The 57,671-nt window shown below is 42.9% G+C and carries 56 protein-coding genes (1 of these 56 running past the window's edge); 14 read left to right on the top strand and 42 right to left on the bottom strand.

Annotated elements, in window-relative coordinates; genetic code table 11:
• From SST62_RS0102115 to SST62_RS0102100, 4 genes are all read right to left on the bottom strand, one after another.
• Positions 1–463, bottom strand: partial view of an FAD:protein FMN transferase gene (locus tag SST62_RS0102115; protein ID WP_029186128.1) — the start only. The gene continues 587 nt to the left of window position 1, outside the view; the window shows 463 of its 1,050 coding nt (coding positions 1–463); the start codon lies at positions 461–463; its stop codon lies beyond the left edge, outside the window.
• A 73-nt stretch (positions 464–536) separates the two neighbouring features.
• Positions 537–1,016: an FMN-binding protein gene (locus SST62_RS0102110; protein ID WP_029186127.1), complete on the bottom strand. Its 480-nt coding sequence runs from the start codon at positions 1,014–1,016 to the stop codon at positions 537–539.
• Positions 1,017–1,096: 80 nt separating this feature from the next.
• Positions 1,097–2,086, bottom strand: a complete 990-nt coding sequence (locus SST62_RS0102105; RefSeq protein ID WP_029186126.1) for a polyprenyl synthetase family protein — start codon at positions 2,084–2,086, stop codon at positions 1,097–1,099.
• Positions 2,087–2,104: 18 nt separating this feature from the next.
• Entirely contained in the window at positions 2,105–3,997 is a 1,893-nt protein-coding gene (locus SST62_RS0102100; RefSeq protein WP_029186125.1) for an NAD(P)/FAD-dependent oxidoreductase, read from the bottom strand.
• A gap of 184 nt (positions 3,998–4,181) precedes the next feature.
• Between SST62_RS0102100 and SST62_RS0102095 the strand changes: the two genes are divergently transcribed.
• The 4 genes from SST62_RS0102095 to SST62_RS0102080 all read left to right on the top strand — a co-directional run bounded on the left by SST62_RS0102095 (position 4,182) and on the right by SST62_RS0102080 (position 8,468).
• On the top strand, positions 4,182–4,721 hold the full coding sequence (locus SST62_RS0102095) for a Gx transporter family protein (protein ID WP_029186124.1): 540 nt from the start codon (positions 4,182–4,184) through the stop codon (positions 4,719–4,721).
• Between the two features lie 271 nt (positions 4,722–4,992).
• Positions 4,993–6,342, top strand: a complete 1,350-nt coding sequence (locus tag SST62_RS0102090; RefSeq protein WP_029186123.1) for a TrkH family potassium uptake protein — start codon at positions 4,993–4,995, stop codon at positions 6,340–6,342.
• Between the two features lie 11 nt (positions 6,343–6,353).
• Complete coding sequence (locus SST62_RS0102085) at positions 6,354–7,019, top strand: potassium channel family protein (protein ID WP_014638537.1); 666 nt, start codon at positions 6,354–6,356, stop codon at positions 7,017–7,019.
• A gap of 111 nt (positions 7,020–7,130) precedes the next feature.
• Complete coding sequence (locus SST62_RS0102080; protein WP_029186122.1) at positions 7,131–8,468, top strand: MATE family efflux transporter; 1,338 nt, start codon at positions 7,131–7,133, stop codon at positions 8,466–8,468.
• Positions 8,469–8,486: 18 nt separating this feature from the next.
• Here SST62_RS0102080 and SST62_RS0102075 read toward each other — a convergent pair whose 3' ends face one another.
• The 16 genes from SST62_RS0102075 to SST62_RS0102000 form a co-directional block, all read right to left on the bottom strand.
• Positions 8,487–8,858 (bottom strand): hypothetical protein, encoded by a 372-nt coding sequence (locus SST62_RS0102075; RefSeq protein ID WP_029186121.1) that lies wholly within the window; start codon positions 8,856–8,858, stop codon positions 8,487–8,489.
• Positions 8,859–8,990: 132 nt separating this feature from the next.
• Positions 8,991–9,248 carry a DUF896 family protein gene (locus SST62_RS0102070; RefSeq protein ID WP_002942632.1) on the bottom strand — a complete coding sequence of 86 codons (258 nt, stop codon included), beginning with the start codon at positions 9,246–9,248 and terminating at the stop codon, positions 8,991–8,993.
• Positions 9,249–9,257: 9 nt separating this feature from the next.
• A complete protein-coding gene (gene glyS, locus SST62_RS0102065; RefSeq protein ID WP_029186120.1) occupies positions 9,258–11,294 on the bottom strand; it encodes a glycine--tRNA ligase subunit beta in 2,037 nt (678 codons plus the stop codon).
• Positions 11,294–12,211, bottom strand: a complete 918-nt coding sequence (gene glyQ / locus SST62_RS0102060; RefSeq protein WP_002939388.1) for a glycine--tRNA ligase subunit alpha — start codon at positions 12,209–12,211, stop codon at positions 11,294–11,296. Before glyQ ends, glyS begins: the two co-directional genes overlap by 1 nt.
• 19 nt (positions 12,212–12,230) lie before the next feature.
• On the bottom strand, positions 12,231–12,992 hold the full coding sequence (locus SST62_RS0102055) for an elongation factor Tu (RefSeq protein WP_029186119.1): 762 nt from the start codon (positions 12,990–12,992) through the stop codon (positions 12,231–12,233).
• A 308-nt stretch (positions 12,993–13,300) separates the two neighbouring features.
• Positions 13,301–14,005 (bottom strand): B3/4 domain-containing protein, encoded by a 705-nt coding sequence (locus tag SST62_RS0102050; RefSeq protein WP_029186118.1) that lies wholly within the window; start codon positions 14,003–14,005, stop codon positions 13,301–13,303.
• 185 nt (positions 14,006–14,190) lie between these two features.
• Positions 14,191–14,883 carry a methionine ABC transporter permease gene (locus SST62_RS0102045; protein WP_029179347.1) on the bottom strand — a complete coding sequence of 231 codons (693 nt, stop codon included), beginning with the start codon at positions 14,881–14,883 and terminating at the stop codon, positions 14,191–14,193.
• Complete coding sequence (locus SST62_RS0102040; RefSeq protein ID WP_029186117.1) at positions 14,884–15,948, bottom strand: methionine ABC transporter ATP-binding protein; 1,065 nt, start codon at positions 15,946–15,948, stop codon at positions 14,884–14,886. It abuts the gene before it with no gap.
• Complete coding sequence (locus SST62_RS0102035) at positions 15,941–17,308, bottom strand: M20/M25/M40 family metallo-hydrolase (RefSeq protein ID WP_029186116.1); 1,368 nt, start codon at positions 17,306–17,308, stop codon at positions 15,941–15,943. Before SST62_RS0102035 ends, SST62_RS0102040 begins: the two co-directional genes overlap by 8 nt.
• A gap of 155 nt (positions 17,309–17,463) precedes the next feature.
• Positions 17,464–18,321 carry a MetQ/NlpA family ABC transporter substrate-binding protein gene (locus tag SST62_RS0102030; RefSeq protein WP_014638547.1) on the bottom strand — a complete coding sequence of 286 codons (858 nt, stop codon included), beginning with the start codon at positions 18,319–18,321 and terminating at the stop codon, positions 17,464–17,466.
• A 152-nt stretch (positions 18,322–18,473) separates the two neighbouring features.
• On the bottom strand, positions 18,474–19,163 hold the full coding sequence (locus SST62_RS0102025; RefSeq protein ID WP_029186115.1) for a gamma-glutamyl-gamma-aminobutyrate hydrolase family protein: 690 nt from the start codon (positions 19,161–19,163) through the stop codon (positions 18,474–18,476).
• An 85-nt stretch (positions 19,164–19,248) separates the two neighbouring features.
• Positions 19,249–20,130 (bottom strand): ATP-binding cassette domain-containing protein, encoded by an 882-nt coding sequence (locus SST62_RS0102020; protein ID WP_029186114.1) that lies wholly within the window; start codon positions 20,128–20,130, stop codon positions 19,249–19,251.
• Positions 20,123–20,983 carry an ABC transporter ATP-binding protein gene (locus SST62_RS0102015; RefSeq protein ID WP_029186113.1) on the bottom strand — a complete coding sequence of 287 codons (861 nt, stop codon included), beginning with the start codon at positions 20,981–20,983 and terminating at the stop codon, positions 20,123–20,125. The genes SST62_RS0102020 and SST62_RS0102015 overlap by 8 nt, the downstream gene beginning before the upstream one ends.
• Positions 20,983–21,813 carry an ABC transporter permease gene (locus tag SST62_RS0102010; protein ID WP_029186112.1) on the bottom strand — a complete coding sequence of 277 codons (831 nt, stop codon included), beginning with the start codon at positions 21,811–21,813 and terminating at the stop codon, positions 20,983–20,985. Before SST62_RS0102010 ends, SST62_RS0102015 begins: the two co-directional genes overlap by 1 nt.
• Positions 21,810–22,772 (bottom strand): ABC transporter permease, encoded by a 963-nt coding sequence (locus SST62_RS0102005; protein ID WP_029186111.1) that lies wholly within the window; start codon positions 22,770–22,772, stop codon positions 21,810–21,812. Before SST62_RS0102005 ends, SST62_RS0102010 begins: the two co-directional genes overlap by 4 nt.
• A gap of 90 nt (positions 22,773–22,862) precedes the next feature.
• Entirely contained in the window at positions 22,863–24,434 is a 1,572-nt protein-coding gene (locus tag SST62_RS0102000; RefSeq protein ID WP_029186110.1) for an ABC transporter substrate-binding protein, read from the bottom strand.
• A gap of 292 nt (positions 24,435–24,726) precedes the next feature.
• Between SST62_RS0102000 and metE the strand changes: the two genes are divergently transcribed.
• Both metE and metF read left to right on the top strand, forming a co-directional pair.
• Positions 24,727–26,976 (top strand): 5-methyltetrahydropteroyltriglutamate--homocysteine S-methyltransferase, encoded by a 2,250-nt coding sequence (gene metE / locus SST62_RS0101995; RefSeq protein WP_029186109.1) that lies wholly within the window; start codon positions 24,727–24,729, stop codon positions 26,974–26,976.
• A gap of 3 nt (positions 26,977–26,979) precedes the next feature.
• On the top strand, positions 26,980–27,840 hold the full coding sequence (gene metF, locus SST62_RS0101990) for a methylenetetrahydrofolate reductase [NAD(P)H] (protein WP_029186108.1): 861 nt from the start codon (positions 26,980–26,982) through the stop codon (positions 27,838–27,840).
• A 348-nt stretch (positions 27,841–28,188) separates the two neighbouring features.
• Here metF and SST62_RS0101980 read toward each other — a convergent pair whose 3' ends face one another.
• Complete coding sequence (locus tag SST62_RS0101980; RefSeq protein ID WP_029186107.1) at positions 28,189–29,649, bottom strand: NCS2 family permease; 1,461 nt, start codon at positions 29,647–29,649, stop codon at positions 28,189–28,191.
• A 344-nt stretch (positions 29,650–29,993) separates the two neighbouring features.
• On the opposite strand from SST62_RS0101980, the gene SST62_RS0101975 reads away from it, so the two are divergent.
• The 7 genes from SST62_RS0101975 (at position 29,994) to SST62_RS0101945 (ending at position 36,053) form a co-directional block, all read left to right on the top strand.
• The gene (locus SST62_RS0101975; RefSeq protein WP_029186106.1) at positions 29,994–30,806 is read left to right on the top strand and encodes a Cof-type HAD-IIB family hydrolase; all 813 of its coding nucleotides are present in this window, start codon (positions 29,994–29,996) and stop codon (positions 30,804–30,806) included.
• A 221-nt stretch (positions 30,807–31,027) separates the two neighbouring features.
• Complete coding sequence (locus SST62_RS0101970; protein ID WP_029186105.1) at positions 31,028–32,017, top strand: PTS sugar transporter subunit IIB; 990 nt, start codon at positions 31,028–31,030, stop codon at positions 32,015–32,017.
• Between the two features lie 49 nt (positions 32,018–32,066).
• The gene (locus SST62_RS0101965; protein ID WP_024418948.1) at positions 32,067–32,873 is read left to right on the top strand and encodes a PTS mannose/fructose/sorbose transporter subunit IIC; all 807 of its coding nucleotides are present in this window, start codon (positions 32,067–32,069) and stop codon (positions 32,871–32,873) included.
• Between the two features lie 21 nt (positions 32,874–32,894).
• Complete coding sequence (locus SST62_RS0101960) at positions 32,895–33,806, top strand: PTS system mannose/fructose/sorbose family transporter subunit IID (RefSeq protein ID WP_029186104.1); 912 nt, start codon at positions 32,895–32,897, stop codon at positions 33,804–33,806.
• A gap of 63 nt (positions 33,807–33,869) precedes the next feature.
• On the top strand, positions 33,870–34,244 hold the full coding sequence (locus SST62_RS0101955; RefSeq protein ID WP_029186103.1) for a DUF956 family protein: 375 nt from the start codon (positions 33,870–33,872) through the stop codon (positions 34,242–34,244).
• 307 nt (positions 34,245–34,551) lie between these two features.
• Positions 34,552–35,826, top strand: coding sequence for a serine--tRNA ligase (serS, locus tag SST62_RS0101950; RefSeq protein ID WP_029186102.1), 1,275 nt, complete (start codon positions 34,552–34,554; stop codon positions 35,824–35,826).
• An 11-nt stretch (positions 35,827–35,837) separates the two neighbouring features.
• Complete coding sequence (locus SST62_RS0101945; protein ID WP_024381939.1) at positions 35,838–36,053, top strand: PspC domain-containing protein; 216 nt, start codon at positions 35,838–35,840, stop codon at positions 36,051–36,053.
• A gap of 46 nt (positions 36,054–36,099) precedes the next feature.
• Here SST62_RS0101945 and SST62_RS1000000112000 read toward each other — a convergent pair whose 3' ends face one another.
• From SST62_RS1000000112000 to SST62_RS0101855, 18 genes are all read right to left on the bottom strand, one after another.
• A complete protein-coding gene (locus tag SST62_RS1000000112000; RefSeq protein ID WP_029186101.1) occupies positions 36,100–36,765 on the bottom strand; it encodes a CPBP family intramembrane glutamic endopeptidase in 666 nt (221 codons plus the stop codon).
• A gap of 45 nt (positions 36,766–36,810) precedes the next feature.
• Positions 36,811–37,473, bottom strand: coding sequence for a CPBP family intramembrane glutamic endopeptidase (locus tag SST62_RS1000000111995; protein WP_029186100.1), 663 nt, complete (start codon positions 37,471–37,473; stop codon positions 36,811–36,813).
• Between the two features lie 165 nt (positions 37,474–37,638).
• Positions 37,639–38,271 carry a hypothetical protein gene (locus SST62_RS0101930; protein WP_029186099.1) on the bottom strand — a complete coding sequence of 211 codons (633 nt, stop codon included), beginning with the start codon at positions 38,269–38,271 and terminating at the stop codon, positions 37,639–37,641.
• Positions 38,264–38,737, bottom strand: a complete 474-nt coding sequence (locus tag SST62_RS0101925; RefSeq protein WP_029186098.1) for a GNAT family N-acetyltransferase — start codon at positions 38,735–38,737, stop codon at positions 38,264–38,266. The genes SST62_RS0101930 and SST62_RS0101925 overlap by 8 nt, the downstream gene beginning before the upstream one ends.
• Positions 38,738–38,801: 64 nt before the next feature.
• Positions 38,802–39,575 carry an acetyl-CoA carboxylase carboxyl transferase subunit alpha gene (locus SST62_RS0101920; protein ID WP_029186097.1) on the bottom strand — a complete coding sequence of 258 codons (774 nt, stop codon included), beginning with the start codon at positions 39,573–39,575 and terminating at the stop codon, positions 38,802–38,804.
• A complete protein-coding gene (gene accD, locus SST62_RS0101915) occupies positions 39,572–40,438 on the bottom strand; it encodes an acetyl-CoA carboxylase, carboxyltransferase subunit beta (RefSeq protein ID WP_029186096.1) in 867 nt (288 codons plus the stop codon). The genes SST62_RS0101920 and accD overlap by 4 nt, the downstream gene beginning before the upstream one ends.
• Positions 40,439–40,784: 346 nt before the next feature.
• Complete coding sequence (locus SST62_RS0101910) at positions 40,785–42,152, bottom strand: acetyl-CoA carboxylase biotin carboxylase subunit (protein WP_029186095.1); 1,368 nt, start codon at positions 42,150–42,152, stop codon at positions 40,785–40,787.
• A gap of 218 nt (positions 42,153–42,370) precedes the next feature.
• Positions 42,371–42,793 (bottom strand): 3-hydroxyacyl-ACP dehydratase FabZ, encoded by a 423-nt coding sequence (gene fabZ / locus SST62_RS0101905; RefSeq protein ID WP_029186094.1) that lies wholly within the window; start codon positions 42,791–42,793, stop codon positions 42,371–42,373.
• The gene (accB, locus tag SST62_RS0101900) at positions 42,790–43,266 is read right to left on the bottom strand and encodes an acetyl-CoA carboxylase biotin carboxyl carrier protein (RefSeq protein WP_029186093.1); all 477 of its coding nucleotides are present in this window, start codon (positions 43,264–43,266) and stop codon (positions 42,790–42,792) included. The genes fabZ and accB overlap by 4 nt, the downstream gene beginning before the upstream one ends.
• Positions 43,267–44,502 carry a beta-ketoacyl-ACP synthase II gene (gene fabF / locus SST62_RS0101895; RefSeq protein ID WP_029186092.1) on the bottom strand — a complete coding sequence of 412 codons (1,236 nt, stop codon included), beginning with the start codon at positions 44,500–44,502 and terminating at the stop codon, positions 43,267–43,269.
• Between the two features lie 347 nt (positions 44,503–44,849).
• On the bottom strand, positions 44,850–45,584 hold the full coding sequence (gene fabG, locus SST62_RS0101890) for a 3-oxoacyl-[acyl-carrier-protein] reductase (protein WP_029186091.1): 735 nt from the start codon (positions 45,582–45,584) through the stop codon (positions 44,850–44,852).
• 9 nt (positions 45,585–45,593) lie between these two features.
• A complete protein-coding gene (fabD, locus tag SST62_RS0101885; RefSeq protein ID WP_029186090.1) occupies positions 45,594–46,514 on the bottom strand; it encodes an ACP S-malonyltransferase in 921 nt (306 codons plus the stop codon).
• A gap of 1 nt (position 46,515) precedes the next feature.
• Positions 46,516–47,481 (bottom strand): enoyl-[acyl-carrier-protein] reductase FabK, encoded by a 966-nt coding sequence (fabK, locus tag SST62_RS0101880; protein ID WP_029186089.1) that lies wholly within the window; start codon positions 47,479–47,481, stop codon positions 46,516–46,518.
• Between the two features lie 170 nt (positions 47,482–47,651).
• Complete coding sequence (locus SST62_RS0101875) at positions 47,652–47,876, bottom strand: acyl carrier protein (protein WP_002938891.1); 225 nt, start codon at positions 47,874–47,876, stop codon at positions 47,652–47,654.
• A gap of 59 nt (positions 47,877–47,935) precedes the next feature.
• Entirely contained in the window at positions 47,936–48,913 is a 978-nt protein-coding gene (locus SST62_RS0101870) for a beta-ketoacyl-ACP synthase III (RefSeq protein WP_029186088.1), read from the bottom strand.
• On the bottom strand, positions 48,910–49,344 hold the full coding sequence (locus tag SST62_RS0101865) for a MarR family winged helix-turn-helix transcriptional regulator (protein ID WP_012775319.1): 435 nt from the start codon (positions 49,342–49,344) through the stop codon (positions 48,910–48,912). The genes SST62_RS0101870 and SST62_RS0101865 overlap by 4 nt, the downstream gene beginning before the upstream one ends.
• A gap of 79 nt (positions 49,345–49,423) precedes the next feature.
• Positions 49,424–50,215 carry an enoyl-CoA hydratase gene (locus SST62_RS0101860; RefSeq protein ID WP_029186087.1) on the bottom strand — a complete coding sequence of 264 codons (792 nt, stop codon included), beginning with the start codon at positions 50,213–50,215 and terminating at the stop codon, positions 49,424–49,426.
• A gap of 437 nt (positions 50,216–50,652) precedes the next feature.
• Positions 50,653–51,294 carry an HAD family hydrolase gene (locus SST62_RS0101855; RefSeq protein ID WP_029186086.1) on the bottom strand — a complete coding sequence of 214 codons (642 nt, stop codon included), beginning with the start codon at positions 51,292–51,294 and terminating at the stop codon, positions 50,653–50,655.
• Between the two features lie 175 nt (positions 51,295–51,469).
• Between SST62_RS0101855 and SST62_RS0101850 the strand changes: the two genes are divergently transcribed.
• Positions 51,470–52,825 (top strand): aspartate kinase, encoded by a 1,356-nt coding sequence (locus SST62_RS0101850; RefSeq protein ID WP_029186085.1) that lies wholly within the window; start codon positions 51,470–51,472, stop codon positions 52,823–52,825.
• Positions 52,826–53,419: 594 nt separating this feature from the next.
• On the opposite strand, the gene alr is transcribed toward SST62_RS0101850, so the two are convergent.
• From alr to secA, 3 genes are all read right to left on the bottom strand, one after another.
• Complete coding sequence (gene alr / locus SST62_RS0101845; protein WP_029186084.1) at positions 53,420–54,523, bottom strand: alanine racemase; 1,104 nt, start codon at positions 54,521–54,523, stop codon at positions 53,420–53,422.
• On the bottom strand, positions 54,516–54,875 hold the full coding sequence (acpS, locus tag SST62_RS0101840) for a holo-ACP synthase (RefSeq protein WP_012027718.1): 360 nt from the start codon (positions 54,873–54,875) through the stop codon (positions 54,516–54,518). Before acpS ends, alr begins: the two co-directional genes overlap by 8 nt.
• A gap of 114 nt (positions 54,876–54,989) precedes the next feature.
• Complete coding sequence (secA, locus tag SST62_RS0101835; RefSeq protein WP_029186083.1) at positions 54,990–57,515, bottom strand: preprotein translocase subunit SecA; 2,526 nt, start codon at positions 57,513–57,515, stop codon at positions 54,990–54,992.
• Between the last annotated feature and the right edge of the window lie 156 nt (positions 57,516–57,671).

The raw sequence follows: 57,671 nt of genomic DNA, 5'->3' as shown, positions 1-57,671 counted from the left end.
CTTTATAATTGATAAATGGCAGAGCAGCTTTGATTTCTTCATCACTGGGCTTGCGTGCATCCTCATCTCCAATTTTCCACAGATTGCTCACAGCTCCAATGGAAATGTCAAATAGGCCCTGACTTTCTTTACTCATGTCAATAGCTGTTTCAATCACTTCAAATGTACGTTCATCCACCTCAACAGCTTCTTTTCCCGCAGCCTGATTGATACGATAGACATCTGCCCCTTCTAAGTTTGTGGACAACAGACTTTCCATTTCCTTGATATAGGAGACAGCTTCATCCATCACTTCTTCTTGGTCTTCATGATAGATACTTAATTGTACAACAGTGTGAAGCAAGCTTTCACTACGTGTCAAGGGCGTCTTCACAACTGGTAAACTTGCTGATTGAGATTGTCCACAAGCTACTAAGCATACTGTGAACAGTACCAGCCCAAGTAGTCGAATCAATTTTTTCAATAGAATTCCCTCATATAAACAAGAAGACACAGTTGCGACTTGAAGCCCCTGTGTCTTATCGGTATTGACTAAATTAGTCAAGAGTTACAGTTTCTGTATTTCCTTCGGAAGCTGCAGCAAGAAGAGCCTCTGTAGACTTCTTGAAGTCTTCTGTAGTATGGGTCGCACCTGAAACAACTTCAACTGCTGAGATATCTTGCTTTTCAACCAAAGCAGCATTCAATTGTTCAATTGCTTCACCAGCAGAAACTCCTGCTTTGTCCTTCATGTTTTTGTTGTATTCTTCGTTCGTAGACTTCAAGCTACCATCTTCCGCTTCGTAATCAAACTTAGACTCGCTGATTTTACCATCTTTAACTGTCAAAGTGTGAACGATTTTATAGCCGTAATCGTCTTTGCCTGACTCAGCTTTGTAAGTACCATCTTTCAATACTACTGTTTCTGTAGTTGAAGATGAAGTTGAAGTAGATTCTTGTTTAGAACCGCAAGCAGCAAGTGCAAATACCGCACCTAGAACGACCAAACTTTTCAAGACAACTTTAGTTGTTTTCATAACAATACTCCTTTTGTAAATTAAATAGTTTTTCTATTTATAATGATATACCTAATTAAAGAAAAAGTCTAGATATTTTTTTAAAAATAATGACTAAAAACCGTTTCGACAATGCTGTCCAATGATTGGAGAGAAAAGCGATTCAGTCTGTTTACATGACTTCCCATTTTATTTAAATAAGCTACAATCAATCCTTCCGTTTTGGCAATGGCATTCGTTGCAAATAGCTTATCTATAATCACATCTAATCCCTCTTGACTAGGGGTTTGAATGTAGTTCTGTAAGTGCTGACGAATAGAACGATCTTCACTCATCGCAAACAAAAGTGGTGCTGTGTATATTCCATTTTGAATATCTTGCAATCTGGGCTTACCCGACTTTTCAACATCTAAGCGGTAATCAATCAAATCATCTCGGATTTGAAAAGCCATACCCAGAGCTTGACCTGCACGAAAGGCTAAATGACTGTCCTTCTTAGATTGCCCTGAGATAAAGCTGCCCAGCTGACATGCTAAACCGAATAAAAAAGCTGTTTTCCCTTGAATTTGCTTGAGATAGGCTTTCATCGTCATTTGGGTATCAAATTGATTGACCAACTGAGACAACTCTCCACGAAGAATAATTTCCAGGAGCTTATCATTGCCCAAATCCAAGTCTTTCTCCGTCAACTCCTGCAATCGAAGTCCTTTCCCAAGCAAGCGTCCTGAGTAAGCCAGAAGATAGTCTCCCGTATAAATAGCGATTCGGTTTGAAAATTGTTGATGGGCTGCTTCAACACCCCGTCTCTTATCTGCACCATCAATCACATCGTCATGAATCAGAGTCGCCAGATGCAGGACTTCTAAATGGGCAGCAAAATATAGCTTTGAACGGCTAATCTTTCCTTCCGTCATTTGTGCAAAGAGCAGACAGAGGCCGGCACGCAGGTATTTTCCTGGCGCCTCTACATATTCAACAATCTTTGAAGTCACTGCTGGATGCAGGACCATCATCTCAGATAAGATGATGGATTTTACCTCTTCAAGTCCCCTCTCAATCTCAGGATAGGTATTCCAAATTTGATGTACCACTAACTTTCTATATTTCCTTTATTTTTTATCCTTGATACGGTAAATATGCTTCGGCTTCCCATAAATCTTTTGATCCAGGAATCGACCCAACCAAGGCATGATCCAGTAGTCTAGACCGAAGGCTCTACCCGCACCATTCATCAATGAAATCGCCGCTGGGATAAACCAAATATTGACCCAATAGAACATACCTGACAAGCTAAACATAACAACCAATGCAACAGTTGCTGCAGATACAATCCACACAAATGCACCAGCGATCAAGGCAAGACCAATACCAATTTCAGCAAGAGTCATGAATTTCTGCATAAAGAGAGCCACTTCTTGGTTTGGCATCATAAATTCCATGATTGATGCGAACCAATCAGGCATTTTGTCCAAAACAGCCATCGGTGCTTCACCATAGGCATAGCTCAAACCAAAGATTGGTTCGGCTGCTTCTGCCGCAGCAGTTGCCGCTTGTGAGGCACTTGAAACCGCCTCAGCAGCAGATGCACCAGATACTGGATCAGCTAACCAAGGGAAAGGGAAGACAACTTGATCCCCAAACCATGAAGTTGTTCCAAATAAACCAAAGGCTTTCTTAATCCCTTCGTAAAGCCATACGGAACCATAGAGAACACGCATTGGCACAGACCAGAGAAGATTGCCTTTTCCAGAAGTATGACCTCCAAAGATATTTCGCTTATTCTTAATATCGAAGAATTCATGGCGAACATAGGAGCCCATATAGAAGAAACTGCGAATGGTAAAGAAATAAAGCAAGTTGACCATGTGTTTGACAGCCATGGCCAAGAAACCAGACATATGGTATTTATCCATCAAGAAGGCAACACCATAACGCGAACCGATAGAGACCATGAAGCCATCGTATTTGCCTTTGTAGCGGTGTTTTTCGCCACCCTTGATGGCTGCAATAATATTGCTTGCTGCCGTATGACCTGTTTGCTCAGCTGCTTGAACAATTTGTGGAGTTGGTTTTCCTTCTGATTCTTCAAAGTAAACCAAGTCACCAGCTACATAGACATTTTCCTTGCCTTTCGCTTCCATGAACTCATTGGCTACCAAACGACCCGCACGCGCTTTTTCAATGCCAAATTCACTTGCATCTGTATTGGCTTGCACACCAGCTGTCCAAATAGAGGTATAGGTAGGAATTTGACGACCTGATGAAAGTGTCAAGCTATCTTCTTGAACGCTTGCTACGCCATCACCAAGCACCAACTCCACACCTTTTTTCTCAAGGTATTTGCGTGCCTTGACTTGCTCTTTTTCAGTAACCATAGCCAAGATATTTGGAGTTGCTTCCACGACTTTGAGGGAGAATTCTTTTGGAGCCAACTTGAACTCACGTGCCAAAATTGGTACCCAATCAATCAACTCACCAATCATCTCAATACCTGTGAAACCAGCACCGATAACAGTAAAGGTCAGAAGGGCACGACGTTTGGCTTCATCGTGCTCACGCATGGCACGATAGCAGGCATCAATCATGTGATCATGCAAACGTTCGGCAGCCTCGATAGACCAAAGGGTAAAACCATGTTCCTTCACACCTTTGACACCAAAGTCGTTTGCTTCACCTCCCATTGCAAGGAGCAGGTAATCAAAATCCAGGGTTTGGTGCTCTGCTACGACTTGTTTCTTATCATAGTCAATCTCTACAACCTTATCCGTCACCAACTGGACCTTAGGATATTTTTTAAAGATGCGTTGAAGGTCATACTTAATCGCACTCGCTTCCACACGACCAGCCGCTACTTCGTGCAACTCTGTCATATAGGTGTGGAAGGAATTCTTATCAATTAAGGTAACAGTTACATCTTCGTTTTTCTTAAAAGTTTTTCCTAATAGTCGCGCCGCAGCAATCCCCGCATAACCAGCACCGACAATCACAATATTTTTCGTCACAATCTTACCTCCTTGTGAAATTCAAAACAAATGACATAGACCTATTATACTCCTTTGTCTGTCAATTGGCAAGGTTACTTCAATAATTAGTAATATTCACCAGACAAAACTTGCCAGAGTGAATAAAAACAAGTATGATAGTAAAATAGATATTCAACTAGAAAGAGTTTTCTATTACAGTTCCATGAATTCCAAACGACAAACCCTTAATTTTATTACCATGTTAGCTGCTCAAGCAGTGGTTATTTCCTTAATTGAGCGAATGATTACGCCACCCTTCGCCTTTGCTCCAGGTGCCAAACTAGGACTTGGAAACTTGATTAGCTTAATCGCTATTTTCACTTTACCTGCAAGAGATTCTGTAAAAGTTGTCGCACTCCGTCTCCTGATTTCAACTTTTCTAGGCGGAACATTTTCCACCTTTCTTTATGGTTTTGCAGGCACCAGTTTGAGTTACCTTGGTATGCTTGCAGCCAAGCAACTCGGTCCCAACCGTGTCAGTCCTATTGGAATTTCTATTCTGGGCGGGATGTTGCACAATCTTGGTCAGCTTCTTGTTTTTGCTACCATTGCCCGTTCTTTCTATGTACTAAACTACCTGCCAATCCTCGCTTTTACAGGAATTTTATCAGGCTTATTGGTCGGACTGGCTGCTACCTACCTCCTCCAAAAGGTCGGACCTTTACGTCACTATCATCAACAAGTCTTAGCAGAATGGAAATAAATCTCCCTAGGTCAACTAAGGAGATTCTTTTTATGGTCCGCACCACTTTTTCATTGCCCATAATAATTTCCCCATAACCCCGTTGTCACAAATAAAATGAGCCACCCGAACCACCTCATATAAACACCACTTATAACATCCATAGTAACAAAAAAACAATGAAGCTTTCAAGAAGAGAAAAAATCAGGTTCTTTGCGTGTTTTAGTCGTACTTTTTCTTTCTTTTGTGCTACAATATCTTCATCTTTTATTTTTTGAGCAAAGGTAGAATTATGTCACCATTTAGGATAAAACTTTCTTCCAGTCAGCGAATCATTATCAGTTTCTTATTCGTGATTCTGACTGGATCAATTTTACTAAGTCTTCCCATTTCACAAATTAGCACCTCTACAGCAAGTTATTGGGATCATCTCTTCACATCTGTCTCCATGGTTTGTGTAACAGGGCTATTTACCAAAGCCGTTACTGAAACCTATTCTACTTTTGGACAGATTATCTGTATGATGCTAATCCAAATTGGTGGTTTGAGCTTGATAGGATTCATCGGTCTCTTCGCTTTACGCGGTGGTCGTAAAATGAATTTCATCAATATGGCGACCTTACAAGAGGCTCTAAACCGATCTGACACAAAATATTTTCGTAGCTTCCTCAAATCGGCTTTTGGTTTTACCTTGGCGGTCGAAGCCTTTGGAGCCCTCTTACTTTCCTTCCATTTTGTACCTGAATTTGGATGGGCGAAAGGTTTATTCACCTCGATTTTCGTAGCTATATCAGCCTTTTGTAATGCTGGTTTTGATAATTTTGGTGCAACTAGCATCATGCGCTATGTGGATAATCCTCTGATTAACCTAACATTAGCCAGTCTCATTATTATGGGGGGGCTTGGATTCTCGGTTTGGTTTGACCTTCAAACACAAATCGGGCAAAAACGTAGCCTACGAAAACTAGGGTTCCATACAAAGATTGTTCTAGGCCTAACAGCCATTATACTAACCCTCGGAACTCTGACAACCTTACTCACCGAATGGAACAACCCTTCTACTATCGGGCAACTATCATTTGGCCATAAATTATTGGCCAGCTTTTTCCAGACGGTCACCATGCGAACCGCTGGTTTTGCCAGTATCGACTACACGAAGGCTGAACCAATCACCCTCTTGCTCTATATCTTTCAGATGATGCTTGGCGGAGCCCCAGGTGGAACAGCCGGCGGTATTAAAATAACCGCCTTCCTAACCTTAGTGCTCTATGCTCGTAGCGAGATTCTCGGTCTCCCTCATACCAACTTTATGGGTCGAACCATCGATAACCTCAGCATCCGCAAAGCTTTTGCGACATTCTCAGTCTTCCTTCTCATGTTCATCATCGGGCTCTTCGCACTTGCCCTAACAGATGACCGACAACCACTTCTATTTTTAATGTTCGAGGTCATGTCAGCACTAGCCACTGTAGGTGTTACGGCCAATCTGACTCCAAGTCTAACCATGGCCGGTCAAGCAGTCATTATGGCACTCATGTTCTTCGGCCGTATCGGTCCACTTTCTATTCTCGCAAGCCTTTCTGTTCGAAAATTATCTAAAACCGAAAGTCTTCAATACGCAAAATCATCTATGCTTGTCTAAAAGGAGAAATCATGCCAAACTATACTATCGGAATTCTCGGTCTGGGAGTTTTTGGTACTACCATTGCAAAAACATTACACAATTACGATTGCAATATCATTGCTATTGATAATCATGAGCAACGTATCAATCATCTAGAACCTATTCTCACGCGCGGTATTGTCGGAGACATCACCGATCGCTCGCTCTTACGTGCAGCAGGAATCGGTAACTGCGATGCTGTTGTTGTAGCTACTGGCGAAAACTTGGAATCCAGTGTTCTTGCTGTTATGCATAGCAAGGTCCTAGGCGTTCCTATGGTCATTGCCAAAGTCAAAGGAACAACTGCGAAAGAAGTCCTTCTCCGAGTTGGTGCTGACAAGGTTATTTCCCCCGAACGCGAAACTGGTATTTCCCTAGCAAAACAATTACTCCACCGCGACACAACCAGCCTCTTTGAGCTCGAAGGCAATGTTTCCATTGTCGAGTTTCACCCGCCAGTAAAATGGATTGGCAAAACACTTGGCGAATTAAAACTCCGCCAACATTATAAACTCAATATTATCGGTTACCGAAGTGGCGAAAATCAGGAATTAAACATCCAACTGACTCCTGACTATGTCTTCAAATCTGACGAACTCATCTTAGCAGTAACAGACCATAATACTGTCGATCATTTTGAAGAGCTGACAAATTAAATAACAAATTTACGCCCTATACTCCGTTTTCAAGAGAAATATTTTATCCCTAGAAAGCCTACTAGACTATCATTTATCTAGTGGGCTTATCATCTGTCAAAAGGAGACGTTATGAATGATTTAACCAAAGGAAAACCGATTGCGGTTATCTTACAATTCGCTATTCCCTTGTTGATTGGATCTTTTTTTCAACTGGCCTATAATTTTGCTGATTCCATGATTGTGGGACATACTTTGGGAAAGGATGCCTTTGCAAGCGTCGGTTCGACAGCTAGCCTGATTTTTTTAATCATCGGTTTTGCCCAAGGTGTTACCAATGGATTAACCATTATTTCTGCCCAACGCTTTGGAGCTGGTGACTTAGAGGGGCTTAAAAAATCTTTTATCCACGGACTCTTCTACGCTTCCCTCATCAGCCTTTTACTAACAGTCACAGCCTTAGCATTTTTGAAACCTATCTTGGTCTTAATGCAAACGCCTGTGAGTATCATCGACCACTCCCATGCCTTTCTAACGGCCATGTTTGGAGGATTGACCTTTACTATTTTTTATAATTTCCTGTCTTCAGCCCTACGCAGTCTCGGCAACTCTAAAACACCTCTACTGGCTCTAGTTATCGCTTGTTTTATCAATATCGGTCTGGATTTTTTCTTTATCTTAGTTATGAACTGGGGCGTTTTCGGAGCTGGCTTTGCAACTATCCTTGCTCAAGCCTGTTCGGTCCTCTTTCTTATTTTTTACATTATCCACAAGGTACCTCACTATCATATCGGACTAGCTGATTTAAAATTGGATAGAGGTAATCTCAAGAAACATGCCCAGCTTGCTTTTCCAATGGGTTTTCAAGCCAGTATTATCGCCATCGGAGCCATGACCTTGCAGTTTATGGTTAACCAACTAGGGACAGACGCCATCGCCGCCCAGGCCATTGCCCTTCGTACTGACCAGTTGGCTATGCTGCCCATGGTTAATCTGGGCTTGGCTATCGCAACCTTTACTGCTCAGAACTACGGTGCCAAGCTCTATGATCGTATTCGAGAAGGGGTGCGCCACTCATTACTCCTCAGCATTGCTTGGGCCATTGTATTTGCGGTCATTCTCATCTTGGGCAATCGTTTCTTTTCTGGTCTATTTCTGCCAAATGCCAGTCAAACAGTTCTGGACTTGGCTCTTGTTTACTACATCATTAACGGCTCTTGTTACTGGATTGTCGCTTCCCTCTTTATTCTTCGTAGCTTTATTCAGGGACTTGGCAAGGGCTTTATCCCAACACTAGCAGGCTTTGGGGAACTGATTTTCCGAGCAGCAGTCGCCATCATCGGTATGCAGTATTTTGGTTTTTATGGAACCGCCGCCGCTAACCCAGCCGCCTGGATTGGCAGTATCATCGTCCTGATTCCAAGTTCCATCATCTTTATGAAAAAATTAAAAGCTGGACAAAGTATATAAAGAAAACGCATGAGCTCTTCATGCGTTTTTTAAATAGTATCTTCGTAAGAATTGGATATGAAGAACATTCCAAAGCATAGCGTAGCTGATAGCCACTACAAAAGCTATGCCATATTGCCAATTAAATTCCAGCACAAGGCTGACAAAAAGGATAATTCCAAGAAGGACCACTGACAAACTACTTATCTTTTTCTTATCCCTCTTAAAATAGGCTAACAAGGGTTGGTCAGGACAAGCTCGCACTTCCTTGAACTGTTTGAAACTAGCTCCAAGACTGGCTCCTGCCGCCCCTATAATTGCACCTACATAATAGTGAGGAAGGAGGTAGACCGACAAATAAGCAACTGCAACATAGGCAAGCACCAACAAGGCATACATCAGTTTTTTCATGACAAATCCTCCCTGAACCTATTATATCTCTATTTTATCATTTACAAACTAAGCAAACAAGTAAATACATGTTCTCAAAAGCACAAAAAAGACTAGAAAACCTAGTCTTTCCTTGTTTATTATCATTTATTCTTAGGAATTTGGATCATCCAAACTACGGCCATGCAAGCCTTTTTCACGTTGGACTTGACGGAGTTTTTCTGGCGTCACATCGTTACCGTCTTCATCAACCAATTTAATCCCCTCAATATGATGACGGATTGCTCGACGATACCCCTCAATATATTCTTCCCTGAGCTGAGCCTGTTCAACTTTTTCCTCTGGTGTCAAGGTACCAGCTTTTTTCTTTTTAGCCAATTCATTGATCCGATCGATTTTTGCTTGTTCCATGTCTGCCTCCTACTTACTATTCAAGAGATTGAAGACGGCCACTGCACTTGCCTTATCCGCCAAAGATTTCAGTAGAGCCAAACGGTTGGCTTTGATTGCCGCATCATCTGCCATAACCATGGTATTGTCGAAGAAGGCTGCGATGACTGGGCTAAGAGCAAAAAGCTTGTCCAAGTTACCCGCCATGTCTTCTGTCAACTCCAAGCCTGCCACCGCAGCAGCAAGGGCTTTTTCCTGGTCGTTTTCGAAGAGAGCCTCGTCAATCGCTGTCGCCTCCGCCTTTTCAGCCAAGTTGAAGACACGTGACAAGTTTTCCACGGCTTCCTTGTAGTCAGCCTCTTTTGATTTTTGGAAAATAGCAGAGCTGGCTGCCAGTTGTAGTCTGACCACAAAGGTTGAGCTAGCAAGTACAGCCTCACGGATGTCTTTCGGAATCGCCTTATCCATCATCTTCTCTACACGAGCACGGATAAAGTCCATCACAGCTGGCTGGTTGTCATAGGTCAAGCTGGCAAAGTTCAAGCTGTAGAGCTCCGCAATCAACTGATCCAATGGAATTTCCCAACCAAATGCTTCCAAGATCCGCACGATACCTTGTGTCGCACGACGAAGAGCGTAAGGGTCGTTTGAGCCTGATGGAATCAAACCAACCGAGAAGAAGGAGAGAAGGGTGTCGAATTTATCAGCCAGTGCCAAGACCGCACCGACCTTGCTTTCAGGCAATTCGCCTTCTGCTGAATTTGGCAGGTAATGCTCACGGATAGCTGCTGCCACCGCAGGTTTTTCCCCTGCAAGAAGGGCATACTTCTCACCCATGATCCCTTGCAATTCATCAAACTCACCAACCATACCTGTCAAGAGGTCAAACTTGTAGATGTCCGCCGCACGTGCCACATCTGCTTTTTCATCCGCAGACAAGCCGGCCAAGTCAGCCAGTTTTTCTGCGATGACTTTGGTACGTTCCATGTGCTCGTAAAGTGAGCCGATTTTCTCATGGAAGGTCACGACCTTCAATCGTTCTACCAAGTCAGCAATCTTGAGTTTTTGGTCCTCACGCCAGAAGAACTCACCGTCTTCCAGACGAGCCACCAAAACTTTTTCATTTCCTTTGATGACATTATCAATATACTGGTCGTTACCGTTGCGGACGGAAATGAAGTTTGGCATGAGTTTGCCAGCCTTATCACGCACTACGAAGTAACGTTGGTGGTTTTTCATGGAAGTCACCAAGACTTCTTCTGGCACTTCCAAATACTTGGTGTCAAAGGAGCCCATGAAGGCGGTTGGGTACTCGACCAAGTTGAGAACTTCATTGAGCAGGTCTTGGTCAATCTCAACGGTTACATTATGTTTGTCCTCGATCGCCTTGATTTGCTCGACGATCATATGTTGACGCTCTGCGGGGTCTGTAATGACAAACTGTGCACGCAAGTCTGCCTCGTAAGAATCTGCACTTGCAATCTCAGTTTCATTTCCAAGGAAACGATGACCACGGCTGATACGAGCTGACGAAATGTCCAAGAAATCCATATCCAATGCCTCGTCGTCCAAGAGAACAGTCAGGGTGTGGACAGGACGGATGTAGGCGAATTTGTTGGATGCCCAGTTCATGCTGACCGGGAAGGTCATAGCCTTCAGGACCTCTGGAATACCCGCCAAAACTGCCTTAGCTGGCTGACCAGCTTCGTGCTTGGTCACATAGACATACTCTTCACCCTTGATCTCGCGGAATTCGATGTCAGCAGTCGTCAGGCCTTTGCCACGGACAAAGCCCTCTGCCGCCTTGGTGAAGTTTCCGTCTGCGTCCAAGGCAATCTTCTTAGCAGGACCCTTGAAATCTTCGGTCAAGTCAGTCTGCTGGTCTGCCAAACCACGGACACGAACAGCCAAACGGCGTGGCGTTGAAAAGACATCAATGCTGTCAAAAGCCAAACGGTTGTCTGTCAAAAAGGTCGCCATGCGGTCACGCAACTGGTGCATGGCTGGGGTTACGATGTAGGCAGGAATTTCTTCCAAGCCAAGTTCAACAAGTAAATTCTTTGTCATTATTCTGCATCCTCCTTCAACAGTTCTGCTCGCGTTGCTTCATCTAAGAGTGGGAAGCCTAGTTTCTTCCGCTCTGCCACAAAGGTCTTGGCAACGACACGAGCAAGGTTACGGATACGGGCAATGTAGCCTGCACGCTCAGTTACAGACACAGCTCCACGGGCGTCGAGCAGGTTAAAGGTGTGAGAGCATTTGAGCACATAGTCAAAGGCTGGGTGAACCAAGCCCTCTTCCAAAGCCCGCTCTGCTTCTTTTTCAAACTTGGTAAAGTTTTCAAGGAGCATATCCTGGTCTGATACTTCAAAGGAGTATTTTGAATGCTCGTACTCCGGCTGGATAAAGATTTCACCATATTTAACGCCGTCTGCCCATTCGATGTCATAAACGGAGTCAACTTCTTGGATGTAAGAAGCCAAACGCTCCAAACCATAGGTTACTTCGGCTGTGACTGGACCTGTCGCCAAGCCACCAACCTGTTGGAAGTAGGTAAACTGCGTGATTTCCATACCGTCCAACCAGACTTCCCAGCCCAGACCTGCTGAACCTGTTGACGGATTTTCCCAGTTGTCCTCAACGAAACGAATGTCGTGCTCCAAAGGATTGATGCCCAAACGCTCCAAAGATTCCAAGTAGAGTTCTTGGATGTTAGAAGGCGACGGCTTCATAACCACTTGGAATTGGTGGTGCTGATAGAGACGGTTTGGGTTTTCCCCGTAACGACCGTCCGCAGGACGGCGAGATGGCTCAACATAAGCCGCATTCCAAGGCTCAGGACCGATCGCACGCAAGAAAGTGTAGGGGCTCATGGTACCCGCACCCTTTTCCGTATCATAAGCCTGCATGAGCAAGCACCCCTGCTCATTCCAAAATTGTTGTAAGGTTAAAATGATTTCTTGAAAAGTCAATTTTTTTGACATAAGTTACTCCTGTTTCTTTTTAAATTTCTTTTTCTAATAATTCTTCCTGCACAAACCAGTTGAGTAGCGAAATGCTTTGGTCTGACTGCGCCCATTTATGATAGGTTTCAAAAAGTGCTTGGACCGAACCTACTTTCTCTACTAACTGGTCAATGGTGAGAAAACTTCGCCAGTACTCGTAAAAAATACTCGCGTAATCTCCTTCGTAAGTGGATTTCCCAAAAGCATCCAAGGAATGCCAGCCGTGTTTTTCTTGAAAAAGGTCAACCAAGAGCTGATTACAGAACCGCTCTTGAGCAAACTCTTCTTCTGTCAAAAAATACTGTCTGCTGATGTACTCGACCATGCCCTCTTCAAACCAGATGTTTGCATCATAGTCCGCAAAGTCATCTAAAAAAAGGTCTGACCAATGCGCCAGCTCATGACCGATAATTTGCAACAGATGATTTTCCGACAAACCTTTGTAGTGAGCACTCAATGTCTGCAAGTCTGGGCTGTTCTCGTAGCTATCTAGTTGATGCTGGTAAATCTTTTTCCAAACTGCTAAGTCTGGTGTCATGACCATGCGGATATCATTAGTGTAGGCTGGTACGGGACTTTGGCCAAGTAATTTTCTTGCGGCTTCTTCATTTGCCCAGATAAGAGCTTGGGGCAAATCACGAACTTGATATTCCTTCCTTAGAAAATGGATATAGTCATGCCATTTTGCCTCGTATTTTGAGACAAATTGCTGATAGTTAAATAGCGATTCTTGGCTATCCACTAGATAAAAATTCTTCATATCCTCTCTTTCCTCTCTGGTAAAACAGAAAAAGAACCACATTCTCTTCCCCTGTCAACAGACATAGGGGCGTTGAGAACGCGGTTCCACCCTAATTTATTACTTCATTTGTATGATTTTGATTGAGTCGGACATGGTCACGACTGGGAAAGCGCCAATTATTTCAAGACTGGCTTGGCTTTCACTCTCCCAAGCTCGCTAGACAGGCTTTTGAAACAACCTTCTTTCATGCTTAGTATTGTAGCAGAAAAATCAGCATTTGTCTAGAAAGACCACTATTTATCAGAACACAATCTCGCTGACAAATCCTACAAGGCTATTGCAGGCGTATCGCAATCTAGTAGATATTTTTCTGGTACAACTCCCAAGAATTTCTCTGCTTGTTGACTGATAAAATCAAGGGCATTTTCCAAATCTTCTACTCTATCAGAATTGACCAACTCCATGACCAAGAAAGCATTCTTTGTCTCATCCGTAATCATGGTTCGCTCACCATCACGCCAGTTGAAACAGCGACATACGGCTCCTTTATCATCCTTATAGCAAACTTCACCTGGCAAGGTTGGTTGATTGACCACATCTCCAATCAGATAGAATTCATCCCCACCCTCAGTGACCGTTAGTTGGAGATTACCTACAAATGTATCTAAATCTTCAGCACCACATGGAAGACCGAAACGTAAACTCGCCGCATTATAAATGTCCACTAATGGAGAAATTGTTGTGACTGGACGGTCACTAGCAGAACGCTTCAAAAGTGCTTCAATACTAGAACGTGCACCTTTTTTAGTTTTGAATTTTTGATAAGCTTGACGATACGTTTGGATAACTTCATTTTCACTAAAAGTATCTTCTGTAAGAAATTTCTGGGCAATTTCATTACTTTCTTCCAGTAGTTTCACTAAATCTTCTGGTGATTCTGATGGCGTTTTATAATCTTTCAATAATAGAACTCCAATTTTTGCATCTGGAAACAAGTTCCAAAAAGATGAATCAACAACAAATTGTGACATATTCTTACTCCTTTTTTATACAAAAATCAGCACCCTATGAACATCTTCTAAGACCTAACGACGTTCATAAAATGCTGATGCATGACTACCCGGTGGCAGTAAATATTTGGTTGCTTTCATTATAAAGAATCACTAAAAGAATGTCAAATATTATCTCGTGAGTTCGAATAGCTATTCTTCTCTTGTTATCTATGACTAATCTTTCTGGTCAAGAAATCACCAATAAACTGAATGGCAAAGATGATGACCAAGATCAAGAAAGTTGCAAGGAAGGTCACATCATCATTGTAACGCAAGTAACCGTAGGAAAGGGCAACTTGTCCCAAACCACCTGCTCCGATAGCTCCTGCCATGGCAGTATAGCCGACCAAGGAAACCAGGGCAAAGGTCGTCACCCGAATCAAGTCAGGCAGACCCTCACGCAGATAGACAAGGACAATATCCCAGAAAGTCGCTCCTGAAGCCTGAGCGGCCTCAATGACACCACGGTCCAATTCTGACAAGACCACCTCAACCTGACGGGCAAAGAAGGGGAAGACTGAAAGAGCAAGGGGAACCAAAGCCGCCTCCGTACCAATCGTTTTTCCAACAATAATTTTTGTCAAAGGAGCAATGGCCGCCAATAAAATAATGAAAGGAATGGCACGGAAAATAGAAGCCACCTTATCCAAAATCCAATAAACCGTCTTATTTTCAATGACACCCCGAGGACCAGTCAATACCAAGAACAAACCAGATACCAAGCCCATAAAGCCACCAAAAGCAAAGGAAACAAAGGTCATATAGAGGGTCAAATTAAAATGTGTTAACCAACCTGTCTGACCATCCCAGCCCAATTTATAAATATCTGGAAAATTCGTTTGAATCCATTCTAACATCTAGTTTGCTCCTTTCAAAATCGTCACTTCCACACGCGCCTCCGTCACTGCCGCAATCGCACTGTGCAACTGACCAGGCTCGCCAGAGAGAATAACTACCATCTCACCGACTGGCGTATGGTCCAAAATCTCAATATTGCCATACAAAATATTGGCAGATACTTGATAGAATTTGTACAAATCATTAACAATGGCCGTATCCGTGTTGGAACCAGCATACTTGAGTTGCACCAAAATACTGTTCTCAGGCAAATTCTGAACAATATCCTGCTGGTAAATTTTCACCAAGGCTTCATCAATTCCTGTTGCTGTTTTGATGAAATCCTGGGTCAATTCTTCTTTTGGATGAGAGAAGATTTCTAACACTGAACCCTCTTCAATCAAGCGACCATCCTGCATAACAGCCACACGGTTACAAATGTCTTTTACAATCTGCATCTCGTGGGTAATCATGACAATGGTCAAGCCCAATTTTTCATTCAATTCCTGCAAGAGTGCCAAAATCTGTTTAGTCGTTTTCGGATCCAAGGCAGAAGTAGACTCATCAGAAATCAAGATTTTGGGGTCATTGGCCAAGGCACGGGCAATGGCAACACGTTGCTTTTGACCACCAGACAACTGAGCTGGATAGTTTTCAGCACGGTCAGAAAGTCCTACCAAGTCCAACAACTTTGCAACCTTTTCTTTCTTCTCCTGTTTACTCAAGCCAGAATGCTTGAGGGCAAAGGCTACGTTTTCTTCTGCCGTCATCTGCGCCATCAGGTTGAAATGCTGGAAAATCATCCCAATCTCGCGACGTTTGCTTCGCAGTTGAGCAGGGGTAAGCGTGACCCGATCCCCCTCATAAATCACATCCTCATCAATGGTAATCTTACCTGCTGTAGGAACCTGCAACAGATTGATGACACGGACAAGGGTAGATTTCCCAGCACCAGAATAACCTACGATACCGTAAATATCCCCTTGATTGATATGGATGGTCACATCCTTTACCGCTTCGATGGTCCGTTTTTTCTGCTGGAAGGTTACATCAATATTATCTAGCTTAATCATTTCCTTACTCATAACTTGCAATTAACTCCTCTACTAATTCAACATGGCTATAGTAGTCAGCGATGCTGACATTTTCATCACCGGCATGGTCACGACTGTTGGCATTTCCTAGACCAAATCCTGCAATCGGCACACCTAGAGCATGAAAGACGGTGTGCATTGGCCCCGTTCCAGGTGAAGTCGGCAAGACAGCCACTCCTTCTGGCGTCAATTTTTTAGCCAATTCAATCACATTGACAATGGCAGGATGGGACATATCACTTCGGTAGCTCATTTCCCCCAAAGTAAAGATAACCTCAACTTTGTCAAATCCGTGCTTGTCCAAATGCTGGCGAATCTTGTCCAAAACATCGTGTGGCTCCAAACCAGGCACCAGACGAACTTCCATTTTTGCAGAAGCCTGAGCTGGAATAATGGTCTTAACACCTTGACCAAGATAGCCAGTTGACAAGCCTTCAATAGTAATTGACGGTTCAAAATACAAACGTTTCAGGAACTCACGACGATCTTCTACCAAGGTTGGAAGAGTTAATCCATAAATATCCGTCACAGACTGACTGGTAGCCAGTGCAAATTCCTCAACTAAGGCTAATTCACGTTCATTTGGCTCTTGCACTTGCTCGTAAATACCATCAACCAAGATGCGTCCATCTGCAGCCCGCATGGATTGAAGTGCCGATAATAAATACCAGCTTGCCGAATCAATGATACCACCATAGGAAGAATGAATATCCAAGTCAGCTGATTTGACCTGAAGATCAAAGGTCACAATTCCCTTGTTTCCCCCAGCAATTTCTAGCTGATGCAGGCTATTGCGATGCCCTTGTTCCCAAACAAGCAAGTCAGCTCCAATCAAGTCTTCCTTGTATTTGGCAAGGTACTTATCCAAGTCAACAGAAGCTGACTCCTCAGCCCCTTCCATAATAAAGATTACATTAACTGGTAGATGACCGTTTTGTCTAGTCAGATATTTTTTCAAGGCTGACAGACGAGCTGTAATATGCCCCTTATCATCATCTACCCCGCGACCATAGATATAGCCATCGGAAATAGTCAATTCAAAGGGGTTGCCCTTCTCCCAGACCTGATCGGCATCTGCAGGTACTGTATCGTAGTGGTTATAGAAAATCAATGTTTTGGCATTTGGGACTGTCGCTGTAAACTTAGCCATGACAAAGGGTGCTGCATAACTATCATCCAAAACAACCTCTGCACCAGCTTCTTCAAACATATCTTTCAAATAAGTCGCCACATCCAACAAACCAAACTGCTGAGCAAAAATGGATTTCTTTGAAATCAAGACCTTCAACTTTTCAAAATAGGTTTGAATAATCGCATCATTTTCAAATGCTTGAACTTTACTATCTGCCATACTTTCTCCTCATACTCAATGAAAATCAATCAAATCTACTAACCAAAATCAAATATTTCCCGCATTTCTGACTTTGGTTAAGAGATTTTTTCTTATCTCTATAAAAACAGATAGAGGGCTGAACAATTCTGTCCAGTCCTCAACCTATTTACATTTTACCAAACTGGCTCATCCATACCGTCTGAAGTCTCTTCAATAACTTTTTTCACTTCATCCGTGTGGTAGGCTTCGATAATTTTCTTAATCGCTGCTGCTTGCTCTGATTTTTCCCAATCGCTACGAGCTGCAATCAAGTTGTACCACTGTTTTGAATTTTCATCTTTTTGCTCTTTATAAAGAGCGTTCTTGTAATCCAAACCAGCTTCCAACACAAATGTGTTGTTTACAACCGCTGCATCAACTGAGCTAAGTGAGCTTGCTGTTTGGCTTGCATCCAACTCAGTGATCTTCAAGTTTTTCTTGTTTTCAGTAATGTCAGCAATTGTTGCCAATTCTGTACCGGATACACCAACCTTGATCAAACCAGCTGCTTGAAGAAGGTAAAGAGCACGACTTTCGTTTGTTGGGTCGTTTGGAACCGCAATTTCTGCACCATCTGGAATTTCTTCCACTTTAGTGTACTTGTTTTTTCCATCAGCTGTACCTGAGTAAAGACGGATTGGTGCGATATAAGTATCCGCAATAGCAACCAAGTCTTCACCATTTTCTTGATTCCAGTTGTTCAAGAAGTTGTAGTGCTGGAATGCGTTGATGTCTACTTCATTTTCAGCAACTGCCTTGTTTGGTTGTGAGTAATCTGTAAATTGAGTGAACTCCAATTTCACTTCATCACCAAGAATTTTTTGAACTTTATCCCAACGAGCTTGCTCAGAATCGCTCAAACTCATCACACCCACACGAACAGTTGTTGCTGAAGAATCGGATGAAGAGCTAGAAGACGAGCTACCACATGCAGCAAGTACACCTACTGATAAAGCAGCTGTTGCCAAACTAAACAATTTTTTTAATTTCATAAAATGATCTCCTTAAATTAGAACTGTATCTATCTTAACACAGAATGTTCTTTCTGACTAATTGACTTTTTTTATAGAAAGTTATAACTTTTCGTTATAACAAATACCCTTGCAATTATAAGAATTGAAAATAAAAAGAGGGAAGTCCCTCTTTAAAACACATCGACCAGATACTGAAATAAGTTTCTATGTTGTTTGCAGTCATTGTACAAAAATTCTGGATGCCATTGGATACCAAACAAAGCTTGGTTCCCCCTACTTTCATAAGCTTCTATCGTACCATCCCTAGGATCCAAACCTGTCGCCACCAGTCCTGGAGCCAATTCTTTGATTCGTTGCTGATGGAAGGAATTAATAGGGCTCCCCTGGGCAAACAGTTGACCGATTCGGCTTTTAGGTTTCACTTGTAAACGATGGGATGTCCCCGCAATACCATCTTGCCAATGATGAGCCACCTCTTGCTCCAAGCTTCCGCCTAGAGCAACATTCAGCAACTGCATCCCTCGGCAGACTGCAAAAATTGGTTTTCCCTGACGAAGAGCTTCCTCAATCAAAGCCAGTTCAAATTCATCACGTTCCAAGAGGTAGTCATCACTATCTATCAAACGTTTTTGGCCATACAAACTTGGATCCACATGCTGACCACCTGACAAGATCAACTTATCAATCATATCGATATAATCCTTGGCTAAGTCAGGAGTTCCCATCGGGATGACCATTGGGACACCACCTGCCTGACGAACACTGTCTGCCAATTCACGCGCAACAGTCACGTATACTCGACCAGATTTTGTTGGAAATTCTTGTTCATTTCCTGAAATTCCAATAATGACTTTTCCCATAAGAAACTCCTTTCTGTGATTTTTTTACATTGTAACACGACCAGCCAAGCCTGTCTAATATAGAAGTTTTATGGGCCGATAAAAATTATTTATCAGTGGCCTTTAATACAAAATGCTCCTTGTCCACTTGGGTCCATTCCCCCACCGTCACGAAATCCTTTAGGAGCCCTGTTTGTGACAACTCTTGCAATTGTTCTCTTGCCTGATGAGGATCTAAACTCAAGTTGGATTGTAGCAGATAGCGGGTGTATGGATGCTGGGGATTTTGAAAAATATCCTGCGCAGGTCCAATTTCAACCAAACTCCCCTTGTACATGACTGCAATCCTATCAGCAAAATGCCGCACCAAATTTAGGTCATGAGAAATGAAAAGATAGGTTAAGCCTAAATCCTCTTGAAGCTGGTTGAGCAAATCCAATATGGTTGCCTGAATCGAAACATCCAGAGCAGAAGTCGGTTCATCACACACGATAAATTGCGGATGGGATACAACTGCCCGAGCGATTCCAATACGCTGACGTTGACCTCCACTAAAAGATTTTGGACGTTTATGTACAGCATCCCCCTGTATACCTACCCTTTCCAGCATTGCTAAAGCCCTCTCTTCTGCCTCCTTCTTCGGTAGCAAATAAAGCGGTTCTTTGACAAGTTCTAAAGCTGATAGATAGGGATTGAGGGAGGAGTACGGATCCTGATAGATCACCTGAAGCGCTTGACTGTTTAGTTCCTCAGCTGTCAAACCAGGAAAGTCTACCTGTCCCTGACTTGCTTTTTCCAGTCCCAAAACAATTTTAGACAGTGTCGATTTACCACTGCCAGATTCACCAACCAGACCGAGTGTCTCACCTTTATAAATGGACAAATCAACCCCATTTAAAGCATCGACGCTCTGTTCTTGACCTAACCAATTCTTCTTGGAATAGGTCTTTCTCACATCTGAAACTTGTACCAATACTTCTTTAGCCATTTTTCTCCTCCTTTCTCACCCAATGTTCTGGACCAACTTGAACCAACTGACTATCATCACTATCAGCCGGTACAGGACCATGACTTGCTTCTAAGCGGGCCGCTTTCAACAAAGATTGCGTATAGGGATGCAAAGACTGTGCAAAAATCGTATCAACAGGCGCTTGTTCCACCACCAGACCATTTCTCATCACGTAGACCTGATCACAAATACCAGCAATGACACTAAAATCGTGACTCACAATGACAACTGTCAATCCTAATTGCTCTTGCAATTCTTTCAGCAAAGCCAAGATTTGAGCTTGAATCGTCACATCTAATGCCGTTGTTGGTTCATCAGCAATTAACATGTCTGGCTTGGTCAATAAGGCCATGGCAATCATGATCCTTTGACGCATCCCACCTGAAAACTCAAATGGAAATTGTTTGAGACGAAGTTCTGGATTAGAAATTCCTACCTTATCCAACATCTCTAAAATGACTACTTCCCGCTCTTCCTTGGTCAATTTCGGCTGAAAACGACGAAGAACTTCCCGTAAATGAAAACCAACGGTCCTTAATGGATTCAAAGAGGTCATTGGATCTTGAAAAATCATAGACAAAGGCAACACCTTTGGATTACCAACTTGCTTTCCATCCATTTCAAATCGATCATAGCTTGCTTCTAAGCCTTTTGGTAAGATCCCCATCAAGGATTTCATTGTCAAACTCTTACCCGAACCAGATTCTCCAACAATTCCAACAATTTTTCCTTTGGGAATGGAGAGATTGATCCCTTTGACGAGAATGGTTTGTTCTTTACTTTTTTGATTGATAATGGTGAGGTTACTGATTTCTACCAAGTATTTTGACATTAGTACACCTCTCTTTCAAGGCAATCACGGATCAGATCACCGATGTTGTTAAATGAATAAATAGTTAATAGAATAAAAAGTCCCGGTAGGATCGCCATATGTGGAGCACTCTGCAAGGTAGACTGGGCATTTTGTAAAAGGCTACCCCAAGATGCTAAGGGCTGTTGAATCCCCATTCCTAAGAAACTAAGAGCTGATTCAGTCATAATGGCTGACGAAATACTGGTTGACGCCGTTACAATCAAGGTCGGTAAGATTGCTGGCAGGATGTGCCGCCAAATAATCCGTGGTTTCTTTAAACCGATAAAGGCTGCATAGCCAACATAATCTGCCACCTTGGCTTTTAAGGTTTCAGCCCGTAACATCCTAGCAATACTCATCCATGAAAAACCACCAATCACAATGATAATCGTAGATAAACCTGGCTTTAAAAAGACACTGAGGACAATCACCAAGACCAACCAAGGTATGGATGACAGCACATCTACTACCCTCATAATAGCATTATCCCATTTTCCTCCCAGATAGCCTGCTGTAATGCCAACCAGACTTCCAATAGTCACTGATGCAGCCATTGCCAACAAGCCAACTAAAAGAGAGATCCGTCCTCCATAAATAACACGAATAAAGTAATCACGCCCTACTTGATCGGTTCCAAACCAATGCTCAGCACTAGGCCCTTGGTTCATTTGACTGACATCCGTTACATTTGGATCAATAGGAATCAAGGGCGCAATGAGAGATAAAATAATCAAGAAAAGAATAAAAAGAAGTGAGAAAAGATAGAGCGGCGAACTCTTCAAAGTCTCCTTTAATTGCTTAAACATCATTGTCCTTCTCCTCCTTTCCAAATACGTGGATCGACGACAGCATAGAGAATATCTGATAAGAGATTTCCTAGAATAACCAAGGTCGCAGACAAAAGCATGACAGCCATAATCACTGGATAGTCCAAACTCTTAGTAGCCGCTGTCAAATAAGGACCTACACCAGGCCAAGCAAAAATAGTCTCTGTGATAATAGCACCTGTTACCAACATCGGTAAGGCCATTCCAACTTGAGTCACGACAGGAATTAAGACATTGCGGGCCACATGTTTGCCAAAAATTTCAAACCGATTGGCTTTGAATGCTTCTTGAACGGTTACATAATCTTTTTCAACCTCTACAATCGCTGATGCTCGAATAAACCGAATCAACTCAGGTAAAAATGCCATAGTCAACGTAAGATAAGGTAAGGCAAAATGAGCTAGAAAATCAGGGATATTTCCTTCTTTTCCTAAGGTGTACATTCCGATAAACGGAAACACCCGCCACTTATAACCAAAGAAATAGATTAAAATCATGGCAAACCAGAAAGTTGGTACCGCAATACCCACAGATGCAAAAGCATCGATGACCTTATCCGCCCATTTACCACGTTGGGAAGCTGAAACCAAACCCAGTGTAATGGCTAAGACAAGAGCCGTCACATAGGCTGGTAAAACCAAGGAAATCGTATTAGGAATTTTTTCAGCCAAGTCTGTCCCAATCGAATGTTGAGTCAATAGCGAAAAACCTAAATCACCAGTCACAATCCCCTTCAACCATACAAAATATTGAACTAAAAATGGCTGATCCAAACCATATTTTACCTTCAACAAATCAATCTGTTCTTGACTCATATTGGGCGTTGTCATCGAATCTATGACATCAAATGGTGCTAATTGAATCAATGAAAAGACAATAAAAGAAATCAAGAGCAAGAGGGGAATGGCCTGTAAAATTCTTTTTATAATATAACGAAACATATATCCTCCAAAAACGCGAAAAAGAGGGGAGGAGTTCCAGCTTTTGCCACTCCTTCTCCTCTTTGCTGGTCATACCAGCAGACACGACGTTTATTCAATTGTTAATTTAGATGGATCTTCAAATGTGTAGATTGGAATCAAGCCAGCTTCTTCAACATTTTTCACACGGTTGTTGACAGCCAGTACTTTCTTATTATCTACAATTGGGTAGATGGCAGCTTGATCAGCCAAGGTCGCTTGCAAATCATCATAGATTTGTTCACGTTTTGTTTGATCCAATTCAACAGCACCTTGGTCAAAGAGACTGTCTACCTCGCTTGACGCTAATTTGAAGTAGTTTGAAGCACCGCCAGTTTTGAACAGACGAGCATACTGATCAGGGTCATTTCCCATGATATAGCCACCCAAGAAGAGGTCATATGCTGTAGAGCCTTCTTTTTTCAACTCTGTAAAGAGTGCTGTAGAATCCCCACCTGCCAATTCAACTGTCACACCAATCGCTGACAATTGTTGTTGAATCAAGGTTGCCTGCAAGGTTTGGGCTGCATCTGAAGATGTGTAACCAAGATTCACAGTCAGGTTGCTGACACCTGCTTCTGCTAAGAGTTGTTTAGCTTTTTCGACATTCTGCTCATATTTCTCAACATCTTCCGTCACATATGGATTGGCAACAGGTAAGAATGAATATGGAGTTTCATAGTATTTCTTATCCAAGTAAGCTGCTTGGTTGAACTCTTCTTTGTTCAAGGCATAAAGCAAGGCTTGACGAACTTTTACATCCTTCAATTCTTCCGTTGAGGTATTGAGACCAAGGTAACCAACACGGTTCTCACTATAAGCATAGGTTGTAATGGTATCCGTGCTCAAATCTTGAATATCAGAAGGGAGCACAAAGGCAGCATCTACCTCACCAGTTTGGAGTGCTACTTTTGTGGTGTCTGCACTTTCAATGATACGAAGAACAAGGTTGTCAATTTCTGCCTTCCCTTTGTAGTAATATTCATTGGCAGCCAGCTTGATATATTCACCATGCTTGTATTCTACAAATTTGTAAGGTCCTGTTCCAATAGGTGTTGCTGTCAACTGACTAGCAGAAAAATCTGCTTCATCCTTGAACACGTGCTGAGGAATGATATAGGTTTCCGTCACAATATTGTCCAAGGCTGGTGCTGATACAGCCGGAAGAACAAACTTCACAGTGTAATCATCTACTTTCTCAACTTTTACTGGCTGACCGTTGATGTATAGACCATCAGATCCACCATTTTCTTCTTTGATTTTTTGCTCATATGTAAAGAGAACATCGTCAGCAGTAAATTTTTCTCCATCAGACCATTTAACATCCTGACGCAGTTTTACAGTAATGCTCAGACCGTCTTCGGCAATTTCATAAGAATCTGCCAATTCATTGACATAGGTACCATCAGCCTCTACTCGAATGAGCGGTGAATAGATAAAGTTTGTCAAGGTCAATCCCCAACGATCGCTTGTATTGATAGGATTGGTTGAACTTGGATCACCATTGATTGCATAGGTAAATGTTTCCGTGTCTGCTGATGCATTAGAGCTTGATGCTGTGCTTGATGAGCCACCACTTGCGCAAGCTGCCAAGGTTAATACTGCTACCGTAGAAAGTAAGCCTGTTAGCCACTTCTTTTTCATAGAACTTCCTCCAATTTCAAAAAGTAGTACTAGTCTATCAAGGATTTGCAACTTTGCCCAATATATAAAATTTATGAAGCCATTAAGAAAAACTATAGCCAGTCAAATGAAGCTGATTAGCTAGGATATAAAAAGAATTTTTGAAGGCTATATATGGAAGTGATTTTTAAAAAAGAAATTCCGAAAATCTGATATAGTTAAAAACTATAACATACTCTAATTTTTTACAATTATACAAGTATTTGGATTTCTGTTAGGATAAGAGCATAGAAATATTTTTGGAGGAAAAACCATGACTACTACTATTATCGGCTTCCCACGTATCGGAGAACACCGTGAACTAAAATTTATCACTGAAAAATACTTTAGAAATGAAATTCCACAAGAAGAGCTTTTAGCGGCAGCTAAAGACTTGCGTGCTAAGCACTGGGATATTGTTAAAGAAGCAGGTATTACTGAAATCCCAAGCAACGACTTCTCCCACTATGACAATGTTTTGGATGCAGCAGTACTATTCAACATCGTACCAAAAGCTGTTCAGGACTTAGACTTGACAGACCTTGAAAAATACTTCGCTTTGGCACGTGGCTATCAAGGAGACAAGGGTGATGTTCGTGCTAGACCAATGAAAAAATGGTTCAACACCAACTACCACTATATCGTTCCAGCTATTGAAAAAGACACAGAAATCAAACTAGCTGGTCACAAGATTTTCGACGAATTCCAAGAAGCAAAGGATCTGGGAATTACTACTCGTCCAGTCCTTATTGGTCCATTCACTCTCTTACAATTAACTGATTTTGAAGAAGGTGTGAAAGCTGAAGATGTGGCTAACAGCTTGGTTGCTGCCTACGGACAAGTCTTTGCAAAATTGGCAAAACTTGGCGCTGAAAAAATCCAGTTAGACGAGCCTAGCTTGGTCAAGGATTTGACTGCTGAAGAAAAAGCCCTTTTCCTAAACATCTACCAAACTCTCTTGGCTGATAAGAAAGGCTTGCAAGTCCTTATCCAAACCTACTTTGGCGATGTGCGTGATATTTACACTGAATTGACAAACCTACCTGTTGATGCCATCGGTCTTGACTTTGTAGAAGGTAAGGAAACAGCTGCACTTGTTGCGACAGGTTTCCCAGCTGACAAGACCCTCTACGCTGGTATCGTCAACGGTAAAAATATCTGGCGCAACAACTATGAAAAGAGCCTGGCTGTCTTGGAAGCTATCCCAGCTGAACATGTCGTTCTAACAACTTCTTGTTCCCTTCTTCATGTACCATTTACAACTGCTAATGAAGTATTTGAGCCGGCTATCCTCAACCACTTCGCCTTTGCGGTTGAAAAATTGAGCGAGTTGCGCGATTTGGATGCTATTCGTAATGGTCAAGGCGAAGCTGCTCTCACAGCTAACAAGGAACTCTTTGCTCTTGAGCGTGTTGGTCGTGATGCAGCCCTTGCAGACCGCTTGGCAGGTTTGACTGATGCAGACTACACTCGTCTCCCAGTCTTTGCGGAACGTGAAGCTATCCAACGTGAGAAATTGAACTTACCACTACTTCCAACCACTACGATCGGTTCTTTCCCTCAAACCAAGGATGTCCGTAGCACACGTTTGGCTTTCCGCCGTGGAGAAATCACCGAAGCCGAGTACGATGCTTTTGTAGAAGCTCGTACGGATGATTGGATCAAGTGGCAGGAAGAAGTTGACTTCGATGTACTGGTACACGGTGAATTTGAACGCAACGACATGGTAGAATACTTCGGTGAGAACCTATCTGGCTACCTCTTCAGCAAAAACGGTTGGGTCCAATCTTATGGTCTTCGTGGAGTAAAACCACCAATCATCTGGGGTGATGTAACACGCTTGAACCCAATTACTGTCAAATGGTCTAGCTATGCTCAAAGCCGTACAAACAAACCAGTCAAAGGAATGTTGACAGGACCTGTAACCATTCTCAACTGGTCCTTCCCACGTGAAGACATTTCTGTCAAGGAATCAACTCTTCAAATTGCTCTCGCTATCAAGGAAGAAGTTCTCGACCTTGAAGCAGCGGGTATCAAGATTATTCAAATTGACGAAGCAGCTTTACGTGAAAAATTACCACTTCGTCGTAGCGACTGGTACAGCGAGTACCTTGACTGGGCAATTCCTGCCTTCCGTTTGGTACACTCAACTGTTGCACCAGATACACAAATCCACACACATATGTGTTATAGCGAATTCACAGACATCATTCCTGCCATCGACAATATGGATGCGGACGTTATCTCCTTTGAAGCTAGCCGTTCAAATCTTGTTATCCTAGACGAACTCAAGGCTAAGAACTTCCAAACTCAGGTAGGTCCTGGTGTCTATGACATCCACTCTCCACGTGTCCCTGCCGTTGATGAAATTGCACACACTATTCAAGCCATCCTTGCTAAAGTACCGAAAGAAAAAGTCTGGATTAACCCAGACTGCGGACTCAAGACTCGTGGCGAATCAGAAACAAAAGCTAGTCTTATCCACTTGACTCAAGCAGCTAAGGCAGCCAGAAAGGAACTCTAATTTATGATCGGTCAAACCCCAAGTCTCTCATTTGAAATTTTTCCTCCAAAACCAGAAGTAGGCAATGAAAAGATACTCTTAACACTTGATGAGATGCAGGGTTTGGCCCCTCATTTTATCAGTGTGACTTGTAGCAATAACAATTTGAACGTAGAAGAGACAACCGTTAAATTGGCTGACCATGTACACAACGAGTTACATATCCCAACCATTGCCCATTTACCAGCTGCTTACTTGACAAAAGAAAAGGTCCGATCCGTTCTTCATTCTCTCGATGAAATTGGTGTGCATCAGATTTTAGCACTTCGTGGCGATATTATTGAAGGTCTTCCCCCTAAAGAGGACTTCCAGTATGCAACTGACTTGATTTCCTTTATCAAGGAAGAAGCTCCACATTTTGACATTATTGGAGCCTGTTATCCTGAAGTTCATCCTGAGTCACCAAACTCTGTATCTGACATCAAGAATCTGAAAAAGAAAGTGGATGCTGGTTGCTCAAGCTTGGTAACTCAACTCTTCTTCGATAACGAAGCCTTCTATGACTTTCAAGAGAAATGTCACTTAGCAGACATCGAAGTGCCGATTATTGCAGGCATTATGCCTATCATCAACAGGAATCAGGCACTTCGACTCTTGAAAACCTGTGAAAACATCCGTCTCCCTCGTAAATTCAAGGCCATCTTGGAAAAATACGAGCATAATCCTGAATCCCTACGTGCAGCTGGCCTAGCCTATGCTGTAGATCAAATTGTTGACTTAGTGACCAATGATGTGGCTGGTATCCATCTCTACACTATGAACAACGCTGAAACAGCACGCACCATCCATCAGGCAACTCATTCGCTATTCAAACATTATAGTTAGAAAACTCCCCCTGAGCCCAAGCTCAGGGGGTATTCTATGCCCTGTGACTCCCAAAGACTACATGATAAATTTTTCACCCCATCATGACATTAAACCAGCAGATGTCTAGGTATGTGACATCTTGCTTACAATAACGAACAGCCATTTAAAATACAGTCACAAGGAGTAAAAATGGCACTAAGAGAAGACAGAGAAACGACGAAATGGAAAAATAAACTCCGTCCGTTTGCAATTTACAACATTCAAGACAGTATTTTATTAACTGAAGCACATTGATTCCCATATATTTTAATCGTAAATAAAAAAACTGACCTTCAAATGAAGATCAGTTCAAGGATAATAAACAGATTACAAGATGGCTAGAATGATGAAGTTCAGAATAAATAGAGCTGTAGCACCCCAAAGGATTGGATGAATTTCTTTAGCCTTACCTGTCGAAACTTTTACCAAGCAATAGAAGATAAACGCTGCTGCAATACCGTATGAGATTGAGAAGCAAAGTGCCATGAAGAAGGCTGCAAAGAAGGCTGGCAGAGCATCTTCAAACTGGCTCCAATCAACGTCAAGGAAGGACGAAACCATCATGACACCGACGATAATCAAGGCTGGTGCAGTCGCCGCTGCTGGAACAATGCCTACGAAAGGCAAAATCAGAATAGATAAGAGGAAGAGGACCGCAGTTGTCACAGCTGTCAAACCTGTACGACCACCTGCTGAGATACCCGCTGCTGACTCCACATAGGTTGTCGTGTTAGAAGTACCGAAGAGAGCACCGATTGAAGTACCAATCGCATCTGCAAAGAGAGCCTTGTCCATTTTAGAGTTGAAACCAGTTCCATTTTCAAGAGCCAACTCGTCTTCTGCTGAGAAGATGCCTGTCTTACGACCTGTACCGATAAAGGTACCAAGCGTATCAAAAGTATCTGACAAACTGAATGCAAAGATAGTCATTAAAACAAGTGGAAGACGGCTTGAATCCGCAAAGAGAGATGACAAACCACCAAAAGCAGCCAAGAAAGTTGTACCCAACTCTGAAAAGGCAGATCCGATATTGTTATTTGCAAAATCAATGGTAGAAAGGTCTACAACACCTGCTGGAATTCCAGCTACAGTCGTTGCAATAATACCAATCAAAATTGCACCACGCACGTTCTTAATAACCAAAACAGCTGTCAAGAGGAGACCGAACACTGTCAAGAGAACACTTGGTTCAGTAAAAGTTGAAATAGACGGGACAACACCTCCACCTGCAAAAACAGAGAAAACACCATTTGAGAATGTTTCGACTGTTGCATCTGCCGGAGCAACACCATTTACAGTAATAATATCTGAACCAGATGTCAAGAAGGTGATTAAATTAGAGTTTTTAAAACCAAGATAGGCAACGAAAACCCCGATACCTCCACCGATGGCATGTTGCAAGCTAATCGGAATCGCCTTAATAATGCTCTTACGAACCTTTGTAACGGTAATAAAAACGTTAAACAAACCGCAGAGGAAAACCATTGCCAAAGCTTCTTGCCAAGTAAAACCAAGACCGATAACCACTGTATAGGTAAAGAAGGCATTCAACCCCATACCTGGTGCCAAGGCGTAAGGTACGTTAGCAAATAATCCCATAACAAGCGTTGATACAGCACTCGCAATAATTGTCGCTAAAAAGACTGCCTGAGTCGGCATACCTGCCACACTCAATACGCTCGGGTTAACGAACAAAATATAGGACATGGCAAAGAAAGTCGTAAGACCTGCCATAATTTCTGTTGAAACCGTCGTTCCGTGTTCTTTCAATTTAAAAAATTGATCCATTTTTCATTTCTCCTTTAATTTACGAACGATAAAAACATTATAATCAAAAAACATTATAATTTCAAGTTTTTTAATCTTGAAAACGTTATTTTGTTTATTTTCATCCTTTAACATTCGTAAATAACGAACATTAAAAACCTTGCGGACAATCTATAAAAAATTTATTGCTTCTTTGCTTTTATTATCTCCTTTTGTTATACTGGAAATTATTAGTTCAAGATATGGTTACCTACAAGTACTATTCTTTGACGCATAAAACAATTTCTCAGCAGTCTAGCTACTACCTAAACACTATTCACTATTAAAAACTAGTATAACGAATCTAGAAAGGAATGCCATTAAATATGAAGAAAAAAATCATTGCTATCGATTTGGACGGCACATTGCTCAATAATGATAGCCAATTATCTGATTATACCATCTCAACTATAAAGAAGGGCCGCCAAGCAGGACACACCGTTCTTATCGCCACAGGCCGCCCCTATCGAATGGCTGAAAAATATTACCACCAACTAGAACTGGATACTCCCATGATTAATTTCAACGGTTCTTTAGTTCACATTCCTGGAAAGAAATGGCAATGGGAACAAAATATTTTAATCGACAAAAAATACCTACTCGAATTTCTAAAAGAAGAAGAAACATTCGAGGCAGATTTTATTGCCGGTGAATACAAGAATAAATTCTACATCACTCAAAAGAACTTAGACAAGATTGATCCAGCTCTGATGGGGGTTGAACAGATTACTCCAGATACACTCATCAGACCTGAGTTAATCACTAGCGATCCTCATTCCATCCTTATGCAAACTCGTGCAACTGATAAGTATGAACTTGCAAAAGAAATGAATGCCTATTTCAAAGATGAATTAGAAATCAATACGTGGGGTGGACCATTAAATATCCTCGAAACTTGTGCAAAAGGTGTCAATAAGGCAACCGCTCTTAGCTATGTCTTAGAACTCTTCCAGGCCAGCCCTAGCGATTTAGTTGCTTTTGGTGATGAGCACAATGACGTCGAAATGCTAGAACTCGCAGGTACCAGTTATGCCATGAAAAATTGTAGCGATACCCTACGACCTCACGCAGACCGCTTGACTGAATTTACAAACCTTGAAGACGGTGTTGCAAAAGAATTGGAAAAATTATTCCTCTAGAAAAAGGCTGCTTATGCAGTTTTTTTCAGTTATTTTACATATCTATCACCAGCTTTCTGAAATTTTTATATGAAATTTTCGGAAATTTTTTCTTTTTTTAACACAAATCTGCTTGACAAATGATATGAAAACGTTTTATAATATACAAGTTCAAGAAAATGTAAGCCTATTCATTAGTTTTACATTTCAAAGGAACTAGAAAAAATTTAGGGGGAACAATAATGAGTATTGGAATCATTATTGCAAGTCATGGTGAATTTGCTGCTGGCATTCATCAGTCTGGTCAAATGATTTTTGGCGAACAAGAAAAAGTACAAGTTGTTACTTTCATGCCAAGCGAAGGTCCAGATGATTTATATGCTAAGCTCAATGCAGCCGTCGACTCATTCGATGCTGATGATGAAGTGTTGGTATTGGCGGACCTGTGGAGTGGTTCACCATTTAACCAAGCAAGTCGCGTTGCTGGCGAACGTCCAGACCGCAAATTTGCCATCATCACTGGACTGAACTTGCCAATGCTAATTCAAGCCTACACAGAGCGTCTAATGGATGCAGCTGCAGGTGTTGAAAAAGTGGCAGCAAACATTATTAAGGAAGCCAAAGATGGTATCAAGGTTCTTCCAGAAGAACTTCAACCAGCCGAGGCAGCTCCAGCCGCAAGTGCTGAACAAGCACCTAAGGGAGCTATCCCACCAGGAACAGTTATCGGTGATGGCAAGTTGAAAATCAACTTGGCTCGTATCGATACTCGTCTCTTGCATGGTCAGGTCGCTACTGCTTGGACTCCTGCTTCTAAAGCAGATCGTATCATCGTTGCTTCAGATACAGTTGCTCAAGACGAGCTTCGTAAGCAACTGATCAAACAAGCGGCTCCAGGAAACGTTAAAGCAAACGTTGTTCCTATCAAGAAACTGATTGAGGTTTCTAAAGATCCTCGCTTCGGTAACACACACGCTTTGATTCTCTTTGAAACACCTCAAGAAGCTCTTGAAGCTATCGAAGGTGGTGTAGAAATCAAGGAATTGAACGTTGGTTCTATGGCTCACTCAACAGGCAAAACAATGGTGAACACTGTTCTTTCTATGGATAAGGACGATGTAGCTACCTTTGAACGCTTGCGTGAACTCGGTGTCAAATTCGATGTTCGTAAAGTTCCAAATGATTCACCAAAAGATTTGTTTGAATTGATTAACAAGGCAGATGTTAAATAAAAACTAATTAACACTGTGTGATTATCAGAAATATGAAAGGATTATAAATATGTCAGATATTTCAATTATTTCTGCAATTTTGGTCGTTGTTGTGGCCTTTCTTGCAGGTATGGAAGGTGTCCTTGACCAATTCCAATTCCATCAACCAATCGTTGCTTGTACCCTCATCGGTCTTGTTACCGGTAACCTTACAGCTGGTGTTATGCTTGGAGGAACTCTCCAACTCGTTGCCCTTGGCTGGTCAAACATCGGTGCTGCCATTGCACCAGATGCTGCCCTTGCTTCTGTTGCCGCTGCTATCATCTTGATCAAGGGTGGTGACTTCTCTGCAACTGCGATCTCAGTTGCTCAAGGTCTTGCTATTCCTCTTGCTGTTGCAGGTCTTTTCCTTACAATGCTTGTTCGTACAGCATCTGTTGCCCTTGTACACGGTGCTGACGCTGCTGCTGAACGTGGTGACTTCGGTGCACTTGAGCGCTACCACTTGATTGCTCTTTCACTTCAAGGACTTCGTATTGCTGTTCCTGCTGCCCTTCTTCTTGCTATCCCAACTGAAGCTGTTCAAGCTGCTCTTGAATCTATGCCAGCTTGGTTGTCAGGTGGTATGAACGTCGGTGGTGGTATGGTTGTTGCCGTAGGTTTCGCTATGGTTATCAACATGATGGCTACTCGCGAAGTATGGCCATTCTTCGCTATCGGTTTCGCACTTGCTGCAGTTAGCCAATTGACACTTATCGCACTTGGTGCTATCGGTGTATCTCTTGCCTTCATCTACCTCAACCTTTCTAAAAAAGGTGGTAACGGTGGCGGAGCTGGTTCTAACGACCCAATCGGCGACATCCTAGAAGACTACTAAGAAGAAAGGAAGAACACAATCATGACAGAAAAAATTCAACTTTCAGTAAAAGATCGTAAAGCGATTTGCTGGCGTTCAACCTTCCTTCAAGCATCATGGAACTTTGAGCGTATGCAAAACTTGGGTTGGGCTTACACAATGGTTCCAGCCATCAAAAAACTCTACACTAAAAAAGAAGATCAAATTGCGGCTCTTAAGCGCCACATGGAGTTCTTTAACACACACCCATACGTTGCTGCACCTATCGTCGGTGTAACACTTGCCCTTGAAGAAGAACGCGCAAACGGTGCTGACATCGATGACGCTGCTATCCAAGGTGTGAAAATCGGTATGATGGGACCTCTTGCTGGTATCGGTGACCCAGTATTCTGGTTTACAGTACGTCCTATCCTTGGTGCCCTTGGTGCTTCACTTGCTGTATCAGGTAACATCCTTGGTCCAATCCTCTTCTTCGGTCTATGGAACGCTATCCGTATGAGCTTCCTCTGGTACACTCAAGAGTTTGGTTACAAATCAGGTAAAGAAATCACTAAAGATATGTCAGGTGGTATCCTCCAAGACATTACTAAAGGTGCTTCTATCCTTGGTATGTTCATCCTTGCCGTACTTGCTCAACGTTGGGTATCTATCGGCTTCAACTTCACAGTTTCTGAAGTTCCACTTTCAGAAGGTGCTTACATCGAGTGGGATAAATTGCCAGAAGGTTCTGAAGGTATTCAAAAAGCCTTTGAATTGGTTGGTCAAGGTTTGTCACAAACACCAACTAAGGTTACTACTTTCCAACAAAACTTGGATGGTTTGATCCCAGGCTTCATGCACTTGCTTCTTACATTCCTATGTATGTGGTTGTTGAAGAAAAAAGTTTCTCCAATCACCATCATCGTTGGCTTGTTCGCGTTCGGTATCGCAGCTCGCCTTCTTGGAATTATGTAATCCATTCACAAACCCCGCTCATGCGGGGTTTTATGGTATAATAAAACAAGAAATGAGGTAACTATGGCACAATCATTAAATAAAAATGTCGAACTATCCACAACAGGTGTTTCCTATCTCAGCATAGCTGGTAGTACTGTCGGCAAGTTTCTTCTGGGTGATCAAGCTTTGGAATTTTATGCAGATAACAACGTGGAAAATTATGTGCAAATTCCTTGGACATCGATTGAACAAATCGGTGCCAATGTGAGCAATAAAAAGGTCAGCCGACACTTCGAAGTCTTTACAGACAGTGGTAAATTTCTCTTTGCTTCTAAGGACTCAGGTAAGATCTTAAAAATTGCCCGTGAGCATATTGGCAATGAGAAAGTGGTCAAACTACCTACCTTGGTTCAAACTATTGGACAAAAAATTTCAAATCTATTTGCCAAAAAATAGAAAATCAAGTATAATAGTAGAAACGGATAAGTAGCTTCTAGCTCCTTTCAGAAAGTCTGCGGTCGTTGCGAGCAGATAGGAAAAAGTTGTGAAATTCTACCGTTGTTAACAAATAAAATAGTCAAAGTGCACACATGTGAAGCTGGATGGAACCGCGGTGAAAGTCGCTCCAGCAGTTTCCCTGTGTGCGTTTTTTTATTAAAATAGAAAGGAAGGTTTGGTTTTACTGCAAGAAAGTTGTGGTAGAATTGAACTCGCCCAATCCGAAGCAGTCCCCAGACTGTTTCAAGGGTCCGGTATCTTATATATGTTAGATATGAAACGCATTCGTTCAGATTTTGACGGAGTGGCTGCTAAACTTGCTACTCGTGGTGTGGCTGCCGAAACCTTGGCAGACATCAAGGACTTGGATGCAAAGCGCCGTGAAATCTTGGTTACTGTAGAAGAATTAAAAGCAGAGCGCAACACCGTTTCTGCGGAAATTGCCCAAGCAAAACGCAACAAGGAAAATGCGGATGACAAAATCGCTGCCATGCAAAAATTGTCTGCAGACGTGAAAAACTTGGATGCCCAGCTCTTGGAAATCGATGAAGAGTTGAACGCCATCCTTGCAGTTCTTCCAAATACGCCGCACGATTCTGTCCCTGTTGGTGCAGATGAAGAAGAGAACGTGGAGGTTCGCCGTTGGGGAACACCTCGTGAATTCACTTTCGAGCCAAAAGCTCACTGGGATTTGGGTGAGGACCTCGATATTCTGGACTGGGAACGCGGGGCAAAAGTAACTGGTGCCCGCTTCCTCTTCTACAAGAACTTAGGTGCTCGTTTGGAGCGTGCCCTCTACAACTTCATGTTGGACGAGCATATCGCAGAAGGCTATCAGGAAATCATCACACCTTACATGGTCAACCACGACTCTATGTTCGGTACTGGTCAATATCCTAAGTTCAAGGAAGATACTTTTGAGTTGGCAGATACCAACTTCGTCCTCATCCCAACTGCGGAAGTACCATTGACCAACTACTACCGCAACGAGATTTTAGAAGAAAAAGACCTGCCAATCTACTTCACAGCCATGAGCCCATCTTTCCGTTCTGAAGCTGGTTCTGCTGGTCGTGACACCCGTGGTCTGATCCGCCTTCACCAATTCCACAAGGTTGAAATGGTCAAATTTGCCACACCAGAACAGTCCTATGATGAATTGGAAAAAATGACGGCAAACGCAGAAAATATCCTTCAAAAATTGGGCTTGCCTTACCGCGTTTTGGCCCTCTGTACAGGCGATATGGGCTTCTCAGCTGCTAAGACCTATGACTTGGAAGTCTGGATTCCTGCCCAAAATGCCTACCGTGAAATTTCTAGCTGTTCTAACACAGAAGATTTTCAAGCCCGTCGCGCTCAAATCCGCTACCGCGATGCTGCTGACGGCAAGGTTAAATTGCTCCATACCCTCAACGGTTCTGGTCTAGCAGTTGGTCGTACCGTAGCTGCCATTCTTGAAAACTACCAAAACGAAGACGGCTCTGTCACCATTCCAGAAGTTCTCCGTCCATACATGGGTGGGGTAGACGTGATTAAGCCTTAGAGGTAAGGAATATGAAAAAGAAATGGTATAAGGACAAAAGTCGTGGTGAACTGGCTGGCGTTATCGCAGGTCTTTATGACTACTTTGACCTATATGAAAACTACGGTTGGAAATTAGAGAATGTTCGATTGGTGGTCATCATCTTGGCCATTGTGACTAACCTCCCCTTTCTAACTGCCTACATCATTCTGGCTATACTTTTACCAGACAAGTCTGAACTCAACTAAAGCATACGAAAAGACGACTCCACTCGGAATCGTCTTTTCGTTTCACTTATTGAAAATAGTAGAAAGCCACTACTGACCAGGCATTATTGATAAAATGCACTGCCATGGGGTAGATGAGGTAATCTGTCTTGTAGTAGAGGTAAGCCATTAAAAATCCTGGGCTGGCATAAATGATCCAAGAACCCAAATCTGTCGGTCCATGTAAGAAGGCAAAAATCAAACCAGATACTACAATTCCTAATATCTTGTGCTTCTCAAATAACTTTTTGAATAGATAGCCTCTGACAACAATCTCCTCGGTAATGGCTGCCTGACAGGCTATTCTTACAAAGGCTAACCAAAAGGGTATCGTTTGTAACAACTTTTCAATGCCAATCTGATTAGCGGTATCTTCAATCCCTTGAAGGTCCATGATAAACTGCCCGAGATACTTGAATAACTGGGCCACACTATAGGTTAAGAGAACAATACCCATACCCTTCCAAGTTAAGATTTTTCTATCCCAAATGGCTAGCCCTTTCCTTTCTGCCAACCAACACATAAAGACCATAATAGCAATAGAAAATAGGCCTGCAGTCCATTGAGCGACTTGCGAGGTTGATTGTTCCAATATGGAAATTGGAATATGATCGAGAAGTAACAATAGAAAGGCCAGCAGTAAAATCCAGATTTTCCGACAAATCCATTCCAATTTTTGACTGAATTGCTCCATACTTTTCTCTTTTTCCTCCGTTCTTCTTTCTATCCTGTTCAGTAACTATAAATAATAGAACGCCAGCACCGCCCAAGCATTATTGATAAAATGAACAGCGATAGGATAAATCAGATAATCCGTTTTATAGTAGAGGTAAGCCAGCAAGAAACCTGGACTGGCATAAATGATCCAAGATCCCAAATCTGTTGGTCCATGCAGGAAAGCAAAAATCAAACCAGATACTACAATTCCTAGAATCTTATGCTTTTCAAAAAACTTTTTGAACAGATAGCCTCTGACAATGATCTCCTCGGTAATGGCTGCCTGACAGGCTATTCTTACAAAGGCTAACCAAAATGGAATGTTTTCTAATAACTTTGTCAATTCAAGATCATTACTGGTTTCTTCAATCCCCTGAAGTTCCATAATGTAATAGCCAAGGTGTTTAAATAGCTGAGCCACTGTGAAAGTTAAGACAACAAAACCAAGACCTTTCCAAGTTAAAAAACTTCTATCCCAGATAGTAATGCCATTCTTTTCAGCCCTCCAATACATAAAGACCATAACTCCAATGGAGGATAAAGCTATTCCCAAATGAGCTACTGGTGATGTAGACACTTCTAAAATAGCATCTGGAAGAACAGCTAGCACCATGAAACCAAATACTCTCAGCAAAATCCAAAATTTTTGACCAAGCCATTTCATCCCTTGACTTACATTCTCCACACCAATCTCCTTTACTGCTACACAACATACAAATATTCAAACAATTATATCAATTAAATGTTTCGTGTCGTTTATATAGTACAATTTTACAATAATACAAACTATTTGTCAATATAACAAAAAAACAAACATCCTGACAATGCTTGTTTACTGTCAACCCACTGATCATTCAGTGGGTTTTGTCATCTTCAGATAAGGTTCTAGTAGGGAAAATCCTCCAACCAAGCGGTCTAGCAGTTCCTCTTCGGATTCAACCGTTTCAAATGGTACGTCATATTTGACCAGTACTTTTCGAACCCGTCCCGTTTCAACAGCTTCTAGTAAAATCTGCCTATTCTCCTCCGTTCCATCCAAGCGATAAAATACCTGTCCCTCCTGTACCCAGTAATAAAGCGGTGCCTGAATCGGACAGTTCAGCACACGGTTTTGCTGAAGCAGAGAAGTCTCTACCTTCTTTCGCTCAATGAAGCTAACTTCTACTGAAATCCCCGCTTCAACTCCCTTACCATACAGACGAATGGCGAAAGCTGGGGCCGATGGACTAGCAGAGGGAAGGCGGTAATAGGTCCAAAAATGCGGTCTGCAAATCTGGGCTTGGTTCATCCATTGACTGACTCTCTCGGGCACCAAGGGACCGACTTGCTCAGCTAAGGCTAAACTTAATGTCTGAAACTCCTTACGTGCTGCCTGTGCTAAGCTTCTTAAGGCTGTCATGTCGCTTGCCGAAGCTCCTGCCTTTTCAGGCTTGCAATAATGAACTCCTTGATAATCCAAGTATCTACGACACTGTTCAAGCATCTGAATCTCCTATCCACTTCTCCATATAGACCATATCCATGCCTTCTTGTTCAGGCTCGGTTTTGATAGCCTTGTAGCCGAGTTTTTCGTAGAAAGCAACTAACTTTGACTCCTGTAAAACCGTACAGAGCACCCAGCGTCTAACCGTTGGATAAAGTTGTTCTAACTCTAACATGGCCTTGTGACCATAGTCTTTTCCTCTGTGGTCTGGGTCAATACCAATCAAGCCTAGCCAGCCCTGGTCTGCATCTTCAGCGACCGTTGTTCGTACCAGTCCGACTGTCCGACCTTCCTCGACAATCTTGTAGTAGGTACAATTTGGTCGTGCAAAGCGTGATTGGAAGTAGTCCATAGTTTCAATGGCAGGGTTGTATTGGTCCTGATAGGTTTCATACAAGGCTGCAAATGCTCGGTGTTGAATGGGCAATAATTCTTCTGCGTTTGATAGATCTGCTTTTACTAACATGGGAAACCTCCTGATAACTATTTTATCCATTGTATCAAATCTAGCAAAAAAATACTAGGTCTTCCTAGTATTTTCTAAAGCGTTGATAGCGGTTTTCGAGTAGTTGATCAAGTGGCAAGGCTTGTAGTTGAGCCAACTGGCTGACCAGATTGTCCTTGATGTCAGTCAAGACTTCCTTGGTCGCTCTGCCATTTTCCAAAACCACCCGATCGACCACTTGGAGTTTCTCCAACTCATAAGAAGTGATTTTCATGAGTTCTGCCGCTTCCATGGCCCGACTGCCGTCTTTCCAGAGGATTGAGGCGAAACCTTCAGGGCTGAGGACGGCATACATGGAGTTTTCCAGCATCCAGACCTGGTCTGCGACTGCTAGGGCAAGGGCTCCACCAGAACCTCCCTCACCGATGATAATGGCGATAATGGGCACCTTGAGGTCGCTCATCTCCATGAGGTTGCGGGCAATGGCCTCGCCCTGTCCACGCTCCTCGGCACCTACACCCGGATAGGCTCCAGCGGTATTGATAAAGGTGACAACGGGACGACCAAACTTCTCCGCCTGCTTCATGAGACGAAGGGCTTTGCGGTAGCCTTCTGGGTGGGGCTGACCGAAGTTGCGTTTGAGGTTGTCCTGAAGGTTCTTCCCTTTTTGGATACCGATAACTGTCACCGGCTGATCGGCTAGAAAGCCGATGCCACCCACTACAGCACCGTCATCGCGGAAATTCCGATCGCCGTGCAGTTCGATAAAGTCATCAAAGAGCTGTGTGGCATAGTCCAAGGTCGTCAGGCGAGCCTGGTCACGTGCCAAACGGATCATACGTGCTACATCACTGGTCATCTGACACCTCCATGCATTCTCAACAAGCGACTAATGGTCGCTGGCAAGTCCTGGCGTTTGACAATGGCATCGACAAAGCCGTGTTCTTGTAAAAATTCAGCCTTCTGGAAATCGTCTGGCAGATTTTCCCGAACAGTTGACTCAATAACCCTACGGCCTGCAAAGCCAACTAAAGTCTGTGGCTCAGCCAGGATAATATCGCCTTCCATGGCAAAACTAGCCGTCACACCTCCTGTTGTCGGGTCAGTCAAGACCGTCAGGTAGAAGAGGCCAGCATTGGAATGGCGTTTCACAGCTGCCGAAATCTTAGCCATTTGCATCAGGCTCATAATGCCTTCTTGCATCCGAGCACCGCCAGATGCGGTAAAGAGGACAACTGGCAGTTTCTCTTCAATAGCCAGTTCAAAGAGGCGGGTAATTTTCTCACCGACCACCGTTCCCATTGAAGCCATGATAAAGTGCGAATCCATGATTCCAAGGGCAACTGGTTGTCCGCCGATGGTCGCCTTTCCTGTCAAAACAGCCTCGTCCAAACCTGTCTTTTGACGGGTGGCTGCCAGTTTTTCCAAATAATTAGGGAAGTCCAAGGGATTTTTGGTTTCAATCCCTGTAAACAATTCCTCAAACGAGCCTTTATCGACTGTCAAAGCCAAGCGTTCCTGGGCCGTAATCCGAAAATTATAGGAACAGTGTTGACAGGTTTTCTCTGGTCCCAAGTCCTTCTTGTAGAGGATTTCCTTACAAGCTGGACATTTGGAAAAGAGTTCATCTGGCACCTCTGGCTTTGCTTGAGGTGCTGACTCTATCCGCGAACGATTGGGATTGATGCGGATATATTTGTCCTTTTTGCGAAACAAAGCCATACTTCTCTCCTATTTTATTTTTTTATCGTCATTTAGTTTTTCTTTTATTACTTCAACGTATGAGGAAACTTCGTTTCCTTATTTCCAACTTCAAACACTCCACTGGAGTGTTTGAACTCGCCTTGCCTGATTTTTTAAAAGTGACTTGCTTTGCAAGTATTATCTCCAACCTTGCACAGTCCATTGACTGTGCAAGCAATCTGGGGGATTGTTTCAAGTCAATGCCTAGAAACAAGAAAGCATAGAGTTATGCCTGCTGCTGTTGATGCGAACTTTGTTCGCTCTATTTCCAACCTCCAACTATCCACCAGATAGTTGGAGCGAGTACCAAAAGCAAACTAAAAGACTATAATTCTGCTTGATAGTGCGGTAAAAATTCTTCCATAAGGTAGGCGGTGTCGTAATCACCAGCCACCACTCGCTTGTCGGAAATCAAGTCCAACTGGAAGTCAGTATTGGTCACCACTCCGTCAATTTCCAATTCGTAGAGGGCTCGCTGCATCTTCATCAGGGCTTCAAAACGATTTTCCCCATGCACGATGACCTTGGCAATCATAGAATCATAGTAAGGCGGAATGGTGTAGCCTGGATAAACTGCCGAGTCCACACGCAGACCAACGCCACCGCTTGGCAGGTAGAGATTGGAAATCTTACCTGGACTTGGGGCGAAGTTGAAGGCTGGATTTTCAGCATTGATGCGGCATTCAATGGCATGGCCTGTAATCTTCACATCTTCTTGGCCGACGCTGAGTTCCTGACCAGCGGCAATCTTGATTTGCTCCTTGACAATATCCACACCAGTAACAAATTCGGTAACTGGATGTTCCACCTGCACCCGTGTGTTCATTTCCATGAAGTAAAATTCGCCCTTGGCTTCGTCCAAAAGGAACTCAATGGTTCCTGCATTTTCATAGCCAACTGACTGGGCAGCCCGTACCGCTGCCTGACCGATACGATCCCGCATGGTCTGGCCGATAGCAATCGACGGTGCTTCTTCCAAGACCTTCTGGTTGTTGCGTTGAAGGGAACAATCCCGTTCTCCCAGATGGATGACATGACCGTGCTGGTCTGCCAAAATCTGTACTTCGATGTGGCGGGCTGGATAGACGACACGCTCCATATACATGGCTCCGTTGCCAAAGGCTGCCTTGGCTTCGCTGGAAGCTGATTCGAAGGCAGGCACTAGGTCTTCGGCTTTTTCCACCTTACGAATTCCCTTACCACCACCACCTGCCGATGCCTTGAGCATGACAGGGTAGCCAATCTTTTCAGCGATTTCAAGAGCTTCTTGGCTGGTCAAGACCTCGCCGTCTGATCCTGGAATAACAGGCACTTGAGCCTTAATCATCTCCGCCCGAGCATTGATTTTATCGCCCATGGTATCCATGACCGTCCCAGAAGGACCGATAAACTTGATGCCGACCTCTTCACAGAGGGTGGCAAATTTGGAGTTTTCACTCAAAAATCCAAAGCCTGGGTGAATGCCCTGGGCACCCGTCACAACAGCCGCCGAGATGACCGCCTGCATATTGAGATAGGAGTCTGTCGAACGAGCAGGTCCGATACAGACAGCCTCATCTGCCAACATGGTGTGGAGAGCTTCCTTGTCAGCCTCTGAATAGACAGCCACCGTCGCAATCCCCAATTCCCTGGCCGCACGAATAATCCGCACCGCAATCTCACCACGATTGGCAATCAAAATCTTCTCAAACATGATGAATCCTATCTCCTTTTTAATATAGAATAATTGTTATAACAATCTCAAGGCGAGAATATTAAATAACGGTTATCAATAACAGTTCTTCATTTTACTTTTAGTACTTGGGTTCGGCAAAACGAGTTCAAATAATGATGAAATTATTTGAAGTTGGAAATAAGGAAACGAAGTTTCCTCGTTCGTCGACGCAATAAAAGATAAAATGGAGAACTGATTTAGTTTCCAATAGCAAAAGTCAACACCCCCGACGCAGCCAGTTTCCCGTCCACTTCTGCCTTTGCATCAACGACCGCAATGGTTCCACGGCGTTTGACAAATTTAGCGGTCATAATCAACTGGTCACCAGGTATAACTTGCTTCTTAAATTTAACCTTATCCATACCAGCATAAAAAACCAGCTTGCCCTTGTTTTCTTCCTTAGACAACTCCAAGACACCTGCGGTTTGTGCCAAAGCCTCCATGATGAGAACACCTGGCATGACAGGATAGTCTGGAAAATGCCCGTTGAAGAAGGGCTCGTTAATGGTCACATTTTTGAGAGCCACAATCTCATCTTCCGATACTTCAAGGACACGATCGACCAAGAGCATCGGATAGCGATGAGGAAGAGCCTCTTTAATTTTCAAAATATCAATCATTTGATGCGTACCAATCCTTGTCCAAATTCTACAACGTCCTGGTTGGCCACCAAAATCTCTGTGACCACACCGTCACGGTCAGCAGGCACTTCGTTCATGACCTTCATGGCTTCGATAATCATGAGGGTCTGCCCTTTTTTGACCGTATCGCCAACTGCCACAAAGGCTGGCTTGTCAGGGGCTGGTGACAAATAAGCCACACCGACCAAGGGACTTTCCACTACCGCACCTTCTGCCACAGGGCTTGAGCTGGCTTCTGCTGGAGCTGGCTCGCTGATTTCAACTGCTGGGACAGGGGCTGGACTTGCAGGAGCTACTGGAGCAAGCGGAGCTTCTACGATTGTAGTCGGAGCCGCTGTCGCCTGCTGATTTTTACTGAAATGCAAGGTTTCCCCAGCATTGCTATATGAAAATTCTCGCAAACTTGACTGGTCAAACTGACTCATCAAATCCTTTATTTCTGTAATATTCACTTAAGCCTCCCAACGCTTGAAGGCAATCACCGAGTTGTGACCTCCAAAGCCAAATGTATTTGAAATGGCATGGCGGATTTCCATGTCACGACCTTGACCGTAGATGACATCCGCCTCAATGTAATCAGACAATTCCGTCGTACCAGCTGTCTTAGGTGCGTAAGAATGACGCATAGCTTCAATAACCGCCGCTGCTTCAACTGCACCTGCTGCTCCCAACAAGTGACCTGTGAAGGACTTGGTGGAAGAAACTGGCGTGTTCTTGCCGAAGACCGATACGATAGCTTGACTTTCTCCTTTTTCATTAGCCGGTGTCGAAGTGCCATGGGCATTGATGTAGTCAATGTCAGCTGGCTCTAAACCTGCTTCTGAAATAGCCAACTTCATGGCCTTAATAGCACCCAAACCTTCTGGATGTGGAGAAGTCATGTGGTGGGCATCGCAGGTATTTCCATAACCAACGATTTCAGCCAAGATAGTTGCCCCACGTGCTTCTGCGTGTTCCAAACTTTCCAAGACCAAGACAGCAGCCCCTTCTCCCATAACAAAACCATTGCGGTCCTTGTCAAATGGAATGGAAGCACGGCTTGGATCATCTGTTGTAGACATAGCCGTCAATGCTTGGAAGCCACCGATTGCAAATGGAGTAATGGCTGCTTCTGAGCCACCTGCCAACATGACATCTTGGAAACCAAACTTGATTTCACGGAAGGCTTCTCCTAAGGCATCATTTGACGAAGCACAGGCTGTGATGACACACTTGCAGACACCATTTGCACCGACCTGCATAGCAATATTTCCAGCAGCCATGTTTGGCAAGGCCTTTGGAAGAGCCATGGGACGAATACGTTTTGGTCCCTTTTCGTTCATACGAGCCACTTGCTCTTCAATTTCCAAAATACCACCGATACCTGTTGATAAGATAACGCCAAAACGGTCACTATCCACTGTCTCTGTATCCAGCTGTGCATTAGCAATCGCTTCTTTAGCTGCATAGAGTGCATAGAGTGAGTAATTATCGTAGCGATTTGTATCCTTTTTAACGAAATATTTGTCAAAAGGAAAATCTTTTAATTCCGCAGCATTATGGACCGAATATTCACTGGTATCAAACTTGGTAATCTTTCCGATCCCAATTTTCCCTGCTTTCAAACTATCCCAGAACTCCTCTGGCGTATTTCCGATTGGAGATGTCAGACCATAGCCTGTCACTACTACACGATTTAATTTTGTCATTTTCAAACCTCTCTTAAAATAACACACAAAACAACATTGAATTTACAGTGCGTTATTGCAGTCTTTCAGTTTGCTTTTAGTACTACGAACAAAGTTCATTTCAACAAGCTGCAGACAGCTTCAATAGTCCAGTGGACTATTGAAGATTGGAAATCGTACTTACGATAGTAAGTAACGCTCCGTTAGTACGGCAAAGCGAGTTCAAACAATCCAATAGATTGTTTAAAGCTGGAAATCTGGAAACGTAGTTTCAAACTACCACTCTTTAACTCAAAGGTGGTAGGCTGAAAACCTCCACTGGAGCTTTTCACTCATCGAAGTAATAAAAGATAAACTGGAAGACTGGATTACTGCATGGTCAAGCCGCCGTCAATTGCAATCACCTGACCTGTCAGGTACTCTTGCTTAGCAAGGAATACAGCAACATCAGCTACTTCTTCTGTCGCACCAAAGCGTTTCATAGGAATTTGCCCTAACATAGCATCTTTGATTTTATCGGACAGGACATCCGTCATATCTGACTGGATAAAACCTGGTGCGATTGCATTGACACGGACATTTCGACCTGCGACTTCACGGGCAATGGATTTTGTAAAACCAATGACACCTGCCTTAGAAGCAGCATAGTTAGCCTGACCAGCATTTCCTGTCAAACCGACCACACTAGAAAGGTTGATAATCGCCCCTTCACGTGCCTTGGTCATGGGCTTCAAGACAGCCTGGGTCATGTTAAAAGTTCCAGTTAGGTTAACACTCAAAACGCTCTCGAAATCCTCTTCCGTCATCCGAAGAGCCATACCGTCTTTGGTAATCCCTGCATTGTTGACCAAGATATCGACGCTACCGAGAGCCTCAACTGCTTCAGCCACCATCCGTTTGGCATCCGCCGAGCTAGAAATATCTCCTGAAATCGCCACTACTTTGACACCGTAGCTTGAAAAGCTGTCCAGCAAGTCCTGACCTAGCTGTCCACGACCGTTCAGCACCACATTGGCACCAAGACTGGCAAATTTATGGGCAATGGCCAAGCCAATTCCACGGCTCGAACCCGTTACAAACACATTCTTATTGGTAAGTTCCATGATTTCTCCTTATTGGCTATTCAACAAGCTTTCTAGGCTTATTACATCTTCCACCGTCACAACCTCAGCCGTCTTGTCAATCTTCTTGATAAAACCTGCCAAGACCTTGCCTGGACCGACTTCGATAAACTTAGTCACTCCAGCCGCCTGCATGGTTGCGATTGACTCATAAAAACGGACTGGTTCCATCACTTGACGGGTCAAGAGGGACTTGATGTCCTCTTTTTTCATGACCTTGGCTTCCGTATTACCGACCAACTCTACTTGGAAGTCTGCAAATTCCACCTGCTCCAAGGCCTGAGCCAATTGCTCCGAAGCTGGTCGCAGGAGAGCCGTGTGAAAGGGGCCAGATACATTGAGGGGAATCATGCGTTTGACACCTGCTTCCTTCAACAATTCAACCGCCTCATCCACAGCAGCCACCTCGCCTCCGATGACGATTTGGGCCGGTGTGTTGTAGTTGGCTGGGGAAACAATCCCAGAGGTAACTGACGAACAGACTTCTTCTATCAAGCTGACATCTGTATTGAGGATAGCGACCATCTTACCAGTCCCTGTCGGTGCAGCCGTTTCCATGTACTCACCCCGTTTGGCAATCAGAGCAATCGCATCTTCAAAAGCCAAAGCACCTGAAGCAACCAAGGCTGCGTATTCTCCCAAGGACAGACCAGCTACCATGTCCGGCTTAATCCCCTTTTCTGCCAACAAACGATAGATAGCAAGGGAGGTTGTCAAAATCGCAGGCTGGGTATAGCGGGTCTGGTTGAGCTTGTCTTCCTGGTGGTCAATCAAGTCCCGCACATCATAGCCCAAAATCTGACTAGCCTGGTCGTAGGTTTCCTTGACAATGGGATAAGCGTCATAGAGGTCACGGGCCATACCAAGCGTCTGAGCCCCTTGACCTGCAAATAGAAAGGCTGTTTTTGTCATCTTATTCTCCAACAGAGGCCCAGCGACTCGCTTCTTCACGAATCACTTTGGCAGCTCCAAAATATAAATCTTTCAAAATCTCTTCACAGGTTTCTTCCTTGGTTACCAAGCCAGCAATCTGACCGGCCATGACCGAACCATTGACTACATCGCCGTCCACAACGGCATTGCGAAGGGCACCTGCCCCCAATTCCTCAATAGCATCTGCCGAAATTTTACCTGCCAAGAAATCTTTCTCTGCAGCTGCATAAGCAGATGACAACTTATTCTTGATAGCTCTCACAGGATGTCCAACAATAGAAGCAGATACAGTTGTATCAATATCCTTAGCTTTTAAAACTTTTTCCTTATAAGCCTGATGAGCATTGGACTCTGTAGCTACTACAAAACGAGTTCCAACTTGCACCGCTTCTGCACCCAACATGAATGCTGCCGCTGCACCTGCACCATCTGCAATACCTCCAGCAGCAATAACAGGAATAGATACGGCTTCAACAACCTGACGAACCAAGGTCATGGTGGTCAATTTACCAATATGGCCTCCGGCTTCCATACCTTCAGCAATAACAGCATCTACCCCTAATTTTTCCATGCGTTTCGCAAGGGCTACACTTGGTACAACAGGAATAACTGTAATCCCTGCAGCATGGAGACGTTCCATATACTTCCCTGGATTTCCTGCTCCTGTAGTGACAACTTTCACACCTTCTTCGATGACCAAGTCAACAATGTCATCCGCAAAAGGAGACAAAAGCATGATATTGACACCGAAAGGCTTGTCCGTGATAGATTTAACCTTGTCAATATTTGCCTTGACCACCTCTTTGGGAGCATTTCCTCCACCGATGATTCCTAGACCACCTGCATTAGATACGGCACCAGCCAAATCTCCATCAGCTACCCAAGCCATACCACCTTGAAAAATTGGATACTTAATATCGAGCAATTCTGTTATTTTCGTCTTCATAATTCCCTCATCTTTTTTTCTTGCTTACCTAATCATTTGAATATCAAATCATTAGGTAAACAAGTGAAGGGTTGCCCCCTCACTCAAAAAATAGTTTGATATCTCAATGTTTTGATTATCAAAGTATTTAGCTTAAGAAAAATGCTAAATAGCACTTTTCTTAACAATCATTATTTTGTTTTTTCTTCAACATAGGCAACCAAATCGCCTACAGTTGTCAAACCTTCTTCAGTATCGATTTGAATATCGAAGGCATCTTCGATTTCAGAGATAACTTGGAAAAGATCCAATGAATCTGCATCCAAATCTTCAAAGGTTGTTGTAAGGGTTACTTCTTCAGCATCCTTACCCAATTCTTCAACGATGATTTCCTGTACTTTTTCAAATACTGCCATGATATGTGTCTCCTTTTGGAAAATAAAATATTTTAATCTTGCCTAGGGCAAGGAATTAACTAAAGTTGTAAGAGTAGAGTTCCCCATGTGAGGCCTCCACCGAAACCAGCCATGAGAACAGTCTGGCTTCCATCCAATCGCAACATCCCGCTCTCTACACATTCTGATAAGAGAATGGGAAGACTTGCTGCGCTGGTATTGCCATATTTATCCATATTTGCTGGAAATTTTTCACGCGCCACTCCCAATTTACGAGCCATCTTATCTAGAATACGTATATTGGCCTGATGGAGCAAGAAATAATCAACACAATCCACAGTCATATCAGCTTGTTCTAGCAGCTCTGCCATGGTTGCCGTAACATCCCTCGTAGCAAATTCAAATATAGCTCTGCCCTCCATTTGGATAAAGGGTTGCTGACAGCTTTGTGTCGAGAATGGCGTCTCTTTCTGGTCTATCCCTGCTGTCAGACTAGCACCTCGACTGCCATCCGTTCGCAAGATTTCTGCTAAAAAGCTCGGTTGTTCACACGCTTCCAGCAAAACTCCTCCAGCACCATCTCCAAATAAAACAGCCGTTGATCGATCCGACCAGTCGACAGACCTAGATAGGGTCTCAGCTCCAATGACAAGTCCTATCTTATAGACTCCTGAAGCAAGCAATTTTTCTGCTGTTGATAGCGCAAAAACAAATCCTGAACAAGCTGCAACGAGATCATAGGCAAAAGCCTTTTTCGCACCAATTGCTGCTTGGACCATAGCTGCCGTAGATGGCATTGAAGCATCTGGAGTAATCGTTGCTACGATGATGAAGTCAATTTCACTAGCATCTAGCTGAGACTTTTCCAGTAATTTTCTAGCCACTTGACTAGCCAAATCACTCGTCGTCTCTCCAGTAACAATGTGCCGTTGACCGATACCTGTACGGCTACGAATCCACTCATCACTGGTCTCCATTCGTTGAGCCAAATCATCATTGGTCACAATCTTCTTCGGAAGATAGTGGGCCACCTGACTGATTTTAGCATGGTTTCTCATTTCAAATCCTCCAAGAAGTGATAGAGTTTCATGAGTCCTTTCTTCATTACCTGATACTCTGCATCATCCATACCATCTGTAATCTGCTTAACCATTTCATTGTGAAATCGTTGATGCAAACGATAGACTAGTCGACCTTTTTTGGTCAGATAGAGATGAACAACTCGCCGATCTTTGGTCGAACGAATACGCTCAACATATCCTTTTCTTTCCAAATTATTCAAGCTAGTTGTAACAGTACCTAAGGTTACCATCAAAGTCCGAGCAACATCACTCGGAGTAGCTCCATCAATACTTCCTATCACATCAATCGTGTGCATTTCCTTAATCGAAATATCATTGAATCGGCTACCACGCAGACTTGTTTCTTCAATCACCAACACATTATTAAAAATCGCTGTCAGATATTCATTTACTTTTGGATCTTCCAAAACAGGCCTCCTTTACTTTGATAGTCAAAGTATACTCCAGAATAATTTGATTGTCAAATATTTTTTCAGAAAATGCTAATTATTTTCCTTTGAAAGCGGGTCTCCTCCGCTCTGCATGTGCACGTACACCTTCTTTGAAGTCTTCTTTGAAGGCCAAACTTTCCTGCAATTGTAACTCCAAACGGCGATAAGATTCCCAGTCCTTGAACTGACTCTCCCAGACCAGTTGCTTAATCGCCACGTAGGAATTGATGGAACCACGCATGAGCTTCTTAAGGACCTGCTGGACCGTTTTTTCCAACTTTTCTGGCTCAACCAGTTTATAAATAATGCCGTATTCTAAGGCTTTCTCCGCAGACAAACCTTCTCCTGTCATGGCCAAATGACTAGCACGATTGGCACCAATGGCACGGCTGAGCAGGAAAATACCACCCGCATCTGGCGCCAACCCGACGCCAACAAAGGCCTGGATGAATTTTGTTTTGCTGGAGGCAATAACAAAATCAGCTGCCACCGCCATATTAGCCGCGGCTCCGGCTACTGCCCCATCTGTCACCATAATGACCACTTTAGACAATTTCTTCATCGCAAACGAAATATCATTCACCAGCTCTGCTATTTTTACCAAAGAAGCAATATCATCATCATCAACTGCACGTTTCATCTCAACTAAATCTCCACCCACGGAGAAAATGGAACCCTGTGCTTGAATTTGTAAAATTTTGACGGAGGCATCCCCTTCTGCAAGGCGGATTGCTTCTAAGATTTCTTCACACATAGGAATATTAAAACCATTTGCCACTTCCGGTCTGTTTAAAGTTAGAATTGCTACGGAATCAATTACTTCATAACGAATTGTTTGGTAGGCCATTCCCTTGCTCCTTTCAAAATAGTTTGATTATTAAAAGATTTGAACATCAAACTTCAAATTCTTGTTTTCCATTGTAACACAGTTTTTACAATTGTCACTTTTTTTCTAGCAAGGAAAGTGTGACGTCCGAAAAAGAGGGGGGGCTATCCTCGAAATATAAAATTTAGATATGCTAGAAAATAACGTGTCTAAGAACCTATATTCACACGCAAAGCCCTTGGCTTTTTCGCTCATCAAGGCAATTTTTGAGGGAAATACTGACTGTATTTTGAAAAAACAACCTCAATATGCAAGTCTGAACTGTAAATATAGGCTCTAAGTTTAATTTACAACTTTCATTTTTTCACGTTAATACTTTTGGAAGATTTAACTGGATTCTGAGCTAGAAACACCATTTTTCACCGAGAACTAATACTTGGACTACAATATAATATTTCTTAAAATCGCAATAAATCAAAGGCATCTTCAAGATTGTCTACCAATCTATCTGCTTTCGACTGATCAATTCCATAATGCTGGTCTCGAATAGCCCAAACTGTCAATCCTGCTTTTTTAGCCGCTTCAATTCCCTTAGCACTATCTTCAAATACTAAAATATCCGATTTAGCCACTCCTGTTGCACTGGCTGCTTTCACATAAACTGCGGGATCTGGTTTTGGGGCCTCACAATCCATCGCTGAGAAAACATGACTAAAGTGAGAGCGTATACCAGCATCTAGTAGAGCACGTTCGATTTCTGCTTGGTCGGTATTTGAAGCCAAAACTACAGGAATACCTTGGATAGTTAGTCTCTCCAATACCGCTTTAACTTCAGGAAAAATCCTCTCTGCATAAGGGGTAGGTCGCTTTTCTTTATACACACGATATTCTTCTTCCAAGGCAGGGACATCCCAGTTATCATAATCGTCCCCTAAAATCCGTTGCCAAATTTGACTAGCCCTTCCACCGACAAATATAGATGGATCCAAATGATCAACCGATAAACCTTTTGTCGCTAAAAAATTCACTCGACGTTGAAAATAGAATGTTTCTGTATCAAAAAGTACACCATCCATGTCGAAAATAATTGCTTTTACCATACTCGCCTCCTATTACTTTAATTGTAACACAGTTGAAAGAAAAAATGTTTTTCTGAAATTTTCATGCTTACCTCTTGTTCGTTTTTCGATAAAATTCTTGGCAAGATTTGTCTGAACATACTGACAATTTCATATCATTCTGCTATAATAGAAAAAAATATCCAAGGAGATGAGAATGAAAGTTATTAAATTTGGGGGAAGCTCACTTGCTTCAGCTGGACAGTTAGAAAAAGTTTTCAATATTGTTCAATCTGATTCAGAACGTCGCTTTGTTGTTGTGTCTGCACCTGGAAAACGCAATGCCGAGGATACTAAAGTTACTGATGCGTTGATTAAATATTATAAAGAATATGTTAACGGAAAAGATGTGACTGCCAGTCAAGAATGGATCATCAACCGTTATCAAGCAATGGTTGACGAACTTGGTTTCACAGCTAACAGCATGAAGAAAATCGCAGACAGCATCATCTCTTTGGCCAGCCTACCAATTGATAATAACGAATTCCTTTACGACGCATTCTTAGCAGCTGGTGAAGATAATAATGCCAAATTGATTGCCGAATATTTTACCCACAGAGGATTGCCTGCACGCTATGTCCATCCTAAAAAAGCTGGTATTATCGTCAGCTCCGAACCAGGAAATGCTCGCATTTTGCCTTCAAGTTATGACAAAATCGAAGAGCTTCGTGATATAGATGAAGTACTCATTATCCCAGGATTCTTCGGTGTAACTGTTGATAACCAGATTTGTACCTTCTCACGAGGTGGATCGGATATTACAGGTTCCATCATTGCTGCCGGGGTCAAGGCTGACCTCTATGAAAACTTTACAGATGTCGATGGTATTTTTGCTGCCCATCCTGGCATCATTAAAAATCCACATTCAATCAAAGAATTGACCTATCGTGAAATGCGAGAATTAGCTTATGCAGGTTTCTCCGTCCTCCACGATGAAGCCCTCCTTCCTGCCTATCGCGGGCGGATTCCATTGGTTATCAAAAACACCAATAACCCAACTCACCCTGGTACCCGAATTGTACACAAACATACCGAGCAAACAGTTCCTGTTGTCGGTATTGCTGCAGACGATGGTTTTGTCAGCATTAACTTGTCCAAATACTTGATGAACCGTGAAGTTGGTTTTGGTCGTAAGGTGTTGCAAATTCTCGAAGATCTCAATATTCGCTGGGAGCACATGCCGACCGGGATTGACGATTTATCCATCGTAGTCCGTGAGCGTGAATTGACTCCTATTAAGGAAGAAGAAATCCTTCGTCAACTCAATACGAAAATGGAAGTTGACAAGGCCGAAATCGAACATGGTTTATCTATTATCATGATTGTTGGTGAAAATATGAAGAGCCATGTCGGTGTAACAGCTACCGCTACCACCGCCCTCTCTAAACAAAACGTCAACTTGGCAATGATTTCACAGGGAGCCAGTGAAGTTTCTGTTATGTTCGTTGTCAAAACCGAAGAAAAGAAACGCGCTCTGCACGCACTCTATGAAGCTTTTTTTAACGAGCAATAATCACAACGAGGTCGATCAGTTCCCTCTTCATACTCTTCGAAAATCAAAATCAGACGTTGTTGACTTGATTGGATGAGTGTCAAGCTCCAGTGGAGCTTGACAGCCTGCCACCATAAAATAAGAAAGTAGCAGGCGTATATCTGCTCTTGGAGAAACGAACTTCGTTCACTCTATCTCCAAGCTCCAAAGGTTTGGGAAACCTTTGGAGCTAGTCTGATTTTAATTTTCATTGAGTAGCAATTAAAATTTGAATAAACAAAAATAGCTTAGAATCAACGTTTCTGACGATGCAATTCTAAGCTATTTTTTTAGGCTTTTTATACGAAAACTCAAAATTTGTGTCAACATCTCAGCGCAGTGGTTGATTGGGTTCAACAGTCCAGTGGACTATTTTAGCCCGAGCCAACTGCTTGGAAGTGAGGGGAACTCTTTTTGACCTAGTCGAATCTTTCCCACTCCTCTTACATCGAAGTAATAAAAGTCAACTAAATGACGATATTTGTATTATAGACAATATCTAGGTGACACTTCTCTAATATTTTACCCTTCTATTCTAGCGAAAGAGGTGGATTATCGTCACTTTTACTATCGCTGTTATTCAAAAATTCGAGGTAGGCGATCTGTCAAAAGACAAACCACCTCGTAATTTATGGTTCCGATACGATCAGCCCACTCCTGAACAGAGATCGTTTTATCTCCATCTTGACCGATTAGGGTGACTTTTTGACCAAGTGGATAAACATGAGGTAAACGAATGGTGATCTGGTCCATCGAAATACGCCCTACAATTTCACAGGCCTGCCCATCGACTAAGACTGATAAGCCCTGTAAGCTTCGTACGAGACCATCTGCATATCCTATCGGAACGGTCGCAATCCATTCTGAGTCGGTGCTGTGATAAGTAGCTCCGTAGCCAATTGTTGTGCCAGCTTCAACCTGCTTTACATGAACAATTTCAGATACGAGAGATAAGGCTGGTTGAACCTCGAACGGGAGTTTTAGTACTCGTCCACTTGGATTAAGTCCATAAAGAATGTTTCCCAAACGAACCAGGTTAAATACTGTATCAGCATGCCAAATACTTGTTGCTGAATTGCTGGCATGAATCCAGCGCGGAGTAATTGGTAGAACATCCAAAAATTCTTTAAAAACAGACAGTTGACTCTCGAAGTGCGCCTGATCAACCTCATCCGCAGTAGCAAAATGAGTATAGACTCCTTCGATGTCATACTCTAATTCTTCAAGGATAGCAATCGCTTGTAGCAAATCGGCTATTTTTCTAAAACCAATCCGCCCCATACCAGTATCTAGCTTAAGATGGACAGTTAGACCAGATAAATCCGCCTCTAAGTCTTTTGCATCTTGCAACCAGTCCAGACTGGCAACTGTCACACTGATATTGAGTTGATGAGCTACTGGTAAAAAACGTACAGGAACCACTCCTAAAATCAAGATAGGATGCTCGATACCTGCTTTACGTAGCTCTAATGCTTCATCCAAATTCGAAACACAAAAACCAGCTGCTTGACTGGATAACTTTTTCGCTACCGCAACAGCTCCATGACCATAAGCATTCGCCTTAACAACAGCAAACGCTTCGGTCTTCGGGGGCAAGTTGGTCATTACTTGCTCGAAATTTTCCGCAATCGCATCTAAGTTAACCCGAATTTGCGTGGGTCGATGTTCACTTTCAATCATCTTTCTCCTCCAAAATCACACTAGCTTGTACAAAATTTCCTGAATGGCTAATGCTGAGCCAAATATTCCCATCAAAGGGACTCTTCGTCACATAGGGAACTCCTTTGCTGGTGTTCAGAATTTCAATATCATGAAATCCTATCTTACCAATACCTGTTCCCAAGGCCTTGGTCAGCGCTTCTTTGGCTGACCAACGTCCAGCTAAATATTCTAACTGACGGCGACCAGACAGACTTTGATACCGTTCAAATTCTTTCTCTGTGAGAATCTTTTTGGGAAACCCTTGGTGTTTGATTCTGGCACTTTCAATCGCCTCCATCTCCTGAAGGTCAATGCCATGTCCTACTATCATTAATCGGTCTCCTTTTGCATAGTCATTTTATTTATTAAAATAAACGAACTGACTCTAGTGACTTGTCTAAAAATTGCAAAAGGACTGGACAGCCGTCCAGTCCACGCGTCATTCCTATTTACGGCCGTGACAATTTTTAAATTTCTTGCCAGATTGGCATGGGCATGGATCGTTACGATCAACACCTTCAAAAGATACATTCTCCTGAATTGCATGCGATTGGCTCGGCATAATATTCTTAACAGCTGTCGTATGTGCTTCTTGACTTGTACGCTCACGCTCAATATTGTCATGAATTTGCGCCTTCATCATCAAGCGGGTTACTTCAAACTCGATAGCCCCAATCATATCGTTGAACATAGTAAATGCTTCTGATTGATATTCAACGATTGGATTGTTTTGAGCGTATCCACGAAGACTGACTGCATTACGCAATTGATCCAAGGCATCAATATGGTCTGTCCACTTGTTATCCACAACACGAAGGATAAGAACTTTCTGGAATTCGCGTACACGTTCTTCATCGCGTAATTTTTTCACTTGCGAATCATAGACTCTCAAGGCACGCTCATAGAGCTCTTCGACAATCTCTTTCTGATTCATTGCTTCAAAAGTAGCTTTACTCAAGGTATCATCTTCAACGAGATTTGCATGCGCAAATTTGATAATTCCATCAATAGCTTCATCTTTCGAACCAAGGAAGTGACCAGCAACTTGGCGTTCAATCGTCCGTTTCATCATCGCTTTGATTTCAGGAGCCAAATCACGGTCAGCAGTAATAACATCCTGGCGTTGGCGATAGATGATTTCACGTTGCTCACGCATCACATCGTCATATTGAAGGACTTGTTTACGTGAGTCGTAGTTGTTCCCTTCCACACGCTTCTGGGCAGATTCAACTTGACGTGTCAACATTTTAGACTTGATAACAGACTCTTCTTCTGTTAGATTCATACGCTCCATAAATACTTTGATGCGTTCTGAACCAAAGCGTTTCATCAAGTCATCTTCAAGAGATAGATAGAATTGTGATTCACCTGGGTCACCTTGACGACCTGAACGTCCACGAAGTTGGTTATCAATACGACGACTTTCATGGCGCTCAGTACCAATAACACATAACCCACCAAGTTCACGTACACCTGGACCTAACTTAATATCGGTACCGCGTCCCGCCATGTTGGTCGCAATAGTGACCGCACCACGCTGACCAGCATTCATAATAATCTGCGCTTCACGATAGTGGTTTTTAGCATTCAATACTTCGTGAGGGACACCTGCAGCTACCAATTTTTGAGAAATCAAATCAGAAGTTTCAACCGCAACTGTACCGACCAAGACAGGTTGCCCTTTCTCATAGCGTCTCTTCACATCAGCAATAACGGCATTGAATTTGTATTCTAGACTTGGATAGAGTAAATCTTCGTGGTCAACACGCGCGATTGGGCGGTTGGTTGGGATTGGTACAACACGGATGTTGTAGATTTCACGGAATTCTTCCTCTTCTGTTTTACCAGTACCCGTCATCCCTGATAATTTTTTATACATACGGAAAAGGTTTTGGTAGGTAATAGAGGCACTTGTCTTAGACTCGTTTTGAACCGGTACACCTTCCTTAGCTTCGATGGCTTGGTGAAGTCCATCAGAATAACGACGACCTTCCATCGTACGACCTGTAAATGGATCGATAATCATAACCTCTTGGTCTTCATTGACCAGATAGTCAATATCATAGGTCATGATGTAGTTGGCACGAAGTGCATTATCCAAGAAATGGGTAATGGCTACATTTTCAATATCGTAAAGGTTATCTAACTTGAAGAATTTCTCTGCCTTGTCAATACCTGAATCAGACAGACCAATCGTTTTAGATGGAATGTCAATGATGTAATCTTCTGTTGTCAAAGATTTAACAAGATTATCTGCCAAGAAATACAACTGGTTTGTTTCAGAACCTTGTGCACCAGATACAATCAACGGCGTACGAGCTTCGTCAATCAAGATTGAGTCAACTTCATCGACCAAGGCGTAATTGAGAGGACGTTGAACCATGTCTTCTGCGCGAACAACCATATTGTCTCGGAGGTAGTCAAAACCAATCTCTGAGTTGGTCGAATAAGTAATATCGCAGTTATAGGCCTCACGTTTTTCCAAGGGTGATTTAGCAGCTAAGTTGATCCCAACTGAAAGACCAAGCCATGAGTACAATTCACCCATTTCAGTCGCATCACGAGTAGAAAGATACTCGTTAACCGTCACTACGTGAACACCTTGACCAGACAAGGCATTCAAATAAACAGGCATCGTTGCAGTCAGAGTTTTACCTTCACCTGTACGCATTTCCGGAACGTCACCGTTGTGAAGAACGATTCCTCCCATAACCTGAACCTTGTAGGGATAGAGGCCCAATACGCGACGAGCTCCTTCACGGACTACCGCATATGCTTCGTACAAAAGATCGTCGAGGGATTCACCGTTATTGTATCGCTCCTTAAATTCTGCTGTCTTAGCTTGCAACTGTTCATCAGTCAGCGCTTCCATTTCATCGGCATACGAGAAGACCTTGTCTGCCATTTTCTCAAGTTTTCTTAGCTCTCCCTTATCATTTTCAATGAGAGAACGAAGTACATTTGTTACCATATCATTCATCCTATTTCAGTTTTAGTCAATAATATATTGTAGCAGAAAACCAGTCAATTTTCAAGGTTTGGCACTAGGATACCACGCCATACGCATGAAAACTTTCTTCTCTCCTTTTGTCTCCGGAAATAACTGCTTTAAACTTGGTATCTACCT

Origin of the sequence: Streptococcus suis YS56 (assembly GCF_000440115.1) — a bacterium.
Classification (GTDB): domain Bacteria; phylum Bacillota; class Bacilli; order Lactobacillales; family Streptococcaceae; genus Streptococcus; species Streptococcus suis_L.
The sequence above is the reverse complement of the archived record's forward strand: the minus strand, read 5'-3'. Positions and strand labels throughout refer to the sequence as shown.

Excerpts from the sequence above, each read along its gene's own strand:
- SST62_RS0102110 (WP_029186127.1), bottom strand. The coding sequence starts at position 1,016 with ATGAAAACAACTAAAGTTGTCTTGAAAAGTTTGGTCGTTCTAGGTGCG.
- SST62_RS0102095 (WP_029186124.1), top strand. The coding sequence starts at position 4,182 with ATGAATTCCAAACGACAAACCCTTAATTTTATTACCATGTTAGCTGCT.
- SST62_RS0102090 (WP_029186123.1), top strand. The coding sequence starts at position 4,993 with ATGTCACCATTTAGGATAAAACTTTCTTCCAGTCAGCGAATCATTATC.
- SST62_RS0102085 (WP_014638537.1), top strand. The coding sequence starts at position 6,354 with ATGCCAAACTATACTATCGGAATTCTCGGTCTGGGAGTTTTTGGTACT.
- SST62_RS0102080 (WP_029186122.1), top strand. The coding sequence starts at position 7,131 with ATGAATGATTTAACCAAAGGAAAACCGATTGCGGTTATCTTACAATTC.
- SST62_RS0102075 (WP_029186121.1), bottom strand. The coding sequence starts at position 8,858 with ATGAAAAAACTGATGTATGCCTTGTTGGTGCTTGCCTATGTTGCAGTT.
- SST62_RS0102070 (WP_002942632.1), bottom strand. The coding sequence starts at position 9,248 with ATGGAACAAGCAAAAATCGATCGGATCAATGAATTGGCTAAAAAGAAA.
- glyS (WP_029186120.1), bottom strand. The coding sequence starts at position 11,294 with ATGACAAAGAATTTACTTGTTGAACTTGGCTTGGAAGAAATTCCTGCC.
- glyQ (WP_002939388.1), bottom strand. The coding sequence starts at position 12,211 with ATGTCAAAAAAATTGACTTTTCAAGAAATCATTTTAACCTTACAACAA.
- SST62_RS0102055 (WP_029186119.1), bottom strand. The coding sequence starts at position 12,992 with ATGAAGAATTTTTATCTAGTGGATAGCCAAGAATCGCTATTTAACTAT.
- SST62_RS0102050 (WP_029186118.1), bottom strand. The coding sequence starts at position 14,005 with ATGTCACAATTTGTTGTTGATTCATCTTTTTGGAACTTGTTTCCAGAT.
- SST62_RS0102045 (WP_029179347.1), bottom strand. The coding sequence starts at position 14,883 with ATGTTAGAATGGATTCAAACGAATTTTCCAGATATTTATAAATTGGGC.
- SST62_RS0102040 (WP_029186117.1), bottom strand. The coding sequence starts at position 15,948 with ATGAGTAAGGAAATGATTAAGCTAGATAATATTGATGTAACCTTCCAG.
- SST62_RS0102035 (WP_029186116.1), bottom strand. The coding sequence starts at position 17,308 with ATGGCAGATAGTAAAGTTCAAGCATTTGAAAATGATGCGATTATTCAA.
- SST62_RS0102030 (WP_014638547.1), bottom strand. The coding sequence starts at position 18,321 with ATGAAATTAAAAAAATTGTTTAGTTTGGCAACAGCTGCTTTATCAGTA.
- SST62_RS0102025 (WP_029186115.1), bottom strand. The coding sequence starts at position 19,163 with ATGGGAAAAGTCATTATTGGAATTTCAGGAAATGAACAAGAATTTCCA.
- SST62_RS0102020 (WP_029186114.1), bottom strand. The coding sequence starts at position 20,130 with ATGGCTAAAGAAGTATTGGTACAAGTTTCAGATGTGAGAAAGACCTAT.
- SST62_RS0102015 (WP_029186113.1), bottom strand. The coding sequence starts at position 20,983 with ATGTCAAAATACTTGGTAGAAATCAGTAACCTCACCATTATCAATCAA.
- SST62_RS0102010 (WP_029186112.1), bottom strand. The coding sequence starts at position 21,813 with ATGATGTTTAAGCAATTAAAGGAGACTTTGAAGAGTTCGCCGCTCTAT.
- SST62_RS0102005 (WP_029186111.1), bottom strand. The coding sequence starts at position 22,772 with ATGTTTCGTTATATTATAAAAAGAATTTTACAGGCCATTCCCCTCTTG.
- SST62_RS0102000 (WP_029186110.1), bottom strand. The coding sequence starts at position 24,434 with ATGAAAAAGAAGTGGCTAACAGGCTTACTTTCTACGGTAGCAGTATTA.
- metE (WP_029186109.1), top strand. The coding sequence starts at position 24,727 with ATGACTACTACTATTATCGGCTTCCCACGTATCGGAGAACACCGTGAA.
- metF (WP_029186108.1), top strand. The coding sequence starts at position 26,980 with ATGATCGGTCAAACCCCAAGTCTCTCATTTGAAATTTTTCCTCCAAAA.
- SST62_RS0101980 (WP_029186107.1), bottom strand. The coding sequence starts at position 29,649 with ATGGATCAATTTTTTAAATTGAAAGAACACGGAACGACGGTTTCAACA.
- SST62_RS0101975 (WP_029186106.1), top strand. The coding sequence starts at position 29,994 with ATGAAGAAAAAAATCATTGCTATCGATTTGGACGGCACATTGCTCAAT.
- SST62_RS0101970 (WP_029186105.1), top strand. The coding sequence starts at position 31,028 with ATGAGTATTGGAATCATTATTGCAAGTCATGGTGAATTTGCTGCTGGC.
- SST62_RS0101965 (WP_024418948.1), top strand. The coding sequence starts at position 32,067 with ATGTCAGATATTTCAATTATTTCTGCAATTTTGGTCGTTGTTGTGGCC.
- SST62_RS0101960 (WP_029186104.1), top strand. The coding sequence starts at position 32,895 with ATGACAGAAAAAATTCAACTTTCAGTAAAAGATCGTAAAGCGATTTGC.
- SST62_RS0101955 (WP_029186103.1), top strand. The coding sequence starts at position 33,870 with ATGGCACAATCATTAAATAAAAATGTCGAACTATCCACAACAGGTGTT.
- serS (WP_029186102.1), top strand. The coding sequence starts at position 34,552 with ATGTTAGATATGAAACGCATTCGTTCAGATTTTGACGGAGTGGCTGCT.
- SST62_RS0101945 (WP_024381939.1), top strand. The coding sequence starts at position 35,838 with ATGAAAAAGAAATGGTATAAGGACAAAAGTCGTGGTGAACTGGCTGGC.
- SST62_RS1000000112000 (WP_029186101.1), bottom strand. The coding sequence starts at position 36,765 with ATGGAGCAATTCAGTCAAAAATTGGAATGGATTTGTCGGAAAATCTGG.
- SST62_RS0101930 (WP_029186099.1), bottom strand. The coding sequence starts at position 38,271 with ATGCTTGAACAGTGTCGTAGATACTTGGATTATCAAGGAGTTCATTAT.
- SST62_RS0101925 (WP_029186098.1), bottom strand. The coding sequence starts at position 38,737 with ATGTTAGTAAAAGCAGATCTATCAAACGCAGAAGAATTATTGCCCATT.
- SST62_RS0101920 (WP_029186097.1), bottom strand. The coding sequence starts at position 39,575 with ATGACCAGTGATGTAGCACGTATGATCCGTTTGGCACGTGACCAGGCT.
- accD (WP_029186096.1), bottom strand. The coding sequence starts at position 40,438 with ATGGCTTTGTTTCGCAAAAAGGACAAATATATCCGCATCAATCCCAAT.
- SST62_RS0101910 (WP_029186095.1), bottom strand. The coding sequence starts at position 42,152 with ATGTTTGAGAAGATTTTGATTGCCAATCGTGGTGAGATTGCGGTGCGG.
- fabZ (WP_029186094.1), bottom strand. The coding sequence starts at position 42,793 with ATGATTGATATTTTGAAAATTAAAGAGGCTCTTCCTCATCGCTATCCG.
- fabF (WP_029186092.1), bottom strand. The coding sequence starts at position 44,502 with ATGACAAAATTAAATCGTGTAGTAGTGACAGGCTATGGTCTGACATCT.
- fabG (WP_029186091.1), bottom strand. The coding sequence starts at position 45,584 with ATGGAACTTACCAATAAGAATGTGTTTGTAACGGGTTCGAGCCGTGGA.
- fabD (WP_029186090.1), bottom strand. The coding sequence starts at position 46,514 with ATGACAAAAACAGCCTTTCTATTTGCAGGTCAAGGGGCTCAGACGCTT.
- fabK (WP_029186089.1), bottom strand. The coding sequence starts at position 47,481 with ATGAAGACGAAAATAACAGAATTGCTCGATATTAAGTATCCAATTTTT.
- SST62_RS0101875 (WP_002938891.1), bottom strand. The coding sequence starts at position 47,876 with ATGGCAGTATTTGAAAAAGTACAGGAAATCATCGTTGAAGAATTGGGT.
- SST62_RS0101870 (WP_029186088.1), bottom strand. The coding sequence starts at position 48,913 with ATGAGAAACCATGCTAAAATCAGTCAGGTGGCCCACTATCTTCCGAAG.
- SST62_RS0101860 (WP_029186087.1), bottom strand. The coding sequence starts at position 50,215 with ATGGCCTACCAAACAATTCGTTATGAAGTAATTGATTCCGTAGCAATT.
- SST62_RS0101855 (WP_029186086.1), bottom strand. The coding sequence starts at position 51,294 with ATGGTAAAAGCAATTATTTTCGACATGGATGGTGTACTTTTTGATACA.
- SST62_RS0101850 (WP_029186085.1), top strand. The coding sequence starts at position 51,470 with ATGAAAGTTATTAAATTTGGGGGAAGCTCACTTGCTTCAGCTGGACAG.
- alr (WP_029186084.1), bottom strand. The coding sequence starts at position 54,523 with ATGATTGAAAGTGAACATCGACCCACGCAAATTCGGGTTAACTTAGAT.
- acpS (WP_012027718.1), bottom strand. The coding sequence starts at position 54,875 with ATGATAGTAGGACATGGCATTGACCTTCAGGAGATGGAGGCGATTGAA.
- secA (WP_029186083.1), bottom strand. The coding sequence starts at position 57,515 with ATGGTAACAAATGTACTTCGTTCTCTCATTGAAAATGATAAGGGAGAG.